The organism is Tolumonas osonensis (assembly GCF_014202415.1).
In the GTDB taxonomy this organism is placed as follows: Bacteria; Pseudomonadota; Gammaproteobacteria; order Enterobacterales; family Aeromonadaceae; genus Tolumonas; species Tolumonas osonensis.
Map to the genome: position 1 here is coordinate 1 of NZ_JACHGR010000009.1, position 57,671 is coordinate 57,671.

54 protein-coding genes and 3 tRNA genes (1 of these 57 running past the window's edge) are annotated in these 57,671 nt (G+C 54.0%); 36 read left to right on the plus strand and 21 right to left on the minus strand.

From position 1 onward, the window contains the following. The 3 genes from HNR75_RS12655 to HNR75_RS12665 all read right to left on the minus strand — a co-directional run. Window positions 1-404 (minus strand): GTP-binding protein (locus tag HNR75_RS12655; RefSeq protein WP_188027356.1); only part of this gene is annotated, 404 nt, incomplete at its 3' end. A gap of 94 nt (window positions 405-498) precedes the next feature. After that, a tRNA-Gly gene (locus HNR75_RS12660) sits at window positions 499-573 on the minus strand. A 25-nt stretch (window positions 574-598) separates the two neighbouring features. Then, window positions 599-683, minus strand: a tRNA-Tyr gene (locus HNR75_RS12665). Window positions 684-905: 222 nt separating this feature from the next. Between HNR75_RS12665 and coaA the strand changes: the two genes are divergently transcribed. Then, window positions 906-1,853 (plus strand): type I pantothenate kinase, encoded by a 948-nt coding sequence (gene coaA, locus HNR75_RS12670; protein ID WP_188027357.1) that lies wholly within the window; start codon window positions 906-908, stop codon window positions 1,851-1,853. Between the two features lie 2 nt (window positions 1,854-1,855). Here coaA and birA read toward each other — a convergent pair whose 3' ends face one another. The 3 genes from birA to ffh form a co-directional block, all read right to left on the minus strand. Beyond that, entirely contained in the window at window positions 1,856-2,821 is a 966-nt protein-coding gene (birA, locus tag HNR75_RS12675; protein ID WP_188027358.1) for a bifunctional biotin--[acetyl-CoA-carboxylase] ligase/biotin operon repressor BirA, read from the minus strand. Then, window positions 2,818-3,858 (minus strand): UDP-N-acetylmuramate dehydrogenase, encoded by a 1,041-nt coding sequence (murB, locus tag HNR75_RS12680; protein ID WP_343043283.1) that lies wholly within the window; start codon window positions 3,856-3,858, stop codon window positions 2,818-2,820. The genes birA and murB overlap by 4 nt, the downstream gene beginning before the upstream one ends. A 77-nt stretch (window positions 3,859-3,935) precedes the next feature. Further along, window positions 3,936-5,309 (minus strand): signal recognition particle protein, encoded by a 1,374-nt coding sequence (gene ffh / locus HNR75_RS12685; RefSeq protein WP_188027359.1) that lies wholly within the window; start codon window positions 5,307-5,309, stop codon window positions 3,936-3,938. 206 nt (window positions 5,310-5,515) lie between these two features. Here ffh and HNR75_RS12690 point away from each other — a divergent pair, with 206 nt between their 5' ends. Further along, window positions 5,516-6,301, plus strand: a complete 786-nt coding sequence (locus tag HNR75_RS12690) for a cytochrome C assembly family protein (RefSeq protein ID WP_188027360.1) — start codon at window positions 5,516-5,518, stop codon at window positions 6,299-6,301. 115 nt (window positions 6,302-6,416) lie between these two features. Here the strand turns inward: HNR75_RS12690 and pntB are convergent, their stop codons facing one another. The 5 genes from pntB to HNR75_RS12715 all read right to left on the minus strand — a co-directional run bounded on the left by pntB (window position 6,417) and on the right by HNR75_RS12715 (window position 11,501). Continuing rightward, window positions 6,417-7,913: a Re/Si-specific NAD(P)(+) transhydrogenase subunit beta gene (gene pntB / locus HNR75_RS12695; protein WP_188027361.1), complete on the minus strand. Its 1,497-nt coding sequence runs from the start codon at window positions 7,911-7,913 to the stop codon at window positions 6,417-6,419. Between the two features lie 11 nt (window positions 7,914-7,924). Beyond that, window positions 7,925-9,454 carry a Re/Si-specific NAD(P)(+) transhydrogenase subunit alpha gene (locus tag HNR75_RS12700; RefSeq protein ID WP_188027362.1) on the minus strand — a complete coding sequence of 510 codons (1,530 nt, stop codon included), beginning with the start codon at window positions 9,452-9,454 and terminating at the stop codon, window positions 7,925-7,927. Between the two features lie 343 nt (window positions 9,455-9,797). Then, a complete protein-coding gene (locus HNR75_RS12705; RefSeq protein WP_188027503.1) occupies window positions 9,798-10,691 on the minus strand; it encodes a peptidoglycan DD-metalloendopeptidase family protein in 894 nt (297 codons plus the stop codon). 17 nt (window positions 10,692-10,708) lie between these two features. Beyond that, window positions 10,709-11,158, minus strand: coding sequence for a ribosomal protein S18-alanine N-acetyltransferase (gene rimI, locus HNR75_RS12710; protein ID WP_188027363.1), 450 nt, complete (start codon window positions 11,156-11,158; stop codon window positions 10,709-10,711). Next, window positions 11,148-11,501 carry a hypothetical protein gene (locus HNR75_RS12715; RefSeq protein WP_188027364.1) on the minus strand — a complete coding sequence of 118 codons (354 nt, stop codon included), beginning with the start codon at window positions 11,499-11,501 and terminating at the stop codon, window positions 11,148-11,150. Before HNR75_RS12715 ends, rimI begins: the two co-directional genes overlap by 11 nt. Window positions 11,502-11,729: 228 nt before the next feature. On the opposite strand from HNR75_RS12715, the gene HNR75_RS12720 reads away from it, so the two are divergent. Continuing rightward, window positions 11,730-13,370, plus strand: coding sequence for an ATPase RavA domain-containing protein (locus tag HNR75_RS12720; RefSeq protein WP_188027365.1), 1,641 nt, complete (start codon window positions 11,730-11,732; stop codon window positions 13,368-13,370). Window positions 13,371-13,373: 3 nt separating this feature from the next. Further along, window positions 13,374-14,813: an ATPase RavA stimulator ViaA gene (gene viaA, locus HNR75_RS12725; RefSeq protein WP_188027366.1), complete on the plus strand. Its 1,440-nt coding sequence runs from the start codon at window positions 13,374-13,376 to the stop codon at window positions 14,811-14,813. A gap of 52 nt (window positions 14,814-14,865) precedes the next feature. Here viaA and HNR75_RS12730 read toward each other — a convergent pair. After that, window positions 14,866-14,942: transfer RNA gene (locus tag HNR75_RS12730), tRNA-Trp, on the minus strand. A gap of 396 nt (window positions 14,943-15,338) precedes the next feature. On the opposite strand from HNR75_RS12730, the gene pyrB reads away from it, so the two are divergent. From pyrB to HNR75_RS12760, 6 genes are all read left to right on the plus strand, one after another. Beyond that, entirely contained in the window at window positions 15,339-16,262 is a 924-nt protein-coding gene (gene pyrB, locus HNR75_RS12735; protein ID WP_188027367.1) for an aspartate carbamoyltransferase, read from the plus strand. A 10-nt stretch (window positions 16,263-16,272) separates the two neighbouring features. After that, on the plus strand, window positions 16,273-16,737 hold the full coding sequence (gene pyrI / locus HNR75_RS12740) for an aspartate carbamoyltransferase regulatory subunit (RefSeq protein ID WP_188027368.1): 465 nt from the start codon (window positions 16,273-16,275) through the stop codon (window positions 16,735-16,737). 154 nt (window positions 16,738-16,891) lie between these two features. Continuing rightward, the gene (locus HNR75_RS12745; protein WP_188027369.1) at window positions 16,892-18,034 is read left to right on the plus strand and encodes a multidrug effflux MFS transporter; all 1,143 of its coding nucleotides are present in this window, start codon (window positions 16,892-16,894) and stop codon (window positions 18,032-18,034) included. An 18-nt stretch (window positions 18,035-18,052) separates the two neighbouring features. Further along, window positions 18,053-19,246: a monovalent cation:proton antiporter-2 (CPA2) family protein gene (locus HNR75_RS12750; protein ID WP_188027370.1), complete on the plus strand. Its 1,194-nt coding sequence runs from the start codon at window positions 18,053-18,055 to the stop codon at window positions 19,244-19,246. A gap of 121 nt (window positions 19,247-19,367) precedes the next feature. Further along, window positions 19,368-19,880 carry a glycine zipper domain-containing protein gene (locus HNR75_RS12755; protein ID WP_188027371.1) on the plus strand — a complete coding sequence of 171 codons (513 nt, stop codon included), beginning with the start codon at window positions 19,368-19,370 and terminating at the stop codon, window positions 19,878-19,880. Window positions 19,881-19,895: 15 nt separating this feature from the next. Further along, window positions 19,896-20,444, plus strand: coding sequence for a DUF5384 family protein (locus HNR75_RS12760; RefSeq protein ID WP_188027372.1), 549 nt, complete (start codon window positions 19,896-19,898; stop codon window positions 20,442-20,444). A 53-nt stretch (window positions 20,445-20,497) separates the two neighbouring features. On the opposite strand, the gene HNR75_RS12765 is transcribed toward HNR75_RS12760, so the two are convergent. The 7 genes from HNR75_RS12765 to HNR75_RS12795 form a co-directional block, all read right to left on the minus strand. Beyond that, window positions 20,498-20,947: a YaiI/YqxD family protein gene (locus HNR75_RS12765; RefSeq protein WP_188027373.1), complete on the minus strand. Its 450-nt coding sequence runs from the start codon at window positions 20,945-20,947 to the stop codon at window positions 20,498-20,500. Window position 20,948: 1 nt separating this feature from the next. After that, complete coding sequence (locus HNR75_RS12770; protein WP_188027374.1) at window positions 20,949-22,817, minus strand: peptidase U32 family protein; 1,869 nt, start codon at window positions 22,815-22,817, stop codon at window positions 20,949-20,951. A gap of 76 nt (window positions 22,818-22,893) precedes the next feature. Next, window positions 22,894-25,323: a PAS domain S-box protein gene (locus HNR75_RS12775; RefSeq protein ID WP_188027375.1), complete on the minus strand. Its 2,430-nt coding sequence runs from the start codon at window positions 25,321-25,323 to the stop codon at window positions 22,894-22,896. A 265-nt stretch (window positions 25,324-25,588) separates the two neighbouring features. After that, the gene (locus tag HNR75_RS12780) at window positions 25,589-26,095 is read right to left on the minus strand and encodes a DNA-deoxyinosine glycosylase (RefSeq protein ID WP_246358932.1); all 507 of its coding nucleotides are present in this window, start codon (window positions 26,093-26,095) and stop codon (window positions 25,589-25,591) included. 65 nt (window positions 26,096-26,160) lie between these two features. Next, window positions 26,161-27,798 (minus strand): chaperonin GroEL, encoded by a 1,638-nt coding sequence (gene groL, locus HNR75_RS12785; RefSeq protein WP_188027376.1) that lies wholly within the window; start codon window positions 27,796-27,798, stop codon window positions 26,161-26,163. Window positions 27,799-27,839: 41 nt separating this feature from the next. Beyond that, window positions 27,840-28,133: a co-chaperone GroES gene (locus HNR75_RS12790; protein WP_188027377.1), complete on the minus strand. Its 294-nt coding sequence runs from the start codon at window positions 28,131-28,133 to the stop codon at window positions 27,840-27,842. A gap of 138 nt (window positions 28,134-28,271) precedes the next feature. Continuing rightward, complete coding sequence (locus HNR75_RS12795; protein WP_188027378.1) at window positions 28,272-28,781, minus strand: FxsA family protein; 510 nt, start codon at window positions 28,779-28,781, stop codon at window positions 28,272-28,274. Between the two features lie 177 nt (window positions 28,782-28,958). Here HNR75_RS12795 and cutA point away from each other — a divergent pair, with 177 nt between their 5' ends. The 6 genes from cutA to HNR75_RS12825 all read left to right on the plus strand — a co-directional run bounded on the left by cutA (window position 28,959) and on the right by HNR75_RS12825 (window position 34,364). Further along, a complete protein-coding gene (cutA, locus tag HNR75_RS12800) occupies window positions 28,959-29,279 on the plus strand; it encodes a divalent-cation tolerance protein CutA (RefSeq protein ID WP_188027379.1) in 321 nt (106 codons plus the stop codon). Next, the gene (gene dsbD, locus HNR75_RS12805; protein ID WP_188027380.1) at window positions 29,276-30,997 is read left to right on the plus strand and encodes a protein-disulfide reductase DsbD; all 1,722 of its coding nucleotides are present in this window, start codon (window positions 29,276-29,278) and stop codon (window positions 30,995-30,997) included. Before cutA ends, dsbD begins: the two co-directional genes overlap by 4 nt. After that, window positions 30,973-31,269 carry a GIY-YIG nuclease family protein gene (locus HNR75_RS12810; RefSeq protein ID WP_188027381.1) on the plus strand — a complete coding sequence of 99 codons (297 nt, stop codon included), beginning with the start codon at window positions 30,973-30,975 and terminating at the stop codon, window positions 31,267-31,269. Before dsbD ends, HNR75_RS12810 begins: the two co-directional genes overlap by 25 nt. A 107-nt stretch (window positions 31,270-31,376) precedes the next feature. Further along, entirely contained in the window at window positions 31,377-32,489 is a 1,113-nt protein-coding gene (locus HNR75_RS12815) for a sodium-dependent transporter (protein ID WP_188027382.1), read from the plus strand. Between the two features lie 170 nt (window positions 32,490-32,659). Then, entirely contained in the window at window positions 32,660-33,043 is a 384-nt protein-coding gene (locus HNR75_RS12820) for a hypothetical protein (protein WP_188027383.1), read from the plus strand. A 100-nt stretch (window positions 33,044-33,143) separates the two neighbouring features. After that, window positions 33,144-34,364: a D-alanyl-D-alanine carboxypeptidase family protein gene (locus HNR75_RS12825; protein WP_188027384.1), complete on the plus strand. Its 1,221-nt coding sequence runs from the start codon at window positions 33,144-33,146 to the stop codon at window positions 34,362-34,364. A 63-nt stretch (window positions 34,365-34,427) separates the two neighbouring features. Here the strand turns inward: HNR75_RS12825 and HNR75_RS12830 are convergent, their stop codons facing one another. Beyond that, on the minus strand, window positions 34,428-34,928 hold the full coding sequence (locus tag HNR75_RS12830) for a zinc ribbon-containing protein (protein ID WP_188027385.1): 501 nt from the start codon (window positions 34,926-34,928) through the stop codon (window positions 34,428-34,430). Between the two features lie 156 nt (window positions 34,929-35,084). On the opposite strand from HNR75_RS12830, the gene leuS reads away from it, so the two are divergent. The 20 genes from leuS to HNR75_RS12930 all read left to right on the plus strand — a co-directional run bounded on the left by leuS (window position 35,085) and on the right by HNR75_RS12930 (window position 55,906). Next, window positions 35,085-37,670 carry a leucine--tRNA ligase gene (leuS, locus tag HNR75_RS12835; RefSeq protein ID WP_188027386.1) on the plus strand — a complete coding sequence of 862 codons (2,586 nt, stop codon included), beginning with the start codon at window positions 35,085-35,087 and terminating at the stop codon, window positions 37,668-37,670. 3 nt (window positions 37,671-37,673) lie between these two features. Beyond that, window positions 37,674-38,165 carry an LPS-assembly lipoprotein LptE gene (locus tag HNR75_RS12840; RefSeq protein WP_188027387.1) on the plus strand — a complete coding sequence of 164 codons (492 nt, stop codon included), beginning with the start codon at window positions 37,674-37,676 and terminating at the stop codon, window positions 38,163-38,165. Continuing rightward, window positions 38,165-39,202, plus strand: a complete 1,038-nt coding sequence (gene holA / locus HNR75_RS12845) for a DNA polymerase III subunit delta (protein WP_188027388.1) — start codon at window positions 38,165-38,167, stop codon at window positions 39,200-39,202. The genes HNR75_RS12840 and holA overlap by 1 nt, the downstream gene beginning before the upstream one ends. Before the next feature lie 69 nt (window positions 39,203-39,271). Then, entirely contained in the window at window positions 39,272-39,607 is a 336-nt protein-coding gene (rsfS, locus tag HNR75_RS12850; RefSeq protein WP_188027389.1) for a ribosome silencing factor, read from the plus strand. A 3-nt stretch (window positions 39,608-39,610) separates the two neighbouring features. After that, complete coding sequence (rlmH, locus tag HNR75_RS12855) at window positions 39,611-40,081, plus strand: 23S rRNA (pseudouridine(1915)-N(3))-methyltransferase RlmH (protein ID WP_188027390.1); 471 nt, start codon at window positions 39,611-39,613, stop codon at window positions 40,079-40,081. Window positions 40,082-40,084: 3 nt separating this feature from the next. Further along, window positions 40,085-41,971 (plus strand): penicillin-binding protein 2, encoded by a 1,887-nt coding sequence (mrdA, locus tag HNR75_RS12860; protein WP_188027391.1) that lies wholly within the window; start codon window positions 40,085-40,087, stop codon window positions 41,969-41,971. A 2-nt stretch (window positions 41,972-41,973) separates the two neighbouring features. After that, a complete protein-coding gene (gene rodA / locus HNR75_RS12865; protein WP_188027505.1) occupies window positions 41,974-43,077 on the plus strand; it encodes a rod shape-determining protein RodA in 1,104 nt (367 codons plus the stop codon). Window positions 43,078-43,089: 12 nt separating this feature from the next. Beyond that, the gene (gene mltB, locus HNR75_RS12870) at window positions 43,090-44,061 is read left to right on the plus strand and encodes a lytic murein transglycosylase B (protein WP_188027392.1); all 972 of its coding nucleotides are present in this window, start codon (window positions 43,090-43,092) and stop codon (window positions 44,059-44,061) included. Continuing rightward, the gene (locus HNR75_RS12875) at window positions 44,051-44,818 is read left to right on the plus strand and encodes a septal ring lytic transglycosylase RlpA family protein (RefSeq protein ID WP_188027393.1); all 768 of its coding nucleotides are present in this window, start codon (window positions 44,051-44,053) and stop codon (window positions 44,816-44,818) included. The genes mltB and HNR75_RS12875 overlap by 11 nt, the downstream gene beginning before the upstream one ends. 26 nt (window positions 44,819-44,844) lie before the next feature. After that, window positions 44,845-45,507: a septal ring lytic transglycosylase RlpA family protein gene (locus HNR75_RS12880; protein ID WP_223157907.1), complete on the plus strand. Its 663-nt coding sequence runs from the start codon at window positions 44,845-44,847 to the stop codon at window positions 45,505-45,507. Between the two features lie 143 nt (window positions 45,508-45,650). Continuing rightward, window positions 45,651-46,892, plus strand: a complete 1,242-nt coding sequence (locus HNR75_RS12885; RefSeq protein WP_188027394.1) for a D-alanyl-D-alanine carboxypeptidase family protein — start codon at window positions 45,651-45,653, stop codon at window positions 46,890-46,892. Between the two features lie 81 nt (window positions 46,893-46,973). Next, the gene (gene ybeD, locus HNR75_RS12890; protein WP_188027507.1) at window positions 46,974-47,237 is read left to right on the plus strand and encodes a DUF493 family protein YbeD; all 264 of its coding nucleotides are present in this window, start codon (window positions 46,974-46,976) and stop codon (window positions 47,235-47,237) included. 96 nt (window positions 47,238-47,333) lie between these two features. Beyond that, a complete protein-coding gene (lipB, locus tag HNR75_RS12895; protein ID WP_188027395.1) occupies window positions 47,334-48,011 on the plus strand; it encodes a lipoyl(octanoyl) transferase LipB in 678 nt (225 codons plus the stop codon). Further along, window positions 48,004-48,969 (plus strand): lipoyl synthase, encoded by a 966-nt coding sequence (lipA, locus tag HNR75_RS12900; protein ID WP_188027396.1) that lies wholly within the window; start codon window positions 48,004-48,006, stop codon window positions 48,967-48,969. The genes lipB and lipA overlap by 8 nt, the downstream gene beginning before the upstream one ends. 117 nt (window positions 48,970-49,086) lie before the next feature. Next, the gene (locus HNR75_RS12905; RefSeq protein WP_188027397.1) at window positions 49,087-49,770 is read left to right on the plus strand and encodes an ElyC/SanA/YdcF family protein; all 684 of its coding nucleotides are present in this window, start codon (window positions 49,087-49,089) and stop codon (window positions 49,768-49,770) included. 94 nt (window positions 49,771-49,864) lie between these two features. After that, window positions 49,865-51,430, plus strand: a complete 1,566-nt coding sequence (gene norR, locus HNR75_RS12910; protein ID WP_188027398.1) for a nitric oxide reductase transcriptional regulator NorR — start codon at window positions 49,865-49,867, stop codon at window positions 51,428-51,430. Between the two features lie 87 nt (window positions 51,431-51,517). Further along, window positions 51,518-54,286, plus strand: coding sequence for a bifunctional diguanylate cyclase/phosphodiesterase (locus HNR75_RS12915; RefSeq protein WP_188027399.1), 2,769 nt, complete (start codon window positions 51,518-51,520; stop codon window positions 54,284-54,286). 161 nt (window positions 54,287-54,447) lie between these two features. Beyond that, the gene (locus HNR75_RS12920; RefSeq protein ID WP_188027400.1) at window positions 54,448-54,699 is read left to right on the plus strand and encodes a helix-turn-helix domain-containing protein; all 252 of its coding nucleotides are present in this window, start codon (window positions 54,448-54,450) and stop codon (window positions 54,697-54,699) included. 8 nt (window positions 54,700-54,707) lie between these two features. Further along, window positions 54,708-55,259, plus strand: coding sequence for a HipA N-terminal domain-containing protein (locus HNR75_RS12925; protein WP_188027401.1), 552 nt, complete (start codon window positions 54,708-54,710; stop codon window positions 55,257-55,259). After that, complete coding sequence (locus HNR75_RS12930) at window positions 55,256-55,906, plus strand: HipA domain-containing protein (protein WP_246358943.1); 651 nt, start codon at window positions 55,256-55,258, stop codon at window positions 55,904-55,906. The genes HNR75_RS12925 and HNR75_RS12930 overlap by 4 nt, the downstream gene beginning before the upstream one ends. Window positions 55,907-55,961: 55 nt before the next feature. On the opposite strand, the gene HNR75_RS12935 is transcribed toward HNR75_RS12930, so the two are convergent. Next, window positions 55,962-57,671: the 3' portion of a YjbH domain-containing protein gene (locus HNR75_RS12935; RefSeq protein ID WP_188027402.1), read on the minus strand. Its footprint extends 408 nt past the window's final position; only the last 1,710 of its 2,118 coding nucleotides appear in the window; its start codon lies off the right edge, out of view; its stop codon occupies window positions 55,962-55,964.

Consider the following 57,671-nt stretch of genomic DNA (forward strand, 5'->3'; position numbering starts at 1 on the left):
AGGAAAACGATGATGTATGGTACGCCTACCTGGCGACCCAGCAGGATGTGTTCACGAGTCTGTGGCATTGGGCCGTCAGTCGCCGCTACTACCAGGATCGCGCCGTCCATCTGCGCAGCACCAGTGATCATGTTTTTAACATAGTCAGCGTGGCCTGGGCAGTCTACGTGTGCGTAGTGACGGGTTTCGGTATCGTATTCAACGTGAGAAGTGTTGATGGTAATACCACGTGCTTTTTCTTCCGGTGCGTTATCGATCTGATCGAATGCACGAGCCTGACCACCGAATTTCTTCGCCAGAACGTTGGTGATGGCTGCAGTCAGAGTGGTTTTACCGTGGTCAACGTGGCCGATGGTACCAACGTTAACGTGGGGTTTTGTACGTTCAAATTTTTCTTTAGACATGCTCGTCCCTCTAAGCTAACACTGTTTTATGGTAAGAAACTCACCACGGTACACACCGTCCGACGAGTATCAACAATGGCTCTTTGAATAAAATTGGAGCGGGCAGCGGGAATCGAACCCGCATCATCAGCTTGGAAGGCTGAGGTAATAGCCATTATACGATGCCCGCATAACTACAATGCCAGTAATCAAGATGGTGGAGGGAGAAGGATTCGAACCTTCGAAGGCAGAGCCGTCAGATTTACAGTCTGATCCCTTTGGCCGCTCGGGAATCCCTCCATCAGTGCATGATAAATCATGGCTACCTGCAAAGAGCGTTGCGAATTCTAGTGCAAGCGTGCCGGTGGAGCAACTACTCTGCGATGAGTTTTCGTGAGTTTTCTGGTCCGATTTCATGAATTTGTTTTGTTTTATGCTTTTTTGTGGGTCAGGAAAGCTTTCGGTTGTCGAATAACAGGCGCTTGGTGTAATGTCTCGCCACTTGCTGAAAGGACTTCAAGAATGATCGCGGACCCACAACACCTCTCGCCTTATTTACACTTTTCCCGGGACCAGTGGGCTCATCTGCGTGATTCTGTCCCTCTTTCATTAACCGAGCAGGATCTGATCGATTTGCGCGGTATTCACGATGAATTGTCGCTGGACGAAGTGCGCGATATTTATCTGCCGTTATCCCGTCTGCTGAATCTTTATGTCAAAGCCCGCCAGCATCGCAGCAAGGTAATTGAGCAATTTCTGGGTACCAACAGTGAAAAAGTGCCCTACATTATCAGCATTGCGGGTAGTGTCGCGGTCGGAAAAAGCACCACGGCCCGCATTCTGCAGGCATTGCTTGAGCACTGGCCGGAACACCCTAAAGTAGAGCTGATCACCACCGATGGTTTCCTTTATCCTAACCGGGTACTGGAAGAACGGGGATTAATGAAGAAAAAAGGCTTTCCGCAGTCTTACGATATGCGTCGGCTGGTCAATTTCGTTGCCGATATTAAGGCCGGAAAACAACGTGTCGAAGCGCCTATTTATTCGCATCATATTTACGACATCATTCCTGACCAGGTTAAGGTGGTAGAACAGCCGGATATCCTGATCATTGAAGGCCTGAACGTTCTACAGAGCGGGATGGATTATCCGCATGACCCGCATCGGGTCTTTGTATCTGATTTCGTTGATTTTTCAATCTATGTTGATGCGGATAAGAACCTGTTGAAAGAGTGGTATATCCAGCGTTTCCTGCGTTTCCGCAAGAGCGCGTTTTCAGATCCGTCGAGTTATTTCCATCACTATTCGCATTTTGATGAAGAAGATGCTGCCGCGACTGCCAGCCGGATCTGGGATGAGATCAATTATCCGAATCTGATTACGAATATCCTGCCAACACGTGAACGGGCAAACCTGATCCTGACCAAGGGCGATCAGCATGCCATCGATCAGGTCAGATTGCGTAAATAGATTTAATGGTCGGCGCGCAGAGATATTTCGCCGCCGACAAATTTACGCACACCATCCTTGTCCTGCAGCAACATATTGCCTTCCGTATCAATACCGCAGTAAATACCCTGTATTACCTGCTCGCCCAGCAGAACCTTCACGGGTTGTTGCATGAACATATCCAACCGGTTCCATTCCGTTAAGAAAGCGCTTAATCCTTGCCGTTCGAAAAGCGCCAGTGCATTGCGCAATTCCTGAATGACTGCAGCACTGAGACGATTACGATCCACCATGATTGGCTGTTCAGCCAGATGTGCACAGGGTTGATCCAGCTGAGCAATAACTTCATCCGACAGATTAAGATTAATGCCGATACCAATCACCAGATGACAAAGACCGCCAACGGCTGCAGACATCTCTACCAATATGCCGGCCAGTTTGCGGCGCGACATATAGATGTCATTTGGCCACTTCAGGCTGAGTCCATGATAGCCCTGCGCTTCCAGTGCCCGGACAACGGCGACACCAATCGCCAGGCTTAAGCCCATTGCCGCACCGGGACCATCGTCAAGCCGCCAGTACATGCTCATGATAAACTGGCTGCCAAAGGGCGAATGCCATTGGCGTCCCCGACGCCCACGGCCTGCAGTCTGCATTTCAGCCAGAACGCATTCCCCTTTCTGCCAGCGATCCAGCTGAGCCATCATGTAATGATTGGTAGAATCAATAACTGCGCAGGTATGAACCGGCGCACCGGAAAGATGCTGACGGAGAATATCGGGATTCAGCAGCTGTAAAGGTGTGTTCAGGCGATAGCCCTTGCCGGTAATGCTGAAAACCTCAATTCCGAGTTGCCGTAGGCTTTTTATTTGCTGGCTGATGGCTGCCCGGCTGATGCCCAGTACCGTGCCAATCTGCTCACCGGAATGAAAGTTGCCATCAGCGAGCATATTAAGCAACGCTTGCTGTCGTGAGTTCAGTTGTTTCATCGGATAGCCTGTAGACTGTTAATCTCGCCTGATACACCGATAAAACGGACTTCAGGCTCAAGTTGTACAGCGAATTTCTGCCGCACCGTATCAGCAACATGTCTGGCCAGAGCCAGAATCTCGGTGGCAGTTGCTCCGCCAAGATTGACTAACACCAGCGCCTGATCGCGGTGTACTCCCGCAGTGCCCAGAGTGAATCCCTTGAGACCAGCCTGATCAATGAGCCAGCCGGCAGCGAGCTTGTTCTGCCCTGCCCCGGCCTCAAAACATGGCATGGTGGGATAATCCCGTTTAAGTTCTTCGGCCTGCGCTGAGCTGATCACCGGGTTTTTGAAAAAACTACCGGCATTCCCCAATACCACCGGATCAGGCAGCTTGCTCTGGCGCAATTCACATATGGCATTAAAGATCTGCTCTGCTGATACCTCAGAACCCAAGGCTTTTAATGGCCCGTATTCCACAACAGACTGCCATTTTTTCGGAATACGCAAACCAACGGCAGTGATAATCACTTGATCATGCAATTCATGTTTGAACAGGCTGTCACGATAGCCGAACCGGCATTGTTCGGCACGGTATCGTTCACGGTGACCATCCACAAAATGCCAGGTATCGACATAGTCACAGAAGCGGCAAAATTCAACGCCGTAGGCACCGATATTCTGTACCGGGGCAGCGCCCACCGTACCGGGGATCAAGGCCAGATTTTCCATTCCCGGCATCTGATTCTGCAGTGTCCACTGGATCAGCTGATGCCAGTTTTCACCTGCCGCGACGTGCAGCAGCCAGGCGTCATCGGTTTCCTGTACCGAGATCCCTTTCAGTCGGTTCACGATCACCAGGCCATCAAAATCAGCCGTAAACAGGATATTGCTGCCCTCCCCGATCAATAAGCGGGGCATGGTATCCGACCACCAGGCATTCTGCCGCAATGAATCCAGCTCACGTTCATCGCTGAGGATCAATCCCATCCGGGCCCTGGCGTCCAGACCAAATGTATTGAACGATTTCAGCGGAAAAGGCATGGAAGGCTGCATGATTTTTTAATACCTTGTTGATACTGATGAAAAACAAAGCGGCACCAATTTATGTGCCGCTTGCATCGTGTCAGGACTTAGAACCCGCCCCGGCCGAAACCACCCGGCGGCAACATATTCCGCATATTGCCCATCATTTTGCGCAGGCCGCCTTTACCGGCAACCTTCTTCATCATTTTCTGCATCTGATCAAACTGTTTCAGCATGCGGTTAACATCCTGAATTTCAGTGCCGGAACCCAGAGCAATACGTTTTTTGCGGGAACCCTTGATGATGTCCGGATTACGACGTTCCGCCGGGGTCATGGAGTTGATGATCGCTTCCATCCGCACCGTCAGTTTGTCATCCAGCTGACCTTTTACATTATCAGGCAGACCGGCAACACCCGGCAGTTTATCGAGCATGCTCATCATGCCGCCCATGTTGCGCATCTGCACCAGCTGCTCACGGAAATCTTCCAGGTCGAAACCTTTTCCTTTCTGAACTTTCTGTGCCAGCTTGGTCGCTTTTTCCTTATCGACATTCCGTTCCATCTCTTCAATCAGAGACAGGACGTCACCCATACCCAGAATACGGGAAGCGATACGATCCGGATAAAATGGTTCCAGTGCATCGGTTTTTTCACCCATACCGATGAACTTGATTGGCTTACCCGTGATATGACGTACAGAAAGTGCCGCACCGCCACGGGCATCACCGTCCGCTTTGGTCAGGATCACCCCTGTCAGCGGCAGAGCTTCACTGAAGGCCTTGGCCGTATTGGCCGCGTCCTGACCAGTCATGGCATCAACCACGAACAGCGTTTCGATAGGATTCAGCTGTTTATGCAGTTGTTGGATCTCTTCCATCATGTCGCTGTCGACATGTAGACGACCGGCGGTATCGACGATCAGCACATCAAAATAACGCTTACGGGCGCTATCCAGTGCGGCTGCCGCAATTTCTGCCGGCGTTTGGGTAGCGGAACTCGGGAAGAATTCGACACCAATATCATTGGCCAGCGTTTCCAGCTGTTTGATAGCGGCCGGACGATAGACGTCGGCAGAAACCACCATGACTTTTTTCTTCTGACGTTCGGTCAGATATTTTGCCAGTTTGGCCACAGAGGTGGTTTTACCTGCCCCCTGCAGACCGGCCATTAATAAAATTGCCGGCGGTTGCGTGGCCAGATCCAGATCCTGGTTGGCCTCGCCCATGACGGCGATCAGTTCGCCTTGTACAATTTTGATAAAGGCCTGCCCCGGACTCAGACTTTTACTGACTTCCTGGCCGACAGCGCGCTCTTTAACGCGATTAACGAATTCTTTGACGACCGGCAACGCAACATCCGCTTCCAGCAGTGCCATCCGCACTTCACGCAGGGTATCTTTGATGTTGTCATCGGTCAGACGTCCACGGCCACTGATGTTACGCAATGTGGCGGATAGACGCTCGGTTAAATTTTCAAACATGACTGGCTCCGCAGCTTATGGCCAAATTGTGCCGATTATAGCCAAGTCACTGCCGATACTAAAGAAAGGGATTGCGCAGACAGAAGCTGTTTGCGGGATAGATTAACTTTTACTGATAATTTTCAGCCGGTATTTGCGTCTGGCTGCCCAATCAAGAGAAAGCTATACTGCTTATCCACTTATTTTTCTGACGGTACTGATGAATCATGCTGATTGTGGCATTGCTGAGCATTGGTTTATATCTGCTGACAACGGGTTTAGTGTTGCGGCATGTATTCAATTCTCAGGTCCAGCTTCTTAATCGAATGTTGCCCTCGGCATGGCTGGCAATGGTATTCCATCTGGCCGTGCTGGGTATGACGATCATTCAGGCCGGTTCCGCACAAAATATGAGTGTGCTGAATGTGGCATCACTGGTCGCGCTGCTGATTAATATTCTGCTGACTACGATTTGTCAGCGGCAGAACAGCTGGATCCTGCTGCCGTTTGCCTACCTTGTTACGGTGTTGGTGCTATCCGGCAGTTTATTCATTCCCAGCCATTATCTGACCAGCCTGGGAGAACGTCCTGGCTTGGTCATCCATATTGCGTTGGCGTTGTTATCTTACGCGATCATGAGTATTGCCAGTCTGTTCGCGCTATTACAGATTTATCTCAGTTATCAGCTCAAACAACGCCGGAAACTGAATCTGCAGAATGTTCCGCCGTTACTGAGTATCGAAAAACAGCTGATACGGTTGCTAAAGATTGGTAGCGTTTTACTGACATTATCCATCAGCAGCGGCTTTCTCTTCCTGGATAACATGCTGGCACCCGGCAATCTGGATAAAGCCGGCGTATCCGTGGTCGCCTGGTGTCTTTATGCCATTCTGTTATGGGGTCATTATCGACGGGGATGGCGGGGACAACGCCTGGTGGTGATGACACTGACCGGTAATGTACTGCTTGCTATCGCCTACTTCGGCAGCCGCTTGTTACAGCATCTGCTCTGATAGCATCAAATGTATTGATGCTATCCAAGTAAGCGCGGCATTATCTCCGATGATGGTTTTCAGAGAACAAAAAAGGGAGACATGAGTGTCTCCCTTTTTATTTTGATACGCGAGATTACAGCGCTTTCAGAATCGCTTCCACCGTTGCCTTGGCATCGCCGAAGCACATGTGCGAGTTCTCTTTGAAGAACAGCGGGTTCTGGACACCAGCGTAACCAGTATTCATAGAACGTTTGAATACCACCACGTTCTGCGCTTTCCACACTTCCAGCACTGGCATACCGGCAATCGGGCTGCCCGGATCTTCCATCGCTGCCGGGTTCACGGTGTCGTTGGCACCGATAACCAGCACAGTGTCGGTCTCTGCGAAGTCTTCGTTGATTTCGTCCATTTCCAGCACGATATCGTAAGGCACTTTCGCTTCCGCCAGCAGCACGTTCATGTGGCCAGGCAGACGACCGGCAACCGGATGGATACCGAAACGCACGTTGATGCCTTTATCACGCAGTTTCTGGGTGATGTCAGCAACAGGGTATTGAGCCTGTGCCACCGCCATGCCATAGCCTGGGGTGATGATAACGGAGCTGGAGTTTTTCAGCAGGTCTGCCACGTCTTCCGGTGACATTTCACGGTATTCGCCCACTTCGTCAGAAGAGGAAGAGGATGAAGAACCATCAGTACCGAAACCACCAGCGATAACAGAGATGAACGAGCGGTTCATCGCCTTACACATGATGTAAGACAGGATAGCACCTGACGAACCCACCAGGGCGCCGGTGACAATCAGCAGGTCGTTGGAGAGCATAAAGCCCGCTGCTGCTGCTGCCCAGCCAGAGTAGGAGTTCAGCATGGACACCACCACCGGCATATCCGCACCGCCGATAGAGGCCACCAGATGCCAGCCGAAGGCCAGTGCGATCAGGGTCATCACGATGATAGCGAAGGTCGAACCACCGACGTTGATGAAGTACAGCATCAGCGCAAAGGACGCCACCGCAGCCAGCAGGTTCAGCTTGTGCTTGTGCGGAATGTTCAGCGGTTTGGAGCTGATGGTGCCGCGCAGTTTACCGAACGCCACGATAGAACCGGTGAAGGTCACCGCACCGATGAAGACGCCCAGGAAGATTTCGGTCAGATGGATATTCAGCATCGCACCGCTCAGATGGCCGTGACCATTCGCGGTCTGCTGCGCCAGCTGGCTGATGGCCGCCTGCGCCGCTGCCATGATTTCTTCCGGTGAGCCGTTCAGTGGCAGCACCAGTTGCTGTACCGCATCGGATGGCAGCAGTTCGATGAAGCTGTTATAGCCCACCAGCACCGCAGCCAGACCCACGAAGCTGTGCAGAATAGCAACCAGCTCCGGCATCTGGGTCATCTCGACTTTCAGCGCCAGCCGGGCACCAATCGCGCCACCAATCACCATCGCTACCAGGATGAAAATCACCCCGTGCACGCTCGGACTGGCAATGGTCGCAACCAGCGCAATCGCCATCCCGGTCATACCAAACCAGTTACCGTATTTCGCTGTTTCCTGTTTCGACAGGCCGGCGAGACTGGCAATAAACAGAACTGCGGCAACAATGTAGGACGCAGTAACTAAACCTTGAGACATGTCAGCTCCCCTTAACCCTTACGGAACATCTTCAGCATACGCTGAGTCACGGTGAAACCACCGACGATGTTAATGGTGGCAATCAGTACCGCGACAAACGACAATACTGCTACCAATGTGGAATCACTGCCAATCTGTAACAGTGCGCCAACCACGATGATGCCGGAAATCGCGTTGGTCACGGACATCAGCGGGGTGTGCAGTGAATGGGTGACGTTCCACACCACGTAGTAACCGACCACACACGCCAGCACGAAGACGGTAAAGTGCGACAGGAACTCCGGCGGGGCGACATGACCAGCCCAGCCGAACAGCGCCAGACCCACGACACCCAGCCATTTTTTCGACTTGCACGGTTTCTTCTCTGCCGCTTTCGCCGCTGGTTTCGCTGCTTCCTGCTTCGGTGCAGCCGAGACACTGATCGCCGGTGGCGGGAAGGTCACTTCGCCCTGATGCACGACAGTCATGTTGCGCAGCACTACATCCTCGAAGTCGAGGTTAATGTTGCCATCTTTCTCTTTGCACAGCAGTTTGGACAGGTTCACCAGGTTGGTGGCATACAGCTGAGAAGACTGGGTTGGCAGACGACCCGGCAGGTCGGTGTAGCCAATCACTTTCACGCCTGATGCGGTCACAGACAGCTCACCCGGTACTGTGTATTCACAGTTACCGCCGGTCGCCGCCGCCAGGTCGACAATCACCGAACCCGGCTTCATGGAATCCACCATTTCTTTGGTGATCAGCTTCGGTGCTGGTTTGCCTGGGATCAGCGCGGTGGTGATGATGATATCCACTTCTTTCGCCTGTTCAGCGAACAGCGCCATCTCGGCCTTGATGAATTCATCGGACATCACTTTGGCATAACCGTCGGAAGACGCGCCATCTTCACCACCGAAGTCGAGTTTCAGGAACTCGCCACCCATGGATTCGATTTGTTCTGCCACTTCCAGACGAGTATCAAAGGCACGCACAATTGCGCCCAGTGAGCCTGCGGCACCGATAGCAGCCAGACCCGCAACACCGGCACCAATCACCAGTACTTTTGCCGGTGGCACTTTACCTGCGGCAGTAATCTGACCAGTGAAGAAACGACCGAAGGCATGCGCAGCTTCCACCACGGCACGGTAACCGCCGATATTGGCCATGGAAGAAAGCGCATCCAGTGACTGAGCACGGGAAATCCGCGGCACCATGTCCATCGCCAGTACATTGATTTTTTTGGTCGACAGTTTGGCTACCAGTTCCGGATTCTGTGCCGGCCACAGGAAGCTGACCAGGGTCGCGCCTTCTTTGATCTGTGCGATTTCGGCATCAGACGGGGCATTGACCTTGTAAATAATATCGGATTGCCAAATGTCAGCGGCTTTCGCCGTTACGGCACCGGCTGCCACATAAGCGGCATCGTCAAAGCTGGCCAGAGCGCCAGCGCCAGACTCGACAATCACGTCGAAGCCGAGTTTTTTTAGTTGCTCGACGGTGTTCGGGGTTGCTGCAACCCGTGTCTCACCGGCAAGGCTTTCTCTCGGTATTCCAATCTGCATGATTTTTCCCTGATAGTGAAAAATGACGCTGCATTATTGCCCACAGCGACCGGTTTATAATATTTGCAGGCAACAGTGTAGACGTTTGACACAAAAACGTACCTGCAATTTCAGTTCTATTTGCGGGAATTGTGGTCTCAGCATTACCGGTCAAGTTCTGAGATCTTACACACAATCCCGAAATAAAATGGGGATGATACTCTACCTGCTCTGCTCATGAAAAAAAACGCACAAAACAAGATTAAATATAATTATTTGGCATGAACAATGCGTTTTTTCACTTGAAATCGCAACTTCTGATTACTGATACCGGCCGCATCGATAAAGGTATTATCTGGCGTCATCATCTGAACACCGACTGTCCTGCCAGCCGGACACCTTTTTTCGGAATAATGCCCTGCAAATTAAATGGAATAGAGACCAATCGCGCACCATCATTCCGTTGCACGGAAAAATGCAGATGCGGACCGGTGCTGTATCCGGTATTTCCCGATAATGCCAATAACTGGCCGGCTTTTACCGGCTGTCCCGGCCTGACCGTTCCGCTATGTGCTTTCAGATGCGCATATAACGTCATTGTGCCGTCAGCATGTAATAAACGGACATAATTGGTTTTCGCCCGATCCTGCGGATTCGTGCTGTGACCATCATGACTGTCTCTCATGTCCAGTACCGTTCCCCCTTTCGCCGCCAATACCGGGGTACCGACCGGCATGGCAATATCCATCGCATAGCGGTTACCGGGTAGGTTATGACTGTAACCGCCGTTAAATGCCTGGGAAATCAGGAAACTGCCGGCAAAAGGCGGACGCAGGGTTGAATGATCTTCCTGAATATTGGACGGTGTTCCGACAGAAAAATGGTAACTGAATTCCAGCTTGCCCTGCCCCAGATAATTGACCTGATCGACGAAGATTTCTGTTCTGGGGGCGATAATGATTGGTTTTGACAAGTCTTTATGAGCAATGACATTTTCTTGCCGGTTCATTTTTAATGTCACGGTGACTGGTCCGTACAAACTGTTGTACAGATACAGGTTGCCCATTTTGGTGTAACGCAGTGTCACCGCATCCTGGTCCGGTTCCCAGATCTCAAGTTCCACCGGATTAAAGGGTTTGGCCCGGGTGTATTGATCGGTATAACTGACCACGCCGTTTTCATCGACATATTTATAAACCGAGGCAGCGCCTGCTGAAACCGCCATCATCAGTAATAGTGACACCACAAAATACCGCATTATCGGAACATCCTCTGTCATCCTTCCTGTATGCGCTGCATGACCAGCGCATCTTCACTGACCTCTCCGCTCCGATAATAGTTTTTCCGTACGCCCACCTGACGGAATCCCGCTTTCCGGTATAAATTCTGTGCCGTGAGATTGGAGGCTCTGACTTCCAGCCACCACTGCGTACACCCGCGGGCGGCGGTCTGCTGCAGATAATGCGTTAGCAATTGCTGACCCAGTCCCTGTCCTTGCCATGCCGGATCAATACAAATGTTCATCAGCGTACTTTCATCCAGCAGCACATCGGCGATATAAAAGCCAATCAGCTGCTGCTGACAGCGGAGAGCGCCATTGCAGTAGCGTTCGCCAAAATTTGATGCCAGTAGCTGATAGCTCCACGGATACGGGTGCGCCTGGCATTCGATGTCATAAAGCGCCGGCAGATGTGTGCTATCCGGGATAATAAATTCAATATTCATACTGACAGATCTGATGCCATAGTTGTTGTTTTGCAGAAACTGAAGTGTTTAATGATAACTGACGCGCGTGCGGGTAGTTTTCCGGTGTTGTCGGTTCACCACACCACAGAAGCCAGTCATGTTCGGCTATTACTGCCGGCAGCTCATCCGGCCCGGATATATGATGGTAATCCGTGACATGCAGCACCAGACAAAGATCGCCGATCCAGTCCGGTAAATCACCGACCACCCAGCAGGCTGGCGCTTCCCGGTTACCGGGCGTCTGAGGTGCAAATGGCAATGCCTCCGGGCTGCGTACTTGCCAGTCCGTGATATGCATATGACGTAAAATTGATTTTGACACGACCGCCTCTCTCTGTTTCCGGAAGCATTCATACCAGAGTCGTCAGGGAAAAAATAGCCGGGATGGCATATAGTGCAACCAGAGGACATAAAACAGTCTTTATCTGTTCAGTCCGGATGAATGAATTTCATTGAACAATGATATAAAACAAGCCTGTAAAATAATTGTTACGGCATTATAGCTGACGAGTGTCGCTCAGCAGTGGTTACAGCGACGGAGAACGGTTTCATGCAGAACAATAAACAACTTCAGGAACGTATAGGCCAGCTGATTGATGCGTTGGCGCAGGGGCTGTTTGAACGAAAAGATGTGATCCGGCTTTGTCTGCTGGCCGCTCTTTCCGGTGAAAGTGTCTTTATGCTGGGCCCCCCGGGTATCGCGAAAAGTCTGATTGCACGTCGTCTGATTCATGCTTTTCGCGATAGCCGGGCTTTTGAATATCTGATGACCCGGTTTTCGACACCGGAAGAGGTATTTGGTCCGTTATCGATTCAGGCCCTGAAAGATGATGGCCGTTACCTGCGTCTGACGGAAGGTTATCTGCCGGATGCGGAAGTGGTGTTTCTGGACGAGATCTGGAAAGCCGGCCCGGCCATTCTGAATACCCTGCTGACAGTCATCAATGAACACCGCTTCCGGAACGGTGAGCGCGAAGTTGTCGTCCCGATGCGGCTGCTGGTAACCGCGTCCAATGAGCTGCCGCAAAAAGACAGCGGACTGGAAGCGTTATATGATCGCATGCTGATGCGTATCTGGATGGATCGGATTCAGGATAAGCAGAATTTCCGCGCCATGCTGATCAGCCGGCAGGATCCGCAATATGATCCGGTCAGCACGGAACTGAAAGTCAGCGATGATGAATATAACGAATGGCAACAGGCACTGACGCAGGTCTCCCTCCCCGATACCATTTTTGAGCAGTTGTATGCCTTGCGTGACAAGATCTTCCAGCTCAGCCAGCAAAATAGCGAACAACCAGAGTCGCTGTATGTTTCGGATCGGCGCTGGAAAAAGGCATTGCGTCTGCTGCAGGCCAGCGCATTCTTCAATGGCCGGCAGAAAATCAACAGTCTGGATCTGTTATTGCTGAAAGATTGTCTGTGGCATGACTTGTATGCCCGGCAGCAGATAGAATCCATGCTGCACGATTTCGCCTGCAAACAGGCTTTCGGACAGGAAACGCTGCATTTCTCACTGAAACGCCTGCAGACAGAACTGCAGCAATACCAGCGCGAACAGACCAAAATCCTCGGTTGCCGCCTCTCGCCGGCACAGAAACTAATCCGTCCGCGCGGCAAAGGCTGGCACCTTGATTTTAAAGCGGCGGGATTAAGCCCGGTCGCGGAAAATTACCGGCTGATCTTTCTGCAAACAGCCTATCTGGATCCGAAACGTCCGGAGCGTGAAATCCGGTATGCGACCCTGCGGCGCAAAGAGTTAATGCTCTGGCTGCACAAGCAGGAGCCGGTACCGGTACGTTTGCAGGAAGATCAGAATATGGTCCAGCTCCGTTTCGATGCCGATATCCAGGGAACTGACGGCCATGCTGTTCTGATTGCCAGAGACAGTGCCAACCGGCCGGTTGCCCTGACGATTTCCGGTAAACAGGGCCTGCCGGAATGGCAACAGAAAACCTGGCGGGAACAGCTGGACAGCCTGCAGAATGACTGGCGGAAAATCCGGGATGAGGTGAAGAAACAGTATTTGCTGTTTACCGCCGAATGTCCGCATCTTTTCCTGGCACAGGAGTCGCTGACTGCGATTGAGGACAGTTTTCTGCGTCTGAACAGCGAAATAAAAAATCTGCAGCAACAACTGGACACAAATTTGCATAGCCTTGATTCACTGGTTCAGTTAGCCGGACGCTAAGCTATGGTTGATTTACAAACACTTTCCCTGTTGTTGTCGGTGAATGAAACCCAGATGGTGCAGGATCTGGTGTCAACCGTGATGTCGTCACCGCAGGTTTCACAGTTCATGCACGAGCATCCGATGTTCTTCAAGAACATACAGGAACATGTGCAGCAATGGAGTCAGTCTCTGCCAGCACAGATGAAAAATATTCCGGTACCGGACGATTTGCAGCAGGAATATATTCTTTATCTCGACGCGCAGGGTCTCTCTGCAGAAGAGTTTACGCAGCAAAGTCAGCATTTGCTGCAACAGTTGCAGCACTCTGATTTTCACACTGATGCACAAAATCTGTTAATCAGTCTCAGTCAGGCCAATCCGCCTAACCGCAAGCAGCTATTCATGCAGAAATGGCGGGAACATCTGGCGGCACGGGTTTTATCCCTGGAGATCATTTTTGCCGAACAGGAACGCGAGCGGATGTTGCAGCAACTGGAGCTGCGCATGCAGGTTGCCGGTGAGCTGGACGAAACCCTGGCACCGCAGCATCCCGGCAAATTATGGGATCTGACCGCAACTCATCTGTTACAGGGGAATAATTCCCTGTTCCGCCACTATGCCGGTTTTCTGGCGAATAATCCCGAGCTGAAAAAAATCGCCGATGCACTGGGCCGGGCAGCGACGCAGGATAGCAGTGCGGAAGAACATCTCACGCGGGTGAAAATCCCCGAATGGAAAAATGTGCAGCAGGAACAGGTACCGGACGATCTGGTGGGCATACATCAGAGCAATGAGCTGAACCGGCTGATTAGCTCGGAAACCGTTCTGCTGACCGAGCCGGAACTGGAGACCGTATTTTACAAACAGTTTGCCGAACGCCGACTACTGAATTATCAGTTTATGGGGCAAAACCGCAGCCTGGAAACCACCGAGAGTGAACGACGGGCGTTTGGTGAAAGCGAGGATACCAAAGGTCCGTTTATTGTCTGTATCGACACCTCAGGTTCGATGAGCGGTTATCCGGAAGATTGCGCCAAAGGCTTCTGCTTCGCCCTGCTGCAAATCGCGTTATCGGAAAACCGGAATTGTGTGATCATGCTGTTTTCCACCGATGTCGTCACGTATGAGCTGACCGGGCCGGAAGGGTTACAGGAAGCGCTGAATTTTCTCGGTTGTTCCTTCAAGGGAGGCACCGATCTGGAGCCCTGCATGCAGCAGGTCATGCACTATATGCAGCAGGCCCGTTTCAGCAACGCCGATGCGGTGGTTTTGTCCGACTTTATTGCCCAGCGGTTAAGTCCGGAGACAGAACAGCAGGCACAACGAATCAAACAGCAGGGAAACCGTTTTAATGCGGTCAGCTTATCGCGGCACGGCAAACCGGCACTGATGAAGATTTTTGATAATGTCTGGAAATTTGATACCAGCCTGTCCGGACGGGTATTACGTAAAGTACGCTAGGAATTTTTTGCGGAAGGCAGAAACTAAAAAACCAGCTCTCGCTGGTTTAATTTGGCAGGGGCTGAGGGACTCGAACCCCCAACCATCGGTTTTGGAGACCGCTGTTCTACCAATTCGAACTAAGCCCCTGCAAATTTCGTGAGCGATTATACGAATTGCCTCTGAAAGGTAAAGCGATTTTTATGCTGGCTGGTCCGTTTGCTTGTTTTTTAGCTAATTGCCTTTAATTTCAGCAAAAAAAGCGATCTTCTTATCGTTTCAGGCTGCAGATCTTTGTATCTGGTCGCTTAACACACCCCACCCCATCAACTATAATCAGCGCGCACTGACAGAATGGACGTTTCATCATGCATCAGGACATTGATCTGACTTTTTGCACTTTGCCACATCAAATTGCTGGTAATGTTTTTTCCATTCTTCTGATTTCATGCCAAAAGCCCCGTTTGCAGGGGCTTTTTTCTGTGCCTTTACACCCAGAGCAGAGCTCAGCCGCCTGCTCCTATCCTGTCTGAGGACACTATCGCCATGGCCAACCCCCTGTATAAAAAACATATCCTGTCGATCGCCGATCTGACCCGGACCGATCTGGAACTAGTGGTTCAGACCGCCAGCCAGCTGAAGCAGACACCGCGGCATGACCTGTTACAACACAAAGTGATCGCCAGTTGCTTCTTTGAAGCATCAACCCGTACCCGTTTGTCCTTTGAAACGGCGGTGCATCGTTTAGGTGGTTCGGTGATCGGCTTTGCTGATGCCGGCAATACCTCACTGGCGAAAAAAGGGGAAACACTGGCAGACTCCGTTCGTGTGATCACCTCATATACCGATGCCTTTGTGATCCGTCATCCGCAGGAAGGTGCCGCCCGTCTGTCTGCAGAGTTCTCTTCTGTGCCGGTGATCAACGCCGGTGACGGTTCAAATCAGCACCCGACACAAACGCTGCTGGATCTGTTCACTATCTATGAAACCCAGGGCACGCTGGATGGTCTGAAACTGGCGTTCGTCGGTGATCTGAAATACGGCCGTACCGTGCACTCTCTGGCACAGGCATTGAGCCTGTTCGGTGCCCGTTTCTACTTCATCGCGCCGGAAGCCCTGGCAATGCCGGATTACATCTGTGATGAGCTGACCGAAAAAGGTATTGAATACAGTTTCCACGATACCCTGGAAGAGGTGATGCCGGAACTGGATATTCTGTATATGACCCGCGTGCAGAAAGAGCGTTTCGAAGAATCCGAATACCGTCATATCGCGGCCAAGTTTGTCCTGGCAGCCGATCAGCTGGCGACTGCCAAACCCAATATGAAAATTCTGCATCCGCTACCGCGTGTTGATGAAATCGATACCGATGTGGATGACACACCTCATGCATACTACTTCCAGCAGGCAGGTAACGGGGTGTATGCCCGTCAGGCCCTGCTGGCCTTAGTCCTGAACGAAGAAGTATAAGGAGCCGGTCATGTCAGAGAAAAAACAGCTGCAAGTCGAAGCGATCTGCAATGGTTCGGTGATTGACCATATTCCTGCCGGTCAGGGGATCAGGATCCTGAAACTGTTTCATCTGCTGGACACCCGCCAGCGTATTACCGTTGGTCTGAACCTGCCTTCAGCCGCGCTGGGTTCGAAAGACCTGATCAAGGTGGAAAACACTCAGCTGACCGCCGATCAGGCAAACCAGCTGGCCCTGTTTGCGCCACATGCCACCGTGAACATCATCGCGGATTTCAAGGTGGTCACCAAGCATCAGTTGCAGTTACCGGAAACCATTGTCGGCGTCTTTGCCTGCCCGAACTCGAACTGCATCAGTCACCGTGAACCGGTACGCAGCCGTTTCGGTGTGCGCTCTGTGGATGATGAAGTCCGGCTGAAATGCCACTACTGCGAAAAATCATTCACCAAAGAAATCGTGAGTGACGCTTTCTGATTGATCTCCGTTCACGCCTGTTCCGGCAGGCGTGTTCCCTTCCAGCAACCGATTTCGTAAATAGCCTCGTCTGATACTGGCTTTGCCCAGTGCAAACTGTTACTTTTTTGTTATCAAACTTCCCGTTCCCCTGATTGCAGAGAAAGGTTCTGTCATGCCGTCATTTGTTCTGATCCTGCTGTTGGCCGGTTTTCCGGCACTGGCAACGGATATGTACCTGCCTGCGTTACCCATGCTGCAACAGATGTGGCACCTGTCGCTGGCACAGACCAATTTCTCGCTGGTAATTTTCTTTCTGACGTTCAGCCTGTTTCTGCTGGTTTACGGACCGCTGGCTGACCGCTTCGGACGACGACCGGTACTGTTTGCCGGGCTGACCATCTTCATCGCCGGCAGCCTGTTTTGCGCCATGGCGCAATCCATCACTCAGCTGGTCATTGCCCGCTTTCTGCAGGGTTGTGGTGCCGCCGCGGCCTCTTCACTCTCCCTGACACTGTCGAAAGATCTCTATACCGGTCAGCAACAGAAGAAAGCGATGGCCTATATCGGGGTCATTGTGCCGTTAGTGCCGATGCTGGCACCGATGCTGGGCAGTTGGGTTATTGAACACTTGTCCTGGCGCATTATCTTTGTCTCGCATGTGCTCCTGGCGCTGGCATCATTTATCGGTACGCTGCTGTTAAAAGAACCGGTAATTTACCGCACGCAGGGCGGACTCACCGCCGTACTGCGCCGTTATATCGTGCTGTGTAAAAACCGCCCCTACCGCTCACTGATGCTGATTTTTTCCATCACCCCGCTGTTCTTTTACTCCTTTCTGGCGGCGTCCGGCAGTATCTATATGCATGACTTTCAGCTGTCATCGCAGCAATTCGGTCTGCTCTTTGGCTTTAATGCGATCAGCCTGATGACAGGATCCTTCTTCTGTGCGCGGTTAAGTGCCCGTTTCAGTTCGCTGCAGATCCTGACCTGGTCACTGGCGGGTATGTTCTGCGCCGGAACGGTGATGCTACTCTGGCACCCGACCAGCCTGAGTTTTGCCCTCACCATGTTTGCCGTTTCCTTCTGTATGGGGATCAGCCGCCCCTTATGTAATCATATGGTGCTGGAACAGGTGCACAGCGATATCGGGGCGGCATCGTCGTTGCTGACATTCTCCTCTTTTATTCTCGGTGCCATCGGCATGCAGCTGGTTTCGCTGGTGCCTGACGCCAAAATCATTTTAATCGCCGTCATGGCCATTACCGGCAGCGCCATCCCCTGGTTAGCGCTGCGGCGTCTGACTTTAAGCCATTAACAAGGAGATCCCGGACTGATGCCTCATGCCCTGCCTCTTATCACTACGCTGGTTGGTGCGCTGACCATGGCCTTTATTCTTGGCATGATTGCCCACCGTCTGCATTTGTCAAACATGGTGGGCTATCTGCTGGCAGGCGTGCTGATCGGACCATTCACCCCCGGTTTTGTCGCTGACCAGCCACTGGCGGCAGAGCTGGCGGAGCTGGGCGTCATTCTGCTGATGTTTGGTGTCGGCCTGCACTTTTCGGTCAAGGATTTGCTGTCGGTAAAACATATCGCCATTCCCGGCGCGATCCTGCAGATTATCCTGGCCACCTTGCTCGGCGCGCTGGCCGGAGCATGGTTTGGCTGGTCATGGAGCGTCGGCCTGGTATTCGGATTGAGCCTTTCCACCGCCAGTACGGTGGTCTTGCTGCGGGCATTGGAAAGCAAGGGGCTACTGCTTAAAAAAGAAGGTCAGATCGCGATTGGCTGGCTGATAGTGGAAGATCTGGTGATGGTACTGGCGCTGGTCTTGTTACCCGTATTATCCCATTCCGGCGATACCGATCCGGCCTTCAATTTATGGGAACAACTGGGCATTACACTCGGTAAAGTATGCGCCTTTATCCTGTTCATGTTCGTGATTGGCCGCCGGATCATTCCGTGGATCCTCCGCTATACGGCCACGACCGGCTCCGGTGAGCTGTTTACACTCGCCGTACTGGTGATTGCGCTGGGGATCGCATTTGGCGCAGTGAAACTGTTTGGCGTGTCATTCGCGCTGGGCGCTTTCTTTGCCGGGGTGGTGTTAAGCGGTTCTGAGCTCAGCCATAAAGCCGCGCATGACACCCTGCCGCTGCGGGATGCGTTTGCCGTGCTGTTTTTTGTCTCGGTCGGCATGCTGGTCGATCCGGCCATTCTGCTGCGGGCACCGCTGGCGGTGATCCTGACCGTGCTGATTATCATTGCCGGCAAATCGCTGGCCGCTTACGGACTGGTGCGTCTGTTTGGTTATTCCAACTCCGTGGCGCTGACCATCTCGGCCAGTCTGGCACAGATCGGGGAGTTTGCCTTTATTCTGGCCGGATTGGCGATCCACCTGAAATTGCTGCCAACCGAGGCCCGGGATCTGGTGCTGGCCGGGGCTATTTTTTCCATCATGCTGAATCCGTTTTTGTTCAGTTGGCTGGAACGGCACAAAACCCGGATAGCCGAAACCTGCGATTAATTCAGGAAAATTTTCTCGATACCTCTGCCAGATCAGTCAGTTGCCATCATTCTGCTCTGGCAACTCTCCGCTGTTCTTTTAAAATCCCGCAGCTTTTTCATACTAATGACACGGGATAAAAATGAATAAATTAACTCTTTCTGCAGTTGCATTAACACTGACTACTCTGCTGGCGGGTTGTTCAACCACAGGTGAACAATACCAGGCGAACGTTTACAAAGCGGGTCAGGTCAATAGCCGCCAAGCCGCTAAAACCGTAAAAATTCTGGCCGTTATGCCAGCCCAAATTGAAGTCGGCAACACCGAAGGCAAGCAGAATGCACAGATGATCGGCGGTGTGTTAGGCGCAATTGCCGGGGGTGTAATCGGTAATAAAACCACTCATCATTCCGGCTCGGGTACCGCTGTCGGCGCTATAACCGGTGCAGGTGTCGGTGCCGCAGGTGGCTCACTGGTCAAAGATAAAGTGCTGGTAGAGGGTGTTTCTATTACTTACGTTGAAGATGGTCAGACTTACAGCTCTGCACAGGTGGGCAAGATGTGTGAGTTTACCCCTGGTATCGCGCTGGTGATCTCTTCTGATGGCACAGAAACCCGTCTGCAGCCGAACGCTACCTGCCCAACCAAGTCATAACAAAAAGGTCGCGTCATGAAAAACATTCTATTAGCCATTTCGCTGGCCATATTGCTGCCTGCGGTTCACGCACAGTCATTGCAGGATCAGTTGGCCACTATTGATCAGGTGCAGCAACAGCGTGTTGCGGATGCACAGGCAGCAATACGCAAAGCTGAAGCTGAGCAGAAAGCCGAAGAAGAACGTATGCGTAAAGAATATGAAGCGCAGGAACGTAAAGAAGCCCGGGCCCGGGCAGCCGCATCAGCCAGAGCTGCCGCCAGAGAAAAGGTCAGGGCGGAAGCTGCGCTGGCCGATAAAAAACGCGAGCAGGGCTATGAAGATCAGCTGCGTGACCTGGAGATTGAACGTCAGAAAGCCGAACTGGAAGCGTTAAAAGCCAAATCAAAACGTGCCAATGACTATATCGATCGGGAGCTGCAACAGCAGGATGCAGCAACCGATAGCATTCAGGCAAAAGCCGATGCCACCCGGAATGTCTCCGAAGGGGCAAAATCCAAAATGACCAGCGAAGGCAAGGCGCAGGAGAAAAAAGCCGCCGGCTGGTTCAGCAGTGATGAATAACCAGACTGCTTGATTTATCTGCTGTATTTTCAGAGGAGGCTCACAAAGCCTCCTTATTTTTTTGCCCTGGCCAGATAACGGTCCAGCGCATTGGCAAAGGCCCGCTTTTCGGTTTCACTGAACGCGGCGGGTCCGCCACTCTGGATACCGCTGGCCCGCATGGTATCCATGAAATCACGGATATTGAGCCGACCACGAATGTTGTCCCGGGTGAACTCCTCGCCACGGGCAGAAAGGGCAAAAGCGCCTTTTTCAATCACATCCGCCGCCAGCGGAATATCGCTGGTGATCACCAGATCCCCGGCGTCTACCCGTTTGACGATCTCGTTGTCGGCCACGTCAAAACCGGATTCAACCCGTAACGTGCGGATATGACGACTCGGCGGTACGCTGATTGACTGGTTCGCTACCAGAATCAATGCGGTAGCCGTTCGTTCCGACGCCCGGAACAGTATGGTTTTCACGGCATTCGGACAGGCGTCCGCGTCTACCCAGATAGTCATGTCATTCCTTTCCGTACTTTTGATTTTTAGGTTGTTTCAGTTTGCCCAGCACATGCATTTCGCAGCGTTTGCAGTCAAATTTCAGCCGGAATGTCTCTTTGCCCATTTTCAATACCAGATGATCGGGTCTGAAACCGGGCTCCCGCTCTTTCGGACACTGATTGAAGCTGTAACGCAGGCAATGCTTGGTGATCATCAGTGAGACTTCGTCCGGCTGCTGATTCGTTTCATAGGCCGGTGCTATCTCGCTGACACCATGCTGCCGGTAAAACGCTGCTGCCTGCTGGTTATAGATGTTTCCCAGATAGCTGAGTTTCTGCTGCGGGAAAACGGCCAGCAGCGAGCGTTGCAGATTAGGTTCCGGCCGTTTGTAGGCGGCACATCTTGCCTGTTCCAGCTGTTCCGCCACCTCGCGGCGCAGCGCATTCAGGCTGCTGACCGGAATAAACCAGGGCTGTGACAGCGACAGTTCAACCGCATCGGCCACAAACATGGTATTTCCCAGTTTCGCCAGTTGTTCCCGCAAGGTATTCAGCGCACGCTCCGGATTACTGGCGGCCTCTTTGGCCAGAGGTAACATCGCCTGCGCGCGGATCCCCTGTTCATCCGTCATCTGCAGCATAAAACCTTCATCCGTTTCACTCAGCTGAACGGTGACGCCGACCTGACGCTCTGCGGACTTCTTCTCCAGCAGCTTTTCAAATTCCTGATCATGATTACGGTAGAGCGCCGTACCAGTGGTCAGTCCGCGCACCGCTTCAGCCGGGAACAGACGATGCCCTTCGGCACGGTTAACCCGCAAGCCCACCAGCTCATTTTTCTGATTGAAGTAACTTAAACCGTCACCGTTATGGAATGTTTCGCCACTCTGTACTTCCAGCCATTTATCCCCCAGACGGGTCACCTTGCCCACTGGTTCACCGGCAAATTTCGGTGTCAGAAACGAGGTGATCGCGAGCTGACGGTCATGCAGGAAATAATCGGTGCTGCCACGGTTAAAGCTCTTTTCCGGTTTCGGCGTAAAGGTAAAACGGCTTCGTCCAGCGGACGCACGCTGCCATTGCGGCTGACCGGCCATGATGGCATCCAGCTTCTGCCGGTACCAGGCGGTCACGTTTTTGACATAGGAAAGATCCTTCAGCCGGCCTTCAATTTTGAACGAACTGATCCCGGCTTCGGCCAGCGCCTGCAGATTCGCGCTCTGATTCATATCCTTCAGTGACAGCAGATGCTGATCTTTCGCCAGCGCCATACCGTCGCGGTTTTCCAGCGTACAGGGAACCCGGCACAGCTGTGCGCATTCGCCACGGTTGGCACTGCGTCCGGTGACAGCATGGCTGATATAGCACTGGCCGCTGTAACTGACGCACAGCGCCCCATGAATGAAGAATTCCAGTTCGACGGAGGTTTGCTGTGCAATCACCCGGATCTGTTCCAGCGACAGTTCTCGCGCCAGCACCACCCGCGAAAAACCGACATCCTGCAGAAAACGGACTTTCTCCGGTGTCCGGTTGTCCAGCTGCGTACTGGCATGCAGCGCCAACGGCGGCAAATCCAGCTGTAACAGCCCCAGATCCTGAACGATCAGCGCATCCGCACCAGCTTCATACAGCTGATATGCCAGACGTTGCGCTCCGTCCAGCTCGTCATCGCGCAAAATGGTATTAAACGCCACCAGCACCTTCGCATCATAGCGATGCGCGTAGGCAGCCAGTTTTTCAATATCCGCCACACTGTTACCGGCCGCAGCTCGGGCACCAAAGGTCGGGCCACCGATATAAACGGCATCCGCGCCATGGTTAATGGCTTCGAGACCAAATTCGAGATTTTTCGCCGGGGCGAGCAGTTCTAATTTATTACGGTGATTCATGTGCAGCAGGTATATTAACGGAACAGAAAAGAGGCGCGATTATAGCAGCACCGCGCAGTCAGCGGCGAAATGATCATCAAAAAGAAGTACCGGCGATTTTCACCTGGCCCCGTCCGGCCCGTTTAGCGGCGTAACAGGCCTGATCCGCACTGGCCAGCAGGGAACCAAATGCCGGAAACTGGCCGCGTACTGGCACCAACCCGGCACTGGCACCGATATGAAACGTCTGTCCGTTCCAGCGGAATTCGCAGTGACAGATATCGCTGATCAGGCCGCGCATAAAAGATTCCGCATATTCCAGCGAACAGTTACGCAAAATCAGTCCGAATTCATCGCCGCCTAACCGGGCCACAATGTCGGATGCCCTCATCTGCGTACTCATTAATGTCGCCAGTTGTTTCAACAACGCATCCCCGGCGGCATGCCCGGCCGAATCGTTAACCTGCTTGAAATAGTCCAGATCAAGATACACCAGGACACTCTGTCCTGCGGTCATGACCGATTCCTTCAGCACATCCTGCAAAATGGTTTCAAAGGCCGAACGGTTAATCAACCCGGTCAGCGGATCATGGCTGGCCTGATACCCCAGCCGTTTTTGCAAGGCCCGCATTTCGCTCACATCCGACAGCACCAGCACCCCGCCTAGCAGCTCTTTGTTATTCCGCAGAATGGGTGCCGCAGAGTCCTGAACGGCAATCAGCGAGCCATCCGCCCTTTTCAGATACACATCGTTATTCAGATGAATCAGACAGCGCAGCCGTAACGCGGCGTGCAACGGATTCTCCAGCAGATCGCCTTCCGAATTCACCATTTGCATGACCTTATCAACCGACATGTGCGTCATTTGCTGGTTAGAACAGGCCAGCATCTGTTCTGCAGCCGGATTCATAAAGACGATTCGGGCTTTCTGATCGGTCATGACCACCGCCTCACCAATCGACAGCAGGGTGGTCCGCAGCAACTCCCGCTCCCGGGACAGATCATTCATCAGCACCCGTAATTCACTGATATCCCAGTTGGTCCCCACCATCCGCACCACTTTTCCGGTGGCGTCACGCTCCACCATGGCATGCGTCCGCAGATAATGAATGCTGTCATCATGGTGAATGACCCGGAACTCGCTATCCAGGACGTTCGTTTCATTCAGCGCCTGAGAAATCTCGCGCATCAGCCGGAACAGATCATCCGGATGAACACAGCTTTTCCAGATACTGAATGTCGGTACAAGATGACGCCGATCCAGCGCATACAGATCGAACATTCGCTCATCCCAGCTCAGCTGATTTTCTGCCGGACGCCATTCCCAGACGCCGACCTGACCGGCTTCCGCCGCCAGCAGATAACGATTGAAAAGCTCGCGTTCCCGCTCTTCGCTCCGGCGGCGGCTATCAATATCCTCGGCCTGCATGACAAAATAATGCGGCAGACCACGGTTATCCCGCACCATGGAGACCACCAGCAACACCCAGATCATCTGATCGTTTTTCCGCCGGTAACGGATTTCCAGACGGTAGGAACTTTGCTGATTATTCAGCAGCCGTTGCTGATAATGCTGCGCCGAAACCCGATCATCCGGATGAAGCAATTGTGACCAGGAGAGATCCGCCAGCTCTGCTTCGCTGTAATTCAGCATATGGCACAGCGCCGGATTCACCTTAAGAAACTGACCGTCAGTTGAGACCAGCGCCATCCCCACTGCGGAGGCTTCCATCGCTTCCCGGAACATGGATTCCCGGGCCAGCAGCTGCTGTTCTCTGAGATGCAGCACATCAACAAAGACGGCCAGCAACAACGGCGGGATCAAGGTGATCAGAATGGGCAGATAAACATACAGCATGAGCAAATGTTGATCGTATTGCGGCCAGGAGAACCACATCATCCGGATAAACACAGCAATACAGCCGGAGACCAGAAATCCGGCCAGCGCCGCGCCGAAAATCCCGTGACGGATCGCGAGCAGCGCCAGCCCCATACTCAGATACACGAACGGGAACGGAAAATATTTCAGGATAACGGCGGTATAACCCAGCAACAGCAGCAACTGGAAGCTCAGTGACCAGTACTGATTTTTATTCCAGCGGCGGTGTTTTAGCAGTAACAACAGCGGCATCAGCGACGCACTGCAGATCACGGCGTTGAGATACCAGGCAATGCCAAGCTCAGACCAGTGCCATGGCGTGAACAGCGCAAACCCGGCCACCGCCGGCAGTGTGCCGGCCAATGCTGGCAACAGAATGCCGTAAACACCCAGTTTCAGTGCCGACTGGATATTCAGATAAAAATTTCTGGCCGGCTGGCAATGTGTCAGCAGACGGACAGCGACCAGAATTTCCGTCAGATTCGCCAGCAGCAAAATCAGCAGTTGGGCGACAGGAACCTGGCTGAACCCGTAACCGGCGGCCAGACCGATGCTATATCCCGCTATCAGCCAGGCGCGGTAACCGGGCTGGTGATAAAGCAGCGTGATTATGGTCAGTGTATTGGCATACCACAAGGACGTAATCATCCCCGGCTGCTGAGGCGCAACCGTCGCATTCAGACAAGCAACCAAACCGAGTCCGGTTATCGTGAGTACGCGCAGCCACCCGGGGTTGAGTGATACATTTGCAGCGAATTCCTTCCGCATTGCTACCAGCCTGATAGACAAAGAATAGATGACTCATCCCCTGTTTTTCAGCTTCAGAGAACACTGAATACGGCACAGAAAAGGCAGGAATAGATCGATATAAGAATAGCAGATGGATTGACGGCAGCTCGGAGACGGAGCCGGGTTATTTTACCTCCATGATCCGGTGCCAGGCCTGCAATTTAAACGCCAGCGACTGAGAGGCATTGGCCGGACTGGTGGAAGGCAGACGCTGGCAGATCAGATCGTCCGGATAATCGGTTTTCGCTACATAGCGGTGAAAACAGGAAGTGGCTTTTTCGCCATTAAAAAAGACGTAACGGATCTGCGGGTGCCGGCGGAAAAATCCGGCGAAATCATTCACCGTCAGCGAGTCATGCCGGATACCGGCATCCAGACTGCCTACCCGGTGGCAGGATTGCAGCACATCCCACACGGCAATGCCGGCAGCACGCAAGGCGGCGGTTTTTTCTTCATAAGCGGCGGCGGGATCAAACTGCAGCAGCTCGGCCATGATCGGCCAGAACAGATTCCGCTTGTGTGCATAATACTGCCCTGCATCCAGCGACGCCTGCCCCGGCATACTGCCCAAAATCAGTATCCGCGCATTTTCATCCGCGATCGGCGCAAAACTGTAAAGTAACTGCATCATGCTGTTTCCTGAAAAGCAAAAGGCCGGACAAGTCCGGCCTTTAGTGTAACGATGAGAAGCGATGATTACATCATGCCGCCCATGCCACCCATGCCACCCATGTCTGGCATTGCTGGCGCGTCTTTCTTCGGTGCGTCGGTGATCATACATTCGGTAGTGATCATCAGGCCAGCCACAGAAGCTGCGAACTGCAGTGCAGAACGGGTTACTTTGGTTGGATCCAGAATACCCATTTCCAGCATGTCGCCGTACACTTCGGTCGCAGCGTTGTAACCGAAGTTACCGCTGCCTTCACGAACACGGTTAGCCACTACTGATGGCTCTTCACCGGCGTTTTCCACGATCTGACGCAGAGGTGCTTCCATCGCACGCAGTGCAACACGGATACCGACGGTCTGATCTTCGTTGTCGCCTTGCAGTTCAGTCAGTTTAGAAGCAACGCGAACCAGGGCAACACCACCACCGGCAACCACGCCTTCTTCAACCGCAGCACGGGTTGCGTGCAGCGCGTCTTCTACGCGGGCTTTTTTCTCTTTCATTTCAACTTCGGTGGTCGCACCGACTTTGATTACCGCAACACCGCCAGCCAGTTTAGCTACGCGTTCCTGCAGTTTTTCTTTGTCGTAATCAGAAGAAGATTCTTCGATCTGCTGACGGATCTGAGCGATACGCGCTTCGATAGTTGCAGCTTCGCCGACGCCATCGATAATAGTGGTGTTTTCTTTAGTGATAACAACTCGTTTAGCACGGCCCAGCTCTTCCAGAGTCGCTTTTTCCAGCTCCATACCGATTTCTTCTGAAATTACGGTACCGGCAGTCAGGATCGCGATGTCCTGCAGCATGGCTTTACGACGGTCACCGAAACCTGGTGCTTTAACCGCAGCCACTTTCACGATGCCACGCATGGTGTTCACAACCAGCGTCGCCAGTGCTTCGCCTTCCACGTCTTCGGCAACGATCACCAGTGGTTTGCCGGCTTTCGCTACGCCTTCCAGTACGGACAGCATTTCGCGGATGTTAGAGATTTTCTTGTCAACCAGCAGGATGAACGGATCGTCCAGCTCGACAGAAGCAGTGTCCTGTTTGTTAACGAAGTATGGAGACAGGTAGCCGCGGTCGAACTGCATACCTTCTACTACGTCCAGCTCGTCGTTCAGACCCTGACCATCTTCAACAGTGATCACGCCGTCACGGCCTACTTTTTCCATCGCTTCTGCAATCAGCTTACCGACGTTTTCGTCAGAGTTTGCAGAGATAGTACCTACCTGAGCGATCGCTTTGGTATCAGCACATGGCACAGACAGGGTTTTCAGTTCTGCCACGGCAGCCACAACCGCTTTGTCGATACCGCGTTTCAGATCCATCGGGTTCATGCCGGCTGCAACAGCTTTCAGACCTTCGTTCACGATAGACTGAGCCAGTACAGTTGCAGTGGTAGTACCGTCACCGGCTGCGTCGTTCGCCTGAGACGCCACTTCTTTCACCATCTGGGCGCCCATGTTCTGGAATTTGTCTTCCAGTTCGATCTCTTTGGCGACAGACACACCGTCTTTGGTGATGGTTGGCGCACCGAATGATTTATCCAGTACTACGTTACGGCCTTTCGGGCCCAGGGTTACTTTAACTGCGTTTGCCAGAACGTTGACACCTTCCAGCATTTTGACACGAGCGTCATTGCCAAATTTAACGTCTTTAGCTGCCATTTCTTAAATTCCTTTAGCTCAAACCGGGGGGTTAACGAAAATTACTCTTCAACAATCGCCAGGATGTCAGTTTCAGACAGGATCAATACTTCCTGACCATCCAGCTTTTCGGTTTTCACGCCGTAACCTTCGTTGAAAATCACTTTGTCGCCTACTTTGACAGCCAGCGGTTTTACGTCGCCGTTATCCAGGATTCGACCCGCGCCGACAGCCAGAACTTCACCACGGGTGGATTTCTGAGCAGCTGAACCGGTCAGCACGATGCCGCCTGCAGACTTGGCTTCAACTTCGGTACGTTTGATGATCACGCGATCATGCAATGGACGAATTTTCATCGAGAACTCTCCTAATGAGTGTTGTTTCTATGAACACGGCCATCGGTGGCCGAAACAAAATTCAAATACATTCCCCGATCTGGGGGCAGATTCCTGCGCTTCAAGGGCGCAGGAAAAAATTTTTTAACAAATCCGCGATCACTGAGGTGTCTTGTCGTCTTTGTCTTTCCGCTCGAATTCACCATCAACGGTGGTGCCCTGGCGGGGAGCCGGTTTCACCTTCTCCTTGAAAATGACTTCGCTATCAGGCTCAACCCGCTGCGCTTCACTTTCTACCGTGGAATGGGTATAGACCTGCCAGCGCTGGCTGCTGGTCAGCTTACGGGCCAGCCAGCGACGCACGAACGGCTGCAATAATAGCAGCGCAACCATATCGGTCAGGAAACCGGGGAAGATAAATAACGCGCCGGCGAACAACAGCGCTGTTCCCTCCAGCATGGTGGATGCCGGGGCAATTCCCTGCGCCAGCTGTTGCTGCATCGTCATTATGGTGCGCAGCCCCTGAGAACGTACCAGCGAAACCCCGTACCCTGCCGCCAGGATCATCAGCAGGATCACCATAAACGCGCCGATAACCGAACCGACTTTAATGATGACCCACAGCTCCAGAAAGAACAGCAGGAAAAAACCAAACGCAATTTTTGCCACAGGCACCTCTCAGCACAAAATCAGATCTCGCCGGAAAAGCGGCGTATAAATCACCAGATGGGGATGAAAAACACCAGATTCAAGGGCTACACAGCCCCTGGATCATGATCTTTAGTGGTCGATTTCGCGTACTGATTGCATAATTAAGGAAGTAGATTGTTTAACCGGTATAAGCCAATGACAGATGCCATTGTTGTATTATGCACCTGCCCGGATGAAGGTTCCGCCCGTGAACTGGCGCAGGCACTGCTGGATGAGAAACTGGCCGCCTGCATTAATCTGCTCCCGCAGGTGACCTCGCTGTATTGCTGGCAGGGAAAGCAGGAAGAAAGTCAGGAAGTACAACTGATCATTAAAAGCCGTCGTACCCTGTTTGGTATCCTGCAACAACGGATAACGGCGCTGCACCCTTACGAGGTACCGGAAATTCTGGCCTTGCCGGTGATGTGTGGCAATACCGCTTATTTACAATGGTTGCAGGAACAGACAACACCATGATGCGTTATCTCTCTCTGATTTGCGGCTGTTTTCTGCTGCTGTTTATGCTGCCGGCAAAAGCGGATGAGACCCTGTTACAGCAGTTGATCCCCACCTCGCAACCCCAATTCCTGCCGGCAGAACAGGCGTTTGTCATCACCACCCATCAAACCGACAATCAGCTGCAGATCACCCTATCACCGGCGGAAGGCTATTACCTCTACCGGGAAAAGATCCGTCTGGACGTCAGCAACGCGGAATCATCCCCTGCCACGCTGCCGCCCGGGGTATTGCATGAAGACGAATTTCTGGGAGAAACGGAAATCTATCCGCAGCCGATCACGCTAAGCTTCCTGTTCCGCTCGATCGCTCCCGGCGCAACCGCAACCTTCACCTATCAGGGCTGCACGACGGGGCTGTGTTACCCGCCCCAGCAGAAGACCATCACGCTGGCCGCCTACCAGCCGGCCCCCCTTTCGGATGCATCTGGCCCGATAACTGCTCCGCAACAAAGCGCCTTGATGCAGCCGGGTCTGCTCGCGTTCCTGAGCTTTTTTGCCATGGGGATCGGATTATCGCTGACGCCCTGTGTTTATCCGATGTATCCGGTGCTGAGTGCCATGCTCAGCCAGCAGGGGAATGTTCTGACCTGGCGGCGAGGCTTTACCCTGTCGCTGGCCTATGTACTGGGTATGGCGCTGACCTATACCGCTATCGGCGTGCTGATTGCCTCTGCCGGCGCTGGTATCCAGGGCTGGCTGCAGAGCCCGTGGCTGCTCGGGACCTTCAGCCTGTTCTATCTGTTGCTGGCGCTGAGCCTGATGTTTGGAAACGGTATACAGCTGCCGTCTGCCTGGCAGAATAAACTGAATACCCTGGCCAATCAGCAGTCGCTGCAATCGCTGCGGGGTGTGGCCATGCTCGGTGCATTGTCCGGTCTGATCGGGTCTCCCTGTACCAGTGCGCCGTTATCCGGCGTGTTACTGTATATCGCCCAAAACGGCAACCCGCTGTATGGCGCCGCCACGCTCTTTTTGCTGAGTCTCGGTATGGGGTTACCCCTGCTGCTGATGGGTATTTTCGGCGGCAAAGTGTTGCCTAAAGCCGGCGCCTGGATGGTCTTTGTCAAACAGCTGTTTGCCGTGTTGCTGCTGGCCATGCCGCTGTTTCTGCTGGAGCGGTTTATCCCGGCAGCCATTGCCAGTCCGCTCTGGTTCGGCTTCGCCATCGCGGTGTTGCTCTGGCTGGTCTGGCGGTTATGGCCGGTCGCCAAAGCGCCGCGGCTGAAACCTCTTGCGCTGCTGATACTGCTCTCCGGCAGTATTTTCGCTGCCAGTCAGTATGAGTGGCGGCCGGCAGAAACGTTGCCGTTTACGACCGTAAACAACCTTGATGAGCTGCAGCAACAACTGGCCGTCGCCAAAGCGCAGGGCAAACCGGTGATGCTGGATCTGTATGCCGACTGGTGTACCGCCTGCCGCGAACTGGATGATAAAACCTTCAGTGATCCGCAAATCCGGCAACACCTGAGTGGCTATCAGTTCTTGCGGGCTGATGTCTCCGCCAACACCACCGAAGATCGGGCCTTGTTGCAGGAACTCGGCGTATTGGGTCTGCCGAATGTGTTGTTCTTTGATAAGCAAAGCCAGCCGAATCCGCAATTACGGATCCAGGGCTTTGTTTCTGCCAATGAATTACAGGATAAACTGACGCAGTGTCAGCAGAGTCAGCATTGTTAACGACCTGGTCGCTGTATCTGATCCGCGATAAGGATAACCGGCTCTATACCGGCATCACCACCGATGTCAGTCGCCGTTTTGCCCAGCATCAGGCTGGAAAAGGCGCCCGCAATCTACGCGGGCGCGCTCCGCTGACCCTGCACTGGCACACGGAAATCGGCGATCACAGTCAGGCACTGAAAGCGGAATACCGTCTCAAACAGTGGCCGAAATCCCGTAAAGAGCGGTTGCCGCAACATCCCGAGTGGATTGAAAACCTGATTTCAGTCTGAATTACCCAAGTTCCTTCTCCGAAACAGCAATACAGGCTGTGCCTTCCATACAATATATGGGAAAATCACGCTTTTGCAGAAGCAAATAGAATAAATCAAGGTGATTAATGGCCAAACGTGATGGTTTTACGTCCAGTTTCGGTGTACTGGCAGCAACGCTCGGTTCCGCTGTCGGACTCGGTAATATCTGGAAATTCCCGTATATGATAGGAGCCAATGGCGGTGCCGGTTTCCTGTTAATTTATCTGCTGGCCACCCTGCTGGTCGGCCTGCCCGTGATGATCGCTGAAATCACCATCGGCCGTCAGGCAAAAACCAACCCCATCACCGCTCTGCAGCAAATGGCGCCTCGCGGTTTGCCCTGGTGGATCATCGGCGTCATGGGCGTCATTGCCGCCTTTCTGATCATGGCTTTCTATTCTGAAGTCGTAGCCTGGGTGTTTGCCTATGTGCCCAAAGCAATCACCGGCGAGATTCTTTCCAGTGATCCGAAAGTCACCGGCTCCGCATTCAGCGCCTTGATCAGCGACCCGGTACCTTCGCTGGTCTGGCAATGGGGCGTGCTGCTGTTCATTGGCAGTATCTTGCTGATGGGTGTCTCCAAGGGGATTGAAGCCGTTACCAAACGTCTGATGCCACTGCTGTTTATTCTGCTGATCGTGCTGTGTGCCTTCAGTCTGTCGCTGGAAAAAGCCGGTGAAGCGTTGCAGTTCCTGTTCCGTCCCGATTTCAGCAAAATCAACGGTGCGGTTCTGCTCGCCGCCATGGGGCTGGCGTTCTTCAAGCTCTCTGTCGGCATGGCAACCATGATGACCTACGGCAGCTACTTCCGCGATGATCAGAATGTGCCGGTCGTGGTGATCCACGAACGGTTTGCTGTCAGCCGGAAAAAAGCCACGCTGGTCACACTGTTGTTAGTGGCGCTACTCGGTTCGACCTGTGCGCTCACCAACAGTCTGATGGCTGATTTCAAGCTGTTTGGCATGAACATGTTCGATCTGTTCGACTATCTGAGCTCGAATATCTTAATGCCGCTGGGCGGCATACTGATTGCCCTGTTTGTCGGCTGGCGCTGGGGGTATCCGGCATTACAGCAGGCGCTGAGCAACCATCAGCAGTTACATAATCAGCATCTGAGCCGGATCCTGTTCGTGCTGCTGCGGTTCGTGACACCGCTACTGATCCTGACCGTGATGCTGCATGGGCTGAATGTGCTGTAAACGGCCGGTGCCAAGCGCCCAAAATGCAAGGTTTTGCACACTTTGCGTAACAGAATGAAGAATATAGAGGGGCAGCACTGGCTCCTCTATTTTTTTTAACCTAATCTATCGTTCAGGAAGAATATGATTATCATCAGCTCTGTTAAATAACCAGGATGGAAGCACGCTGGATGAAACGTTTTCTGATCCCCCTCTCCCTGATCATTTTTATCGTCGTCGCAGCATGGGTGGATATCCAGCGCAACAGTGTACCTATGATCCGGCCATCCCCCCTGCATCCGGTCTACACCATCAGTGCACCGGATGATGCCGTTTCTCTGGCCCAGGGGAAAACCATCATAAAACTGGGCCCCTGCCTGTTTGGTTTGTATTCGGGAACGATTGCATTTCAGAGCATCACGCAAGCAAAGGATTTTATGGGTCTGCAGGGTTATGAACCCGAAAAATGGCGGATCTTTCAGCTATCCGGGGATTATCAGCTGGATGTTACCGACGGTGTTTTAAATAAAACACTGCAACTTTCCCGGGAAGTGACCACCAGCGACAAATGGTAACAATTTTCTTTTGTTCCGGATGACCGGAATCGGCAGATTTAGCGCTATAATCCTGCCCCGATTTCCGGCTGACGTAGTTTGACTGTTTCAGGACATAGCGATGAACAAGGTAGTAGCTTTCTTATTTGGATTGGTCTGTTTTTCTTCGCACAGTTTTGCCGCGACAGTACCCAAGCCGTATGTCCCGGATGAACCGGTCGCTGTAGTTAAAAGCACGCCGGCAACAAAACCTGCGGCAAAAGAAATCACCGTGATCAAGCGGCCGGTCAAGAAAGCGGCCACGGTAGCCAAGACAGGCGCAGTCAAACCGCTGGCGACAAAAACCAAAAAAACAGCCAAAAGCGTAGTTAAAAAGAAAACCACCGTTACCAAACTGGCACTGAATTCGACCCAGCGCGTCAATAAATACAATCAGACCCAGAATCGGGCGAAATCACGCCAGCTGGCACAAAAAAGCAAAAATCAGACGGCCCGTATCTCGTCCCGCGCACATACTGTCGCCAGACCGGCACTGGTTGCTAACGATAAACCACAGCGGATCAATACCATCCCGCTGGACCGCAGCGGTCCGTCGCTTGATTCCAATGCCGCGCTGATCATGAATGCCGATACCGGTCGTATGGTCTATGGCAAGAATGCAGCACGCCGTACACCGATCGCATCAATTACCAAACTGATGACAGCCATGGTCGTACTGGATGCCGGTTTGTCCATGAACCAGCCGATCACCATCAGCAATGCCGATGTGGATCGGGTGAAAAAATCCAGTTCACGGCTGGAAATCGGTACCACACTGTCCCGCTACGACATCATGTGGCTGGCGCTGATGTCATCTGAAAACCGGGCGGCCCATTCACTGGCCCGCACCTATCCGGGGGGTAAGGGGGCATTTATTGCCGCCATGAACCGTAAAGCCCGTGCCCTTGGTATGCGCAATACCGTGTTTTATGATTCAACCGGTCTGAATAAAAACAACACCTCCACTGCAGCTGATCTGGCCCTGATGGTGCAGGCGGCCTACCGCTATCCACAGATCCGTCAGTTAAGTACCTCTACCGAACATGACATCATCAGTGCTTCCGGCCGTCCGTTGCATTATCAGAACAGTAATGCGCTGGTGCGTGAAGGCGCCTGGGATATTGGGCTGTCCAAAACCGGCTATATCAGAGAAGCAGGTCGTTGTCTGGTGATGGTCGCTGATGTGCAGAACAAACCGATGGTCATGGTATTCCTGGATGCCGGCGCACCGTCCGGCCGTATCAACGATGCCCGCAACCTGAAAAGCTGGCTAGAACGCCAGCCAGTCAACCGGTTAGGCTGACTTCACTGAGACCAATAAAAACAGCGCCCCGGGGCGCTGTTTTGCTTTTTGCCGTCTGTCGGCTCATGGCGACAAAGGCTGCCGCTGAAAATGTTCTCCGCCACAATGTGCGCAGGGTTGCAGCGGCGTGGCGTGTGTTACAGTTTCCTGATAACCGCATTGCTTGCAGATTTTCTGCCCCGGCGCCATCCATTCCCCCACCCGGTAACCGCTGGCATGATGCAGGTCGTTTTCCACGGCGACCTGCTCTATCTGCGTGCGGTCACTGACCGCCAGTAACCACTCCCAGGCGGTATTTTGCAGGGCATTATAGAATGCCGAATCCTGATATCCGCCCGGAGCGTCCAGAAATTCACTTAACTCCTCATTGATGTACGCTCGGGTCAGCGCCAGCTCATCTTTCGTCATATCTTCGGCGGCACCGACAAAATCCTCAACCTCCTGCAGCCAGTGCTGCAGGTTATCCGTGGTCGGCGCTCCTTTTTCACTCCAGAAGGCGCGCACATGACTCATAAACACTTCATACCCTTTCGGTTTTTTATCAGGGCCGCTCTGTTCTGACATGATGAAATCCTCCCGATCTGATCTGTTTTAAGCATAGCGGGTGTTACGGAAAAAGCCTGTGACCCCGCTCAGCTATTGTTGCGATCCGGCAATACAAGTATCCTATGGTGATTTTCTAACGGATTACCCTCCACATCTGTCGATTCGGATATACCCATGTCAGTTTTAGAAGAACAATACAATCCACAGTCCCTTGAACCGGAAGTACAACGGCACTGGGATAAACAGCAGACTTTCAAAGCGTTCGAAAAAGTAGATAAAGAAAAATTCTACTGTCTGTCGATGTTCCCGTACCCTTCAGGCCGTCTGCACATGGGGCACGTGCGTAACTACACCATCGGTGACGTGATCTCCCGTTACCAGCGCCTGAATGGCAAAAACGTACTGCAACCAATCGGCTGGGATGCCTTCGGTCTGCCGGCAGAAAACGCGGCAATCAAAAACAACTCCGCACCGGCCAAATGGACCTACGAAAACATCGAATACATGAAAGGTCAGCTGAAAATGCTGGGTCTTTCTTACGACTGGGATCGTGAACTGGCCACCTGCACGCCGGAATACTACCGCTGGGAACAGTGGTTCTTCACCGAGCTGTATAAAAAAGGTCTGGTTTACAAGAAGACCTCTTCGGTGAACTGGTGTCCGAACGACCAGACCGTACTGGCCAACGAACAGGTACAGGACGGTTGCTGCTGGCGTTGTGATACGCCGGTGGAACAGAAAGAAATTCCGCAGTGGTTCGTGAAGATCACCGCCTATGCCGAAGAGCTGCTGAGCGATCTGGACAAGCTGGATGGCTGGCCGGACATGGTCAAAACCATGCAGCGCAACTGGATCGGCCGCTCCGAAGGTCTGACCATGACCTTCCACGTCGAAAACAGCGAGCAGACATTCGATATCTACACCACCCGTCCCGACACCCTGATGGGCGTGACGTATGTGGCGGTTGCCGCAGCCCATCCGCTGGCGAAACAGGCAGCGGAACACAACGCGGCTCTGGCTGACTTCCTGGAAGAATGCAAAAACACCAAGGTGGCGGAAGCAGAACTGGCCACCATGGAGAAAAAAGGCATGGCCACCGGCCTGTATGCCCTGCATCCGATCGATGGCCGTCGCGTGCCGATCATGGTCGCCAACTTCGTGCTGATGGATTACGGTACCGGCGCAGTCATGGCGGTTCCGGCACACGATCAGCGTGACTTCGAATTTGCGACCAAATACGGTCTGGAAATCCGTGCCGTGATTGCGGCGGCTGATGGCTCCGCACCGGATGTTTCTGCTGCGGCCTACACCGAGAAAGGCGCGCTGTTTAATTCCGGCGAATTCGACGGCATGAACTTCCAGCAGGCGTTCGACGCCATCTGCGCGAAACTGGAAGCCCAGGGTCTGGGTCAGCGCACCGTCAACTACCGTCTGCGTGACTGGGGGGTTTCCCGTCAGCGTTACTGGGGCGCGCCAATCCCGATGCTGACACTGGAAGACGGTACCGTGGTGCCAACGCCAGCGGATCAGCTGCCGGTGATTCTGCCGGAAGACGTGGTAATGGACGGCGTCCAGAGCCCGATCAAAGCCGATCCGGAATGGGCGAAAACCACTTACAACGGCCAGCCGGCACTGCGCGAAACCGATACCTTCGATACCTTCATGGAATCGTCCTGGTATTTCGCCCGTTACTGCTGCCCGGATTACGAACAAGGCATGCTGGATACTGACAAAGCCAACTACTGGCTGCCGGTCGACCAGTATATCGGCGGTATCGAACACGCCTGTATGCACCTGCTGTACGCGCGTTTCTTCCACAAACTGCTGCGCGATTCCGGCATGGTGAAAAGTGATGAACCGTTCACCCGTCTGCTGTGTCAGGGCATGGTGCTGGCTGACGCTTTCTACTACACCGAACATGGTGCCCGCGTCTGGGTCAGCCCGGTAGACGTGAAAGTGGAACGCGACGAGAAAGGCCGTATCACCAAAGCGGTGGATAACGATGGCCGTGAAGTGATTCATGCCGGCATGACCAAAATGTCGAAATCGAAGAACAATGGTATCGACCCGCAACTGATGGTCGAGCGTTACGGTGCCGACACCGTCCGTCTGTTCATGATGTTTGCCTCACCGGCGGATATGACGCTGGAATGGCAGGAATCCGGTGTAGATGGCGCACAACGTTTCCTGAAGCGTCTGTGGAAAGCGGTGGTGGAACATACCGCGAAAGGCGTCGCACCTGCACTGGATGTGGCCGATTTAAGTAACGAGCAGAAAACACTGCGCCGTGAACTGCACAAAACCATCGCCAAGTTCAGCGATGATATCGGTCGCCGTCAGACCTTCAACACCGCGATTGCAGCCATCATGGAGCTGATGAACCGTGTGGCCAAAGCACCGCAGGAAACAGAGCAGGATCGTGCGCTGATTCAGGAAGTGCTGACCAACGTGGTACTGATGCTGTATCCAATCACGCCGCATATCAGTTTCCATCTGTGGCAGGCGCTGGGTAACACCGATATCGATCAGGCTGTCTGGCCGGTCGCGGACGCAGCCGCCATGGTGGAAGACGAAAAACTGGTGGTGGTACAGGTGAACGGCAAAGTGCGCGGTAAGCTGACTGTGGCCGCTGATGCGACCCAGGAACAGGTACAGGCACTGGCAATGCAGGATCCTACCGTTGCGAAGTTCGTGGCTGATCTGACTGTCCGCAAAGTGATCTATGTACCGGGCAAACTGCTCAATATCGTGGTTGGCTAAGTGATGAAACGACTGGTTTGTGGTGTGATGATACTGGTGAGCCTCGTGCTCACCGGTTGTGGTTTTCAGATGCGCGGCAGTATGGACGAAAAACTGCTGCCGTCCCAGCTGACAGCCATCCATGTGGAAGGTGATAACCGCAGCGATATCTATCGTCTGGTCACCGCCCGTCTGCGGCACTCCGGTGTCAAACTGGTGGACCGCAGTGATGATGTTCCGGTGCTGAATCTGGGCAATATCAGTGTCAGTAACAGTGCCGCCTCGCTGGATAACCGCAGCCAGGTCGTGGAGTATGTGATGCTGTTTAATACCGATTACAGCATCACCATGCCCGATAAACCATTACAGAAATTCAGCGCCCGGTTCAGCCGGGTGTTCCTGAACAAATCCGCTCAGGCACTGGCCTCTTCCCGCGAACAGGCCCAGCTGCGCAATGAGATGGAAGTTCAGACCGCTGATCTGATCCTGATCCAGCTCAGTCGTCTCGTCTACTGATGCGTGTCTTCAGCGAACAGTTAGCTGAACAGTTACAGGCAGGCCTTCGGGCCTGCTATCTTGTTTTCGGCGACGAACCATTACAGAAAATGGAAGCGTTGCATCAAATCCGTCATCTCGCCCGCGAACAGGGTTTCAGTGATATCTACCGTTTCAGTGCCATTGAAGAACCACTGCCGTGGGATGATATTCATGCCTGCAGCCAGAGCCTGAGCCTGTTTTCCAGCCGCCAGATCATCGAGATCGAGCTGGGCGACAAGCTGCCGAAAGAGTGGGCGGAACGGATCAGCGAATTACAGCAACACCTGCATCCCGATCTGCTGCTGATCATCCTCGGTCCGAAACTCAGCAGCGCGCAGAGTAAAAGCAGTTGGTTTACCGCGCTGGACAAGCAGGGCGTCTATATTCCGGTGGCACTGCCTGATCCGCGTTATTTCCCGCGCTGGATGAAGCTGCGCAGCCAGCAGAACGGCTTGCGTATCGACAATGATGGCATCACCTTTTTGTGCCATGCCTTCGAAGGCAACCTGCTGGCCGCCGCGCAGGAGCTGGAAAAACTGGCCCTGCTGGCCCTGCCGCAACCGCTGAGCGTGGCGGTATTGCAGCACAACATCACCCGGCATAACGTGTTCGATCCGTTCAAATGGCTGGATACGCTGCTGGAAGGCAAAAGCCAGCGCGCCTTGCGGATACTGACCCGGCTGCGGGATGAAGGCGTGGAACCCGGTATGCTGACCTGGGCACTGGCCAAAGATCTGGAGCTGCTCTGGTCACTGCGTCTGGCACAGGACGCCCGTCAGCCATTACCCCCCCTGCTACAGGCAGCCAAAGTCTGGCCCAGCCGGCAACCCCTGCTGCAACAGGCCATGCAGCGTCTTTCCGCAGCCCAGTTACAGGATATGTTGCGCATGATGGGCGAACTGGATCGCTGTAACCGCACCTTCGACAGCAGCACCGCCTGGCAGTGGCTGCAAACCCTGACACTGGCATTCCGCGGCAGCACGTCACTGCGTTTTACCCTGCCGGTACAACTCTGAAAAAGCGAATGCTGATCCCGCATCGCAGCGTGCTATAATCGCGCGCTCATTATTCGGAGGATTATTTTCTTGCAAGGTAAAGAATTACAGGATTTCGTCGTCGACAAGCTCGGTGACATCAAAGCGAAAGAGATTGTGGTACTGGATGTCCGTGGCAAGTCCGATATTACCGACTGCATGATCATCTGTTCCGGCACATCCAACCGCCATGTCCGCTCCATTGCCGACAAGGTGGCCGAAGAAGCCCGTCATGCCGGCGTCATGCCGTTTGGCGTGGATGGTGATAAGGATGCAGAATGGATTCTGGTCGACCTGGGTGAAGTCATGGTGCACGTCATGCAGGATGAAATCCGCGATCGCTACCAGCTGGAAAAGCTGTGGGGCGGAAATATCAAGGCTGCCTGATCGATGAAACTGCAGATCATTGCCGTTGGCACCAAAATGCCGGACTGGGTTACCACCGGATTTAACGAATACCAACGCCGCTTTCCGAAAGATATGCCGCTGGAACTGATCGAGATCCCGGCGGGCAAACGCGGGAAGAATGCCGATATTGCCCGGATTCTGGACAAGGAAGGGGAACAAACCCTGGCCGCTGTCGGGAAATCCAGCCGTATCGTCACGCTTGATCTGCCGGGAAAAAACTGGACCACGCCGCAGTTGGCCCAGCAACTGGAAAGCTGGAAGCAGGATGGCCGGGATGTCGCGCTGCTGATCGGCGGCCCGGAAGGTCTGGCGCCAGCCTGCAAGGCGGCGGCGGAACAGAGCTGGTGCCTGTCGGCACTGACCATGCCGCATCCGCTGGTTCGTATTGTGGTCGCCGAGAGTCTCTATCGCGCATGGAGCCTGACCACCAACCATCCTTATCACCGCGAATAGCCCATGTCCCGGATTGCCTTTAAGAACAAAGTTCTGGAAAGCGCGCTGTTTGCCCGGCGGGTATGGTTTTCGGTGTTCGTCATTGCCGTCATGATCGCCGTGCTGCTGGCCAATCTCTGGTATCTGCAGGTACAGCAATATCAGACCTATCAGACCCGCTCAAACAGCAACCGGATTAAAGTGATCCCCAGTGCGCCACCGCGCGGACTGATCTTTGATCGTAACGGCGTCCTGCTGGCGGAAAACCAGCCGGAGTTCAGTCTGGAACTGATCCCGGAACAGACCACCGATCTGAAAAAGACCGTACAGGAGCTGACCGAGCTGCTGGGGCTGGATCCGGAAAATATTCCGCGCATTCTGAATGAAGCCCGGCATAGCCGGAAATTCAATCCGGTCACCGTGGCCGAACAGCTCAATGAAGAACAGGTGGCCAAATTTTCGGTCAATCAGTACCGCTTCCCCGGCAGCAGTATTGAAGCCTACCTGAAACGTCATTATCCCTATGCAGATGTGTTGACCCATGCGCTGGGTTATGTCGCCCGGATCAATACCAAAGATCTGCAACGTCTGGAAAAAGAAGACAAGCTGGCCAACTATGCGGCCACGCATGACATCGGCAAGCAGGGTGTCGAAAAATATTACGAAGACCAGCTGCACGGACAGGCCGGTTATCAGGAAGTCGAAGTTAACAACAAAGGGCGGGTATTACGCACGCTGAAATATCAGCCGCCCCAGGCCGGACAGGATCTTTATCTCGGTATTGATATCCGGCTGCAGAAACGCGCGTATGAACTCATGCAGGGCCGTAAAGGCGGTATTGTGATGATGGATCCGCGTGACGGCTCGATTCTGGCGTTTGTGTCTGCGCCCAGCTACGACCCGAATATTTTTGTCCGTGGCGTCAGCACTAAAGAATATTCCGCCCTGCTGAACAATCCGGCACGGCCGCTGATCAACCGTATCTCTCAGGGGGGATACGCCCCGGCATCGACGGTGAAACCCTTACTGGCGGTGATGGGACTAAACGAAGGCGCCATTACGCCCTACTACCGTTATTTTGGCGGTGCGACATTCCAGATCCCGGGCACGGCGCGCAAGTTCCGCGACTGGCGACGCGGCGGTCATGGCTGGCTGGACGTTTACCGGGCGATTGAAGTTTCGGCGGATACCTATTTCTACGATCTGGCTTACCGTGTCGGCATCGACAAGATCCATGAATACATGACCCGCTTCGGTTTTGGTAATTATTCCGGTCTCGACATTTTCGAGGAGAGTACCGGTGTCATGCCATCGCGCGAATGGAAACAGAAACGTCACCGTCAGCCCTGGTTCCAGGGTGATACCATTTCCGTGGGTATCGGTCAGGGTTACTGGACTTCCACGCTGATCCAGCTGGCTCGGGCACACAGCATCCTGACACAGCATGGCCGGATCATTACGCCGCATATTGGTATGGCGTTCAATGACAATGGAAAACGCCAACCGATCGTGCCGGCGGAACAGGAGCCGATTCAGACCAAGGATGACAGTTTCTGGGGTGTCTCGTTAGAAGGGATGTATCTGGTCAACAACGGTCCGGAAGGCTCCGGCCGGCATGCCTTTGCCGGAACACCGTATAAATCCGGCGGGAAATCCGGTACGGCACAGGTCGTGGGGATGAAAGAAAACCAGCGCTATGATGCCAAGAAACTGAAAGAGGAACACCGGGATAACGCCTTGTTTGTCAGTTTTGCACCGTATGATAACCCGACCGTCGTGTGCGCGGTGATTCTGGAAAACGCCGGTGGTGGCGGCAAGAATGCGGCGCCGATTGCCCGCACGATGCTGGATGCTTACCTGCTCGGTAAATATACCGACGAAGTCAAAGAAGATGAGGCAACCGCACATTGAACCTGAATGAAGAGAACAACAAATATCAGCTCTGGCAGAAGATCCATGTCGATCTGCCGCTGCTGTTTGCCATCATTGCCCTGATCGCGTTCAGCATGGTGGTACTTTATTCAGCCTCCGGCCAGCATCCGGATATGCTGTTCAATAAACTGGTGCATACCACGCTGGCCTTTACCGTCATGCTGGTCATGGCGCAGTTTTCACCGGCGTTCTATGCCCGCTGGGCACCACCGGCCTTTCTGCTCTGCATCGTCCTGCTGCTGTGCGTCATGATCTTCGGCCATATCGGCAAAGGGGCTCAGCGCTGGCTGGATCTTGGCTTTATCAAATTCCAGCCGTCCGAATTACTGAAAATCGTGATGCCGATGACCATTGCGGCCTACATGGATCGGCATCCGCTGCCTCCCCGACTGGGACATATCGGGATCGCGCTGACGCTGGTGCTGATCCCCACCCTGCTGATTGCGGAACAACCGGATCTCGGGACTTCCATTCTGGTCGCTGTCTCCGGGATTTTTGTCATTTTTCTCGCCGGCATTAACTGGTGGCTGATTATTACAGCCGGTGTGCTGCTCTGCGCCTTTATGCCGGTGATGTGGTTTTTCCTGATGCATGATTATCAGCGCCAGCGGGTACTCACCTTCCTCAATCCGGAAAGTGATCCTCTGGGCACCGGCTATCATATTATTCAGTCCAAGATCGCGATTGGTTCCGGCGGTCTGTTTGGCAAAGGCTGGCTGAACGGGACGCAGTCCCAGCTCGACTTTTTACCGGAGCGACACACCGATTTTATCTTTGCGGTGATCGGCGAAGAATTCGGTCTGATGGGCTTTATCGTGCTGATACTGCTGTATCTGCTGATCCTGTACCGCTGCCTGCACATCAGTCTGCAGGCGCAGAACTGTTTTGACCGTTTACTCGGCGGTGCCTTATCCCTGACCTTTTTCTTTTATGTCTTTATCAATATCGGTATGGTCAGTGGCATCCTGCCGGTGGTAGGTGTACCGCTGCCGCTAGTCAGTTACGGCGGAACCGCGATGATCACGCTGTGCGCCGGTTTTGGTATTCTGATGTCAATCCATACCCATCGCCGACTTTTGGCCTGAGCAGGAATAATTATGAAACGTATACTCGCACTGGGACTTTCTCTCTTTATGGCCGCGGATGCCACCGCAGCCACATTACGCCCGCAGGATCTTGCCCGGATGCAGGAACTCAGTCAGCAGACTGGCGTACCGATGTCATCCATCACCCGTGCGACCGGACAGGCGGATTTTCGTCAGGCCGTGCTGGACGCGTATAAACGACCGGCAGAAAGCAAACCCTGGTATGAATATGAGGCGCTGTTTCTGACCGAAAAACGGATCCGGCAAGGTGCCGAGTTCTGGCGTACCCATGCCGCCGACCTGACCCGTGCCGAGCGGACCTTCAACGTGCCGGCCAGCGTGATCGTGGCCATCATCGGGGTGGAAACCTTCTACGGCGGCAATATGGGCACACATCCGGTACTGGATTCGCTGTATACGCTGGCGTTCTATCATCCGACGCGCACCGAGTTTTTCAGTAAGGAATTCGTCAATTACATCCGGCTGGGCAATCAGCAGGGATGGGATCTGAAAGCCCGGCAGGGCTCCTATGCCGGCGCCATGGGGATGGGACAATTCATGCCCTCCAGCTACCTGACCTATGCGGTTGATTTTGATGGTGACGGTCATAAGGATCTGTTCACTAACCCGACCGATGCGATTGGCAGTGTGGCCAATTATTTCCATAAACACGGCTGGAAAATGGGCGATCCGGTGGTGGAAGCCGCTCAGCTGACCCGGCCATCTGCCGCCGGGAAAGTCCAGGATCGGGTCGAACTGAAACAGCGCTGGCAGGAACTGCAGACGGCCGGGGTCCGGGTGAAAACCCCGCTGAAAGCCGATACCCCGGTCACATTGCTGCAATACGCACAACCGGACTATTCTGAATACTGGGTCGCTCGTCAGAATTTTTATGTCATTACCCGCTATAATAAAAGTCCGCTGTATGCCATGGCGGTCCATAACCTGAGTCAGCAGATCGCGAAACAATACTATGGTCAATAAACCGTATTACTTTGTTGTTTGTGTTCTCCCGTTACTCCTGCTGGCTGCCTGCAGCAGCCAGCAACCGACGACGTCGGTTCCCGCTACACCCCGCCAGCCGCTGATCGACATCAACGGCGCGGTGCCCCGTTTTGAGCCACCGAGCCGGATTGGCAACCAGGACTACGAAGTGTTGGGTCAGCGCTACAAGGTCTGGAACGGTATCCAGCAATACGACATCGAAGGCACAGCCTCCTGGTACGGTCCCGGTTTCCACGGCAAATACACCTCCAATGGCGAGTTGTATGATCAGGAAGATATTTCGGCCGCGCACAAAAATCTGCCATTACCCAGTTACCTGCGGGTCACTAATCTGGAAAACGGCCACCGGCTGATTGTCCGGGTCAATGATCGCGGCCCGTTCCACGGAGATCGCATACTGGATCTTTCCCGCGGCGCAGCCAGCCGACTGGGGATTCTGAAACCGGGAACGGCCCGGGTCCATGTTGAACTGATTCATCCGCCTCGTCCGGCCAATGCCGAACAACTGATTGCCCAGCATCAATCTCGCACCATTCAGTTGCTGGCGACCAACGATCTGAAAAAAGCCAAAGAAGTGGCCTCTGATGTGGAACGCCGTTACGGGGTGCCACCCCGGGTGGTCGCGATTAACAGTATGTATAAACTGCATGTCGGGCCACTGGAGAAACCGCAGGCCGAACAGCTACTATCTAAATTAAAAGGATCGGGTTTCCGCGGCGCGTTCTTCCTGAACTGACCCGGGACAGACTGACAGGGATGAACATGCGTTTTTCAGTGACCTTCTCCGCATTTTGCCGCTACGGTTGCCTGTTGCTGCTGACACTGCTGTTTGCGGCCTGTACGGCCCGGGAGGAAGTGAGCTACCGTATCCGCCCGACCAAGACACGGGTGCAGACGGCGGATAGCGGCAATTATTCCGGTTTTCAGTTCAAAGAGTATGCCGGCCCGATCGTGACCGACGCGCAGTATGCGCGGATGAGCCCCCGTCAACGCCGTCAGCTGGGGCTCCTTTCCCCGATCTATGAACCGCCGAGCCATAAAGGGAACAATGGCTACGAGATTGACGGCAAGTACTACCCGATCTGGAAAGACATCAAAGAATACACCGCCGAAGGACTGGCTTCCTGGTATGGTCCCGGCTTTCATGGTCGTCTGACCGCCAATGGCGAAGTGTATGATCAATATGCGATTTCCGCCGCGCATCAGAGCCTGCCGCTACCCAGCTTCATTCATGTGACCAATCTGGAAAACGGCCGCACCCTGGTGGTCCGGGTCAATGATCGCGGCCCGTTTGTCGGCGATCGGTTACTGGATCTGTCGTATGGCGCGGCAGCCCGTCTGGGCATCGTGGCGGACGGTGTCGTCCGGGTGAAAATCGAATTAATCAATACCAGTTCGCCGCTGCTGCTCTCTTCCCGGAATTGATTTGATAGCATAAAAAATCACCATTTCTGTTTTTTGGCACAGTTTTGGCTGCCCCACCGTCCGGCTTTTGTTATAGTGACCACGATTTCAAACTGGCTATGTCTGATCATACGGATCAGGCAACCACCGGACAGATAAGGATCATGAAGTTGAAACTGGCGAAACTTGTTCTGCTGACCGCGGCATTCAGTATCAGCGCGGCCACCTTCGCAGAGACTGCAACCCCAACCCCGACCCCTAACCCGATGCCAACGCCTGATCCGAAACCGATGCCGGCGCCGGTACCTGTGGCTGTACCAAGCCCACCGCAGATTTCTGCCAAAGCGCATCTGCTGATGGACTATAACAGCGGCCAGATCCTGATCGGGGAAAACACGGAAGAGCGTCTGCCGCCGGCCAGTCTGACCAAGATGATGACCTCGTATGTCATCGGTCAGGAACTGAAGTCAGGCCGTATCAAACCAGCCGACATGGTGACCATCAGCCAGAATGCCTGGGCGAAAAACTACGGTGACTCGTCCAAGATGTTTATCGAAGTGGGTAAACAGGTCAGCGTGGACAACCTGAACAAAGGGATCATCATCCAGTCCGGTAACGATGCCTGTATCGCCATGGCCGAGCACATCGCCGGTTCGGAAGATTCATTTGCCAGCCTGATGAACCAGTGGGCCGACAAACTGGGCATGAAAGATACCCATTTCGTCAACTCTCACGGTTTATATAACGTTGATCACTACTCGACGGCGCACGATATGGCGCGTCTGGGTCAGGCGCTGATCCGTGACCTGCCAAACGAGTATGCGATCTATTCACAGAAAGATTTCACCTTCAACGGCATCACCCAGCATAACCGTAACCGTCTGCTGTGGGACAAAACCCTGGTGGTTGACGGTATCAAGACTGGTCATGTCAGCGAAGTTGGTTATAATTTGGTCGCCTCTGCCACCGGTCCGGAAGGCATGCGTCTGATCTCCGTCATTATCGGTTCCAACAGTGAACAGCAACGGGCGGAAGAGAGCAAGAAACTGCTGACCTACGGTTTCCGTTTCTATCAGAACGTGCAACCGTACAAACAGGGTGCCGAGCTGGCCAGACAACGTATCTGGATGGGTGACAAGAGCGAAATCGGTCTGGGAACTGACCGCGATATCAACCTGTTAGTACCGCGCGGTTCTGCCGCGAAACTGAAAGCAGATTTCCAGTTGAATCGTGAACTGAACGCCCCGATCAAACAGGGCGAAACAGTTGGCACCATCTTCCTGCGGATCGACGGCAAGGATGTGGCGCAATATCCGCTGGTGGCACTGGATACCGTGGAAGAAGGCGGCATCTTCAGTCGTCTGTGGGACTATCTGGTACTGCTGTTCCAGCAACTGTTCGGCTAACAGAGACTCTGAGAAGTTTTCCTGAAGGCCCGCTTAGACGGGCCTTATTTTCATTAACAGGCTTGAGGTAGAAATATGGGCTTGAATACCAAATTTGATGAACTGCTGGATTTTCCCTGCCAATTCCCGTTCAAGGTACTGGGTGTGGCGGATGATACGCTGGCCGATCAGGTGATTGCAGTCCTGCAGAAACACGCGCCGGGCGACTATCTGCCGAGCATCAAGCCAAGCAGCAAAGGGAACTACCTGTCAGTGACCGTGACCGTGACGGCACGGAGCAAAGAACACCTGGAAACCATGTATTCCGCGCTGGGACAAATCGAACTGGTGCGCGTGGTACTTTAACACTACAAAAGTTGTGCGTTTATCCAACATAAGTCGCTGGTATTTGCCAGCGACCTCATTATAATTAAGCAAAATTGCAACAAAGCGGAAACAATTTTGCAGCATTCCTCTCTGATTGTCCGGCGGTTAGGCTTACAGTCCTACGAAACAATCTGGCATGCCATGCAGGCCTTCACTAATCAGCGGACACCTGACACCGCCGATGAGATCTGGCTGGTCGAACATCCTCCGGTTTATACCCAGGGGCAGGCCGGCAAACCCGAGCACCTGTTGCATACCACCTCTATTCCCATAGTACAAAGCGATCGCGGCGGACAGGTGACCTATCATGGCCCTGGTCAGCTGGTGTTTTACCCGTTGCTGGATGTGCGCCGTCTGGGCGTCGGGGTACGGGAACTGGTGACCGCGCTGGAACAGTCTGTTATCCGTTTGTTAGCAAATTATGATATTGAGGCGGTGGCCCGCGCCGATGCGCCGGGGGTGTATGTCAATAACGCCAAAATCGCTTCCTTAGGTTTACGAATCCGCCATGGCCGTTCCTTTCACGGTCTGGCACTCAACGTGGCGATGGACTTAACGCCATTTCAGCACATTAACCCGTGCGGCTATGCCGGTCTGGCAATGACGCAGTGCAGTAGTCTGGGTGGCCCCGCCAGCGTGGCCGAGGCAGCAGAGGGTTTGCTGCACACCTTTACCCAGCAGTTAGGGATCACCCAGTGGCAGGACGGTGATGCCGTCGTTTATGCCCCCGCATGCGAGGAAACTCATGACTAAACCAATTACTGTTCAACCCGGTGTACAACTGCGCGATGCTGATAAAATGGCCCTGATCCCGGTAAAATTTCTGCCGGAACAGGAAGGCGACCAGCTGAAAAAACCGGACTGGATGCGTATCCGTCTGCCGAAAACGGATGAAAAGATCCAGAACGTCAAAAACATCATGCGCAAGAACAATCTGCATTCGGTGTGTGAGGAAGCCTCCTGCCCGAACCTGTCAGAATGCTTCAACCATGGTACCGCGACCTTCATGATCCTTGGCGCGATCTGTACCCGCCGCTGCCCGTTCTGCGATGTGGCCCATGGCAAACCACTGGCGCCGGATGCCGATGAACCGAAAAAACTGGCGAATACCATTCGCGAAATGGCTCTGAAATATGTGGTGATCACCTCGGTGGATCGTGACGATCTGCGTGACGGTGGTGCTCAGCATTTCGCTGATTGCATTCGTGAAATCCGTCTGGCCTCCCCGAACACCCGGATCGAAACCCTGACCCCGGATTTCCGTGGCCGAATGGAGAAGGCGCTGGATATCTTCCGCGAGACCCCGCCGGATGTGTTTAACCACAACCTGGAAACCGCACCGCGACTGTACAGCATGGCGCGTCCGGGCGCAGATTATGCCTGGTCACTGAAACTGCTGCAGAAGATGAAAGAGCTACACCCCGATCTGCCGACCAAATCCGGTCTGATGATGGGGTTAGGTGAAACCAACGACGAGATCGTCCAGGTGCTGAAAGATCTGCGCGCGCACGGTGTCACCATGCTGACGCTGGGCCAGTATCTGCAGCCGAGCCGTCACCATCTGCCGGTGAAACGCTATGTGCCGCCGCACGAGTTTGACGAGCTGAAAGAGATCGCGCTGGATCTCGGTTTCACCCACGCCGCCTGCGGTCCGTTCGTCCGTTCCTCCTATCATGCCGATCTGCAGGCACAGGGCAAAGAAGTCAAATAACCCTCCACGGCCGGTATTCATTCGGGACACCGGCCATGCTACCCTACCCGTGTATTTCCCACCCTGATCCAGTATCATAGCCAGGTTCCTCTTTCGGCTTTAAGGAATAACACGGTTTTGCTGACTCGTTATTTTCGTTTTGTCACGACACTCTTTACGCCGCGGGTACGCCGGAACATCCTCCGGATCGCCACGACGCTGTTCGTGACATTGTTTCTTCTGCTGTGGCTCGCCAATCAGGTGATCAGCCATGAGCGGCAATTTACCTACGACGAAGTGGACGCCATCCCCTACAACAAAGTCGCGGTGGTACTGGGCACGTCCAAGTATCTGACCACCGGCGGCCTGAACCAGTATTTCCAGAACCGGATCGACGCGACCGCGGCGCTCTGGTACAGCGGTAAAATCAGCCAGATCATCGTGTCCGGCGATAATGCCCACATGAGTTATAACGAGCCACGGGAAATGCGCCGCGAACTGCTGAAGCGTGGTATCCCGGCACAGGCGATCTACAGTGATTATGCCGGTTTCCGCACGCTGGATTCGATCCTGCGCGCGCACGGCGTGTTTGGTCAGACCCGCTTTACCGTAGTCTCGCAGCGTTTCCAGAACGAGCGCGCCATTTTCCTCGCCCGGCAACATAATCTGGAAGTGATCGGTTTCAATGCCGCCGATGTGGAAGCCTATACCGGCTTCAGAACCCGTTTCCGCGAGATCTTTGCCCGTCTGTGGTGCCTGTTCGATGTCTATATCTGGGAGCGCCAGCCCCGCTTCATGGGCGAACAGATCGAGGTGGAGTGAAACTGGTTAAAAATTCGTGCCGGATCGCTTTCAACGGCCCGGCAAGTGATAGATACTCATCGTTTTGTATAATGATGCATTTTGAGTACACGTAATGCTGCAGCAACCTGCTCTTGATCATGCCTGGTTACAAATCGCGGTGGGGCTTTCCACCTCCATGCCCGGTGAACTGCAATTTCAGCGTCTGGTCCAGGCCATCTGTGACGTACTGCCGTGCGACGCCGTGGCCCTGATGCAGCTGAACGAAGGCGAACTGGTTCCGGTAGCTGCCATGGGGCTGGCGCCGGAAGTCATCGGTCAGCGGTTTCTGCCGGCCGAGCATCCCCGCCTGCAGGCAATTCTGCAGGAACGGGATCCGGTCCGCTTTCCTGCTGACGCCGAACTCCCCGATCCGTTTGACGGCTGGCTGGCCGCTGACCGTGAGCGCACCGCGGACGTCCACTCCTGCATGGGCTGCAGCCTGTATGTCGACCGGCAGCTGGTGGGCGTACTGACGCTGGATGCGCTGGCGCCGGGACGGTTTGACGATGTCGATGACATGACCGTGGCGGCGTTTGCGGCACTGGCGGCGGCGACACTGCGCAATGTGGCACTGATCCGGGCGCTGGAACACAGCCGGGCCCAGCAGCAGGAACTGGCACAGGAACTGGTGCGGGATGCCCGCCGCCGTGAAGGCGAGCTGATTGGCAACAGCGCGCCGATGCGCAAGCTGAACGAAGAGATCGAAACCGTCGCCAGAACCGATCTGGCGGTGCTGATCACCGGCGAAACCGGCACCGGCAAGGAGCTGGTGGCGCGTACGCTGCATGCCCGCTCGCGCCGCAGTGAACAGGCGCTGGTGCACGTCAACTGTGCCGCGCTGCCGGAGCAGATCGCCGAGAGTGAGCTGTTCGGCCATGTCAAAGGCGCGTTCACCGGCGCTGTCAGCAACCGCGCCGGCAAATTCGAGCTGGCTGACGGCGGCACGCTGTTTCTGGACGAGATCGGCGAACTGCCGTTAAACCTGCAAGCCAAACTGCTGCGCGCTCTGCAGCAGGGCGAGATCCAGCGGGTCGGTTCGGACAAATTGCTGCGGGTGAATGTGCGTCTGATTGCCGCCACCAACCGCGATCTGGAACAGGAAGTGGCAGAAGGCCGTTTCCGCAGCGATCTCTATCACCGGCTGAAAGTCTATCCCATCGCCGTCCCGCCCCTGCGGGAACACAAAGCCGATCTGGAGATCCTGAGCAGCTACTTCCTCGATCAGGCCAGAACGCATCTGGGATTACGTCAGATCGCCCTGCATCCGCAGGCGCTGCAAGCCATGCAGGCGTATGACTGGCCGGGCAACGTGCGGGAGCTGGAGCACCTGCTGATGCGGGCCAGTCTGAAAGCCACCCAGCACAAGGAAGGACGGCCGCTGATCCTGGCCGAACACCTGGATCTGCCGGTCGCGGACCAGCCGGCGCCGGCCACCAGCAGCGCTGACAACCCGGCGCAACCGGTTGCGATTCCCAGCGGGCTTAATCTGCGCGATGCTGTTGATAACTATCAGAAAATGCTCATCAGTCAGGCGCTGGAAGCCCAGCAGGGGAACTGGTCCGCCACGGCGCGGCAGTTGCAGACTGACCGGGCGAATCTCATCCGGCTGGCGCAACGACTCGGACTGAAATATAGCTGAAAAGTACATCTAAAATGAACAGTGGCAATTGTTCAGATTTTATGTGAGTGTTTAGCGCCATAAAAATTATCCGGATGGAGTTCCCCGTTGCTGTCGATAAAAAATATCAAGCTTTCTACCCGTACAGCACTCCTGTTCAGCTGTGGTCTGCTCATGATCATCAGCCTGAGTATTCTGTTGACCTGGCATTTTTTCCTGCGGGAAGTGAACACGCTGGAACTGAAAACCACCGAGGAAACCAACCGTCAGGCGCAACAGATTATCCGGCTGAAACTGGATAGTATGGCCAAGCGCAGTGGTGACTGGGCCTTCCGCAACGATGCCTACCAGCTGCTGAAGCACGCCATTCCGGATTATCACACCCAAAGCCTCAGCGCGGACTCGCTGAAAAAAAATGATCTCGACCTGATTGTCTTTCTGTCCCATCAGGGTCAGTTTGTTGACGGTGCCCAGCTCAATACCGAGGGCCATCAGGCCACAAAGCTCAGTCCGTCACTGCTGACGGAACTGCTGTCGGAGAAAGCACTTGGCCTGCCGCTGCGACAGCTGCTGCAGGCAGATAGGCCAGCGCAGCAGAGCATCTCCGGGATTATTTATCTGGACGGCGATCCGATGCTGGTCACCATCACCCCCGTGACCCGCAATGATCAGACAGACAGTCCTGTCGCCGGCTGGATGATCTGGGCGAAAAACACAAAAAGCCTGTTTCCGCACCGCTACAAGAGTCTGTTTCTGAATGATACCCGCCTGATCGATATCGTGCCGGGGACGGTGCCACAAGCGGTTTATAACGCCCTGTTCCGGCAAAAACAGACGTTTGCCCATGAGCTCGCCGACGATCAGCTCACCGTCTTCAGTATCCTGCAGGATATCAATCAGCAACCGGCCGCCATTCTCAAAACCACCGCCCCCCGCGAGTATTATCAGAGCAGCAAGAACGCCCTGGTCATGATGATCCTGTACTGTCTGCTGGGCGGCCTGATCATCACCCTGCTGTTTTTCCGGGCACTGCGTAAAAGTCTCGTCACCCGGCTGCATCTTCTGGAAAGCGATCTGCAACAGCTGGCAAGAAACGATTTCTCGCAGCCCCTGCGCCAGGATGACAAACAGGACGAGATCTCCATGGTCAGTCAGGTGGTCAACTCGCTGCTGACCACCCGGCAGGAAACCACCAGCGCGCTGGCAGAGATCGAAAACAAGTTTTATGCCGTGTATGAGAATGCCAGCCAGCCAATGCTGATCACGCACGACCGGCATGTTTTAAGTGCCAACCAGGCGGCGGCCTCCCTGCTCGGCTACGACTGTGTCAGCGAACTGATGGGGTATCCGCTGGATCAGCTGCTGCGGGACGCGACGGCGCCGGATACGGTCAGTGACGCGTTCTATCAGCGGATTGCCGCTCATGAGTATTACTTCGAGTGGGACATCACCTGTCATCAGGGCTGGCAGATCCCGTGCGAGCTGGAAATTACCCCGATCGATCATGACGGCATGCAGGCGCTGCTGCTCTGTCTGCATGATATCTCCGAGCGCCGGCAGCACGAGAACAAGATCCGCCGGCTGGTGCTGAACGACAGCCTGACCGGGCTGTATAACCGCTATGCGCTGTCACAGCAGATGCTGCCGGTGCTGAAACAGCTGGCCGAAGGCTACGATCAGCGTTTCGCGCTGCTGTATATCAATCTGGACCGGTTCCGGGCGCTGAACGACACATTCGGGCACGATACCGGCGACGGCATTATCAAGACGGTCGCATTACGTCTGCAACTGCTGTGCGAATCGGCCGGCCCGGTTACGCTGGCGCGGATTGCCGGTGATGAGTTCGTGATATTCATCCCGCAGATTGCCACCGCCTATCAGCCGGTGCGGTTGTGTTATCAGATCCAGCGTCTGCTGCTGCAACCACTGGTGATTGACGGTGTGTCACTGGAGATCTACACCACCATCAGTGTGGTCATCGGCGGCAACGAGTACAAAACGGTTGAGGATGTGCTGCGCTGTGCCGATTTTGCCATGAGCAAGGCGAAGAAGCTGAACAAGCGGATCCAGGTGTTCAGCCAGCGCATGTATCAGGAAGCGCTGGAAACGCTGGCGATTCAGCGGGATCTGCCATCGGCGATCCGCAATGGCGCCATCAAACCGGTATTCCAGCCGATTGTGGACTGTAGCAACGGGGAAGTGATCGGATTCGAGGCGCTGGCGCGCTGGCAGCACGAGCGTCAGGGCCCGATCTCGCCATCGCGCTTTATCCCGATGGCGGAAGAGAGCAATCTGATTGTGGAACTCGGGGAACAGGTGCTGCAGCAGGCCTGCCAGTTCATGCAGCAGGTCAACGCCATGCGGGCCGCCCGGCAACTGCCGCCGCTGTCGGTGCATGTGAACTTTGCCGCCCATCATTTTTCCAGCATGACACTGCCGGATAACCTGCGTGCCACGCTGGCGCAAAGCGGGCTGGCGCCGGACCAGTTGGTGATTGAAATCACCGAAAGCATGCTGATTGAACGGCCGGCAGAATCGATCAAACGGATGAAACAGATCAAGGAGCTAGGCGTGAAACTGGCGCTGGATGATTTCGGCACCGGCTATTCGGCGCTGAATACCCTGTGTCAGTATCCGCTGGACATCGTGAAACTGGATCGCAGCTTTGTGCTGCGGCTGATGGATGGTCAGCAGGGCGAAGCGCTGGTGCGCGCCATTATCAATATGGCGAAGGATCTGAACCTGATCATGGTGGCCGAAGGGGTGGAAACCGAAGCGCAGATGCAGAAAATCAAGGAACTGGGTGTGAATGAAATCCAGGGTTTCTATTACCACCGCCCGATGGCGGCCGCGGATGTGATGGCGCTGTTTGAATAAAATACGGCGGCAAATACCCAGCTATAAATACTGATTTGTCAGTATTTATATCAGTAAATTCCTCTTGTTGATTAATGCTACTGCTATGGTAGCATTAATTGCAACCTGCCTTATCATTTCATGTTATATACTGTTAAAAAAGTATGAATGGAAGACGACTGATGGCAAGAACAGTGAAACCCACGGCTATACCAACATCCAATATCATCAGTGATCCGTTAGCTTTGGGCATGTTTATCCGGGCCAAAAGAACAGCGGATGGGCTCAATATCCATGAAGCAGCTGCCCTGTGTAATGTCTCCGTCGATACATTAGGTAATCTGGAAAAAGGCACAGGAACAGTCTCGCTGGAAAAGGCATTTCATATTATGCGAATGCTGGGCATTGAGCTGCATATCGAACCATGGGGATAATCAGGGTCATGCCAACCTTAAATGTTTTTCACCGGGATGCGCTTATAGGCAAAATAGGCTTTGACAGTCAAAACGATGAATTCAGTTTCGTTTATGAGCAAACCTGGCTGGATAAAAAAGGTTTTTTGCTTTCACCGCATATCCGCCCAAACGGGTGTACCCATCACGCAGTACGACGATTCCTGGAGAATCTGTTACCTGAAGATACGCGACTGGATGACCTGACGGTATTAACACAAATTTCACGGGCAAACATTTTTGGTCTCACATTAGCGATTGGTCAGGAAACAACGGGCGCATTAACAATTTTAAGTGGTAATTCGACACCAGCAGATATTGCAACTACGTTTACGCCTATCTCTGAAAAAGAACTCAGAGAGCGGATCCTTAACCGGAAACTCCATTCTATCGGCCACTGGCATGGTAAACCCCGCCTCTCGATTGCCGGCGTACAGGATAAACTCCCCATCTGCATTACGCCTGACGGACACTTTGGTTTTGGTGAAGGAAAGCTCGGGTCGCACCAACAGAGTTTCTGCGCCTTGGTGAGCCTGTTCTGAAGGTCACTCGTTTTGACAGAAACTGGCAAGATAATGAAGTGATTCGTCACCATGTAATCGACGGATGCCAGCTCACCAATCTGGGACCAGGCTGGAAATACGAAGCCCCCCACGGTCATATTGGTGATGCCGCTTTTTATCAGGATGGCGTCAGTTTTGAGCGCCTGGCCGCAGAACAATCCGCCTTGTTCTCTCCGGCTAAAGATTTGGGTTTGATTGCTGACTGGGCACTGTTCAATTTACTTTGCGAAAATTCGGATGCCCACGGCAAAAACCTGAGTTTTATCAGCAAAGGCCAGCGTTTCAGCATGACACCACTGTATGACCTGCTGAATATTCAGATCTATGGCGATGAATATGAGCAGTATCTTGCGATGGCGATTGGCGGAGAATATAAACTGGCGGATATAGGCGTATTTCAGCTTTATGAATTTGCATCTTCATTGCAACTCACACCCAAGGTGATTGCCATGCGACTGGATCGCTTATGTCGTGTCGGGCTAAAAGCAGCCGGGCTCATAAAACATCAGCTGGAACCATTAATGGCAGATGAACTTGAGTTTGCTCACGCTCTGATCAACCGGTTCACTATTCAATGTGAACGATTCATGGACACAGCCAACTTATTGAAAACGGCCAGATTTTAGCAAAACAAAAAACCCCGCGTTGCGGGGTTTCGTTTTTATGCCAGATCGGGATGGCTTATTTCTCTGTCACCACGTACTGCTGATAGGCTTCGCGCAGGCGGATCAGGTGTGATTCGACGTAGGCCGGGCTCAGGCGGTCGCGGTTGAAGTAGACCTGATCGACGTTGTACGTCAGCCCCGGCGTGAGGCCGATGCCACTGGTGAGGCGGTTGTGATCCTTGCCGACCAGCGTTTCGATGCCGTAGGCGAACTGTTCGCTGCCGCGGATCTGGCCGATGCGGGTTGGTTTCATATCCCGGCGCAGCGTCAGCGGAATGGCGAACTCGATACCGGCGATCTGCTCGCGGGTATCACGCAGGAACAGCCGGATCTCGGTATCGCCGAACCAGTGCTTCGACACCAGCTTGTAGCCTGTATCCCCTTGCCAGAACTCGCCCACGGTCAGCTCGCCGGCCCAGTCCCAGTCGGCATGGTAGTAGCGGTAGGAACCGAGGATCGGCGTGGCGGTATGGTCGCGCTCATCACTGGTAAAACGCGCGCTTTCCAGTTTGAAGCGGTGTACGCCCTGCGCTGACTCCCAGCGGGTTTCGTTCTGCACGCCCTCGTAATCCGACATGATACGGCCGGCCGAGAACTTGGTGAACAGATCCGCCGGCAGACGGAACGCCTGATGCACCAGCACCCGGTCGAACTCGCTGTCATAGCGGCTCTTGCCCCAGATCGCGCCGTCTTCATAGTCATCGCTTTCCGACAGCGGTGCCAGATGACGGGTATCGAACATCGCCCCCTGCCACAGCGGCAGTTGCAGGTTACTGCTTAGCGCCAGCGAGTAATCCACCACCCCGTATTCGGTGGCGATATTGGAGCGGATCGCCGGGGCGACAATCAGACGTGGCCGGAACGACGCGGTATCCGTTTCCGGCTGCGCGTTCAGCTTCGCCAGCTGCTGAGCCAGATCGCGGGTAGAGACGTCGAAGAAGCGGCTCCGGTTATCACAGTTGCCAGTCTGCTGCAGATAGGCCAGCGCACAGCTGCGGCTGGTGCTCAGTGACAACACCGGCAGCTTCTGATTGAGCAGGATCAGTTGCAGCTCACCGGCCTGTTCCGGCGCGTAATCGGCCATCAGACCAAGCGCTACACCCAGCGCATCCAGCTCGTTCCAGTTGTAGCGGTTGTTCTCCAGCGCCACCACCAGCTGCTTATCCAGCACCGCTGCGCGGATGCTTTCAAAACCGGCCTGCTGTAACTGCGCCACCAGCGGCTGTGTATCGGTGATGACTGCGGCGGTAGCCGGCGCAACTGTTGCCGCCACCACAGGCGTCGCGGCCGCTACCGGCTGGCTCACGGTTGTCAGCGGCTGATCCAGCGTTGCCGCCTGCTGATTCACTGCGGCGATTTCTTCCGGTGTGGCCTGGTTCTGCGGCGCGGCCGCGATGGTGTGTTTGCTGCCCAACCACAGCGGCACTTTCACACCGACGCCGAACCAGTAATCGCGTTCCGCCCGGTCTTCCTGCTGATAGGCCTGCACCGAGGTGTACGTCTGCCAGCCGTTCGCTGACCATTGCTGCGGGGTAAACAGTTTGGCCCCGACGTTCACCGAGTTGGCATCGTATTCCGCCAGGAACTGCAGCCAGTCGAGCGGCTGCCACTCCACCCCGCCGAACGGCCCGTCCAGCTGACCCAGCGCACTTTCCGAGGTGCCAGCACCGGCGGTAAAACGCAACTGCTGCCACTGCTTGCTGAGCACGCCATAATAGGCTCGGAA

Coding starts and splice junctions, on each gene's coding strand:
- HNR75_RS12885 (WP_188027394.1), top strand. CDS start 45,651: ATGAAGTTGAAACTGGCGAAACTTGTTCTGCTGACCGCGGCATTCAGT.
- holA (WP_188027388.1), top strand. CDS start 38,165: ATGCGTGTCTTCAGCGAACAGTTAGCTGAACAGTTACAGGCAGGCCTT.
- HNR75_RS12770 (WP_188027374.1), bottom strand. CDS start 22,817: ATGAATCACCGTAATAAATTAGAACTGCTCGCCCCGGCGAAAAATCTC.
- HNR75_RS12790 (WP_188027377.1), bottom strand. CDS start 28,133: ATGAAAATTCGTCCATTGCATGATCGCGTGATCATCAAACGTACCGAA.
- HNR75_RS12920 (WP_188027400.1), top strand. CDS start 54,448: ATGGCAAGAACAGTGAAACCCACGGCTATACCAACATCCAATATCATC.
- dsbD (WP_188027380.1), top strand. CDS start 29,276: ATGATGCGTTATCTCTCTCTGATTTGCGGCTGTTTTCTGCTGCTGTTT.
- HNR75_RS12830 (WP_188027385.1), bottom strand. CDS start 34,928: ATGTCAGAACAGAGCGGCCCTGATAAAAAACCGAAAGGGTATGAAGTG.
- HNR75_RS12775 (WP_188027375.1), bottom strand. CDS start 25,323: ATGATTACGTCCTTGTGGTATGCCAATACACTGACCATAATCACGCTG.
- HNR75_RS12705 (WP_188027503.1), bottom strand. CDS start 10,691: ATGCGGTATTTTGTGGTGTCACTATTACTGATGATGGCGGTTTCAGCA.
- mltB (WP_188027392.1), top strand. CDS start 43,090: ATGAAACGTATACTCGCACTGGGACTTTCTCTCTTTATGGCCGCGGAT.
- HNR75_RS12840 (WP_188027387.1), top strand. CDS start 37,674: ATGAAACGACTGGTTTGTGGTGTGATGATACTGGTGAGCCTCGTGCTC.
- HNR75_RS12820 (WP_188027383.1), top strand. CDS start 32,660: ATGAAACGTTTTCTGATCCCCCTCTCCCTGATCATTTTTATCGTCGTC.
- pntB (WP_188027361.1), bottom strand. CDS start 7,913: ATGTCTCAAGGTTTAGTTACTGCGTCCTACATTGTTGCCGCAGTTCTG.
- HNR75_RS12780 (WP_246358932.1), bottom strand. CDS start 26,095: ATGATGCAGTTACTTTACAGTTTTGCGCCGATCGCGGATGAAAATGCG.
- viaA (WP_188027366.1), top strand. CDS start 13,374: ATGGTTGATTTACAAACACTTTCCCTGTTGTTGTCGGTGAATGAAACC.
- pyrB (WP_188027367.1), top strand. CDS start 15,339: ATGGCCAACCCCCTGTATAAAAAACATATCCTGTCGATCGCCGATCTG.
- HNR75_RS12925 (WP_188027401.1), top strand. CDS start 54,708: ATGCCAACCTTAAATGTTTTTCACCGGGATGCGCTTATAGGCAAAATA.
- leuS (WP_188027386.1), top strand. CDS start 35,085: ATGTCAGTTTTAGAAGAACAATACAATCCACAGTCCCTTGAACCGGAA.
- cutA (WP_188027379.1), top strand. CDS start 28,959: ATGACAGATGCCATTGTTGTATTATGCACCTGCCCGGATGAAGGTTCC.
- rlmH (WP_188027390.1), top strand. CDS start 39,611: ATGAAACTGCAGATCATTGCCGTTGGCACCAAAATGCCGGACTGGGTT.
- HNR75_RS12760 (WP_188027372.1), top strand. CDS start 19,896: ATGAAAAACATTCTATTAGCCATTTCGCTGGCCATATTGCTGCCTGCG.
- HNR75_RS12700 (WP_188027362.1), bottom strand. CDS start 9,454: ATGCAGATTGGAATACCGAGAGAAAGCCTTGCCGGTGAGACACGGGTT.
- norR (WP_188027398.1), top strand. CDS start 49,865: ATGCTGCAGCAACCTGCTCTTGATCATGCCTGGTTACAAATCGCGGTG.
- HNR75_RS12815 (WP_188027382.1), top strand. CDS start 31,377: ATGGCCAAACGTGATGGTTTTACGTCCAGTTTCGGTGTACTGGCAGCA.
- mrdA (WP_188027391.1), top strand. CDS start 40,085: ATGTCCCGGATTGCCTTTAAGAACAAAGTTCTGGAAAGCGCGCTGTTT.
- HNR75_RS12745 (WP_188027369.1), top strand. CDS start 16,892: ATGCCGTCATTTGTTCTGATCCTGCTGTTGGCCGGTTTTCCGGCACTG.
- HNR75_RS12720 (WP_188027365.1), top strand. CDS start 11,730: ATGCAGAACAATAAACAACTTCAGGAACGTATAGGCCAGCTGATTGAT.
- birA (WP_188027358.1), bottom strand. CDS start 2,821: ATGAAACAACTGAACTCACGACAGCAAGCGTTGCTTAATATGCTCGCT.
- coaA (WP_188027357.1), top strand. CDS start 906: ATGATCGCGGACCCACAACACCTCTCGCCTTATTTACACTTTTCCCGG.
- HNR75_RS12875 (WP_188027393.1), top strand. CDS start 44,051: ATGGTCAATAAACCGTATTACTTTGTTGTTTGTGTTCTCCCGTTACTC.
- HNR75_RS12880 (WP_223157907.1), top strand. CDS start 44,845: ATGCGTTTTTCAGTGACCTTCTCCGCATTTTGCCGCTACGGTTGCCTG.
- rimI (WP_188027363.1), bottom strand. CDS start 11,158: ATGAATATTGAATTTATTATCCCGGATAGCACACATCTGCCGGCGCTT.
- HNR75_RS12755 (WP_188027371.1), top strand. CDS start 19,368: ATGAATAAATTAACTCTTTCTGCAGTTGCATTAACACTGACTACTCTG.
- HNR75_RS12690 (WP_188027360.1), top strand. CDS start 5,516: ATGCTGATTGTGGCATTGCTGAGCATTGGTTTATATCTGCTGACAACG.
- HNR75_RS12750 (WP_188027370.1), top strand. CDS start 18,053: ATGCCTCATGCCCTGCCTCTTATCACTACGCTGGTTGGTGCGCTGACC.
- groL (WP_188027376.1), bottom strand. CDS start 27,798: ATGGCAGCTAAAGACGTTAAATTTGGCAATGACGCTCGTGTCAAAATG.
- HNR75_RS12825 (WP_188027384.1), top strand. CDS start 33,144: ATGAACAAGGTAGTAGCTTTCTTATTTGGATTGGTCTGTTTTTCTTCG.
- lipA (WP_188027396.1), top strand. CDS start 48,004: ATGACTAAACCAATTACTGTTCAACCCGGTGTACAACTGCGCGATGCT.
- ffh (WP_188027359.1), bottom strand. CDS start 5,309: ATGTTTGAAAATTTAACCGAGCGTCTATCCGCCACATTGCGTAACATC.
- pyrI (WP_188027368.1), top strand. CDS start 16,273: ATGTCAGAGAAAAAACAGCTGCAAGTCGAAGCGATCTGCAATGGTTCG.
- HNR75_RS12765 (WP_188027373.1), bottom strand. CDS start 20,947: ATGACTATCTGGGTAGACGCGGACGCCTGTCCGAATGCCGTGAAAACC.
- murB (WP_343043283.1), bottom strand. CDS start 3,858: ATGCAGCCTTCCATGCCTTTTCCGCTGAAATCGTTCAATACATTTGGT.